The following is a 56,673-nucleotide window of genomic DNA, read 5'->3' on the forward strand; positions in this document are numbered from 1 at the left end:
GCGGCGCGGCGGCCGCTCGGCGTCGGACTTGCGACGGCGCTCACGGCTCGGCGTGGGCGGCTCGGGCTGGTCGCTGCTGGTCCAGCTGTTGGGCACCGACAGCTTGATGATCGTGCGCAGCGCCTGGCCGTACTGCTGGTGCAGCGGTCCGGTGGTGTAGGGGATGTCGTACTTGCGGCACAGCTCCTGGACCCGCTCGGAGATCTGCGCGTATCGGTTGCTCGGCAGGTCGGGGAAGAGGTGGTGCTCGATCTGGAAGCCGAGGTTCCCGCTCATGACGTGCAGCAGCGGGCCGCCCTTGAAGTTGGCCGCGCCGAGGATCTGGCGCAGGTACCACTCCGAGCGGGTCTCGTCCTCCAGCTCCTCCTCGGTGAAGTGGAGGGCGCCGTCGGGGAAGTGGCCGCAGAAGATGATGACGTAGGCCCACAGGTTGCGCACGACGTTCGACGCGAGGTTGGCGGTCAGCACCGTGCGCCACTGCCGGCCGGCGAGGGCGGGGTAGACGACGTAGTCCTTGACGACCTGGTTGCGGCCCTTGCGCCAGATCTGCTTGAGCTGGCGCTTCATCTCCTTGGGGTCCTTCTCGCCCTTGCGGATCCGCTCGATGTCGAGGTCGTGGAGGGCCACGCCCCACTCGAAGAGCGTCGCGAGCAGCGCGTTGTAGACCGGCTGGCCGAGGTTGGCGGGGTGCCACTTCTGCTCGCGGGCCATCCGGAGGATTCCGTAGCCGATGTCGTTGTCGTAGCCGAGCACGTTGGTGAACTGGTGGTGGATGTAGTTGTGGCTGTGCTTCCACTGCTCGGCCGGCTGGGCGGTGTCCCACTCCCAGTTGGAGGAGTGGATCTCCGGGTCGTTCATCCAGTCCCACTGGCCGTGCATGACGTTGTGGCCGATCTCCATGTTCTCGAGGATCTTGTGGAGGGCCAGGAACGTCGTGCCGGCGACGACCGCGGGCACCCGGGTCTCCTTGCGCTGGGTGCCGAGCATCAGCGTCAGCCGGCCGGCGGCCGCGAGACCGCGCTGGATCCTGATCAGCCGGTTGATGTACGCCGCGTCCTTCTCGCCACGCGACTCCTCGATCTCCTGCCGGATGGCGTCGAGCTCGCGACCGAGCTGCTCCACCTCGTCGTCGGTCAGGTGCATGTACTCCTGGACGTCCTTGATGGCCATGCGACTTCTCCCTGGGTGGGTGCTGGGTGTGGTGCCGGGTCGTGCTGGTCAGATGTCGAGCGTGCAGTCGCCCACGGCTGCGGTGACGCAGGTCTGCACGGGCTCGTTGGCGTTGCCGTACTCGTCGCCGTTGCGCAGGTCGCGCACCTTGCCCGAGACGAGCGTCAGCGTGCAGGTGTGGCAGATGCCCATCCGGCAGCCGTAGGGCATGCCGATGCCGGCCTCCTCGCCGGCCTCGAGGACGGTGGTGGCGCCGTCGACCTCGATGGTCTTGCCGGAGTTGCGGAAGGTCAGCGTGCCGCCCTCGCCGCCCTCCCCGCCGAGCTCGAGCGAGAACCGCTCGAGGTGCAGCCGGTCCTCGAGGTCGTGCTGCTCGTAGTGCTCGCTGATCGCGTCGAGCATCGGACCGGGGCCGCAGGCGTAGGTGTCGCGCTCGCGCCAGTCGGGGCAGATCCGGTCGAGGTCGGCGAGGTCGAGCATGCCGTCGGTGTCGGTGTGCAGCTCGTGGAAGATCAGCTGTTCGTGCTTCTCCGACAGCCGGGCCAGCTCCTCGCGGAAGATCATCCGGTCGGGCGTGGGCGAGGAGTAGTGGAGGACGACGTCGGGCATGGTGTCGCGCCGGTCGAGGGTGCGCAGCATCGCGATCACCGGGGTGATCCCGCTGCCGCCCACCAGGAACAGCAGCTGCTGGGGCGGCGGGTCCGGCAGCACGAAGTCGCCCTCGGGCAGCGCCAGCCGCACGATGGTCCCCGGCTCGAGGCCGTTGACCAGGTGGGCCGAGAGCAGCCCCTCGGGCATCGCGCGCACGGTGATGGTGATGGTGCGGCGCTTGCGCACGGGTGGGGAGCTGATCGAGTACGACCGCCACTGGAACTTGCCCTCGACCTGCACGCCGATGCCGACGTACTGCCCGGGGCGGTGGTCGTAGCGCCACCCCCACCCCGGTCTGATCACCAGGGTCGCGGCGTCATCGGTCTCCTGGACCACCTTCTCGACCCGGCCGCGGAGCTCGCGCGAGCTCCAGAGGGGGTTGAGCAGGCGGAGGTAGTCGTCGGGGAGGAGGGGGGTGGTGAGCTTGTCGCCCGCCCTGCGCACCCGCTCCCACGGGATCGTCGATGCCATCGAGCCTCCTTCCGGCCACCCGTACCCACTGCCGTCTCAGTGGACACGTGTGCTCCCAACCTTGGCAACCGTCCCTGGGGGTGGTCCGCGTCAGTACGCTGGAGGCATGGCCTACAACGTGGAGAAGACCGACGAGGAGTGGCGTGCGGAGCTCACGCCCGAGGAGTACCAGGTGCTCCGCCAGGCCGGCACCGAGCGGGCGTTCACCGGTGAGTACACCGACACCGAGACCAAGGGCGTCTACTCCTGCAAGGCGTGCCACGCCAAGCTCTTCGAGTCCGACACCAAGTTCCACTCCGGCTGCGGCTGGCCGTCGTTCTACCAGCCGATCAGCGACACCATCGAGTACATCGAGGACAACTCCCACGGCATGAAGCGGGTCGAGGTCCGCTGCGCCTCCTGCGGCTCCCACCTCGGCCACGTCTTCCCCGACGGCTACGGCACCCCCACCGGCGACCGCTACTGCATCAACTCGATCAGCCTGACGCTGGAGCCCGCCGACCACGCCTGAGGCTTCCGCTGGTTGACGAAGGACGAAGTCCTTCACTCGTTACCTCGGAGGACGACAGCCCTCCCGTGCCCACCCAAGGCAGTCGTCTCACCGGGTTTGAACCGGTGGGTCAGGAGGCGGTGAACCAGCCCCCGGGGCTGAGGTCGTTGCCCATCCGGGGGACGTACTGGTCGAAGTAGACGCGGGAGACGAGCTCGCGGCGGCTGCGCACGTCGGCCTTGTCGAAGACCGACTTGAGGTGGTCCTGGACGGTGTAGGTCGACAGGTGCAGGGTGGCGGCGATCTCCTTGGTGTCGACACCCTGGAGGACCAGCTGGGTGACGTCACGCTCGCGCGGCGTGAGGTCGAAGGCGGCGACGACGAGGGAGACGATCTCCGGCGGGCGCGCCTCCTCGATGGTGACGACGACGTCGCCGACCCGGTCGCCGCTGGCGCTGAGCGGAGACGCGTGCAGCACGAGCCACATGCCGCTGACGCCGCGCACCCGAGAGCGCGGCGGGCGGGGGGACTCTCCGCGCGCGTAGCGGCGGGCGGCCCCGACCAGGGCGGTGACCGGACCGATCCGGTCGCCGACGTGGTCGCCGCCCATCAGGTCGTCGAGGCGGGCCTCGGCGCCGAGGGACATCTGGGTGATCCGGTCGTCGGCGCCGATGATCAGCACCGCGGGCCCGGTGGGCGGCACGGCCGGAGTGGTGGAGAGCCGGGCGAGCATGCCGGTGCGGACCCCCCGGGCGAACGACGTCGACAGCGTCGCCAGGAAGTCCACCTCCTCGGACTCGAACGCCGAGTCGTCGCTGCCGCGGAACAGCGCCATCGCGCCCCACACCACGCCGTTGTCGCGGAAGACCAGCCGCGCCTCGTCGCCGAACCCGAAGCGGGGCACCATGAAGTTGCTCATCCGCCCGGACAGGCCGATGTCGCCGTGCAGGTCGCGTACGCCGGCCGCGGGTCGCTCGGCGACCGCCATCTCGGTGAACGCCGTCGGCTCCACGGTGCCGTACTCGATCAGCCCGAACTCGTGGTCGTGGGAGTTGCTGTCGCGCAGGTGGCCGTACTTGCGGGCGCTGGTGAGCATGTGGGTGCTCGGGTCGTGCGTGGCGAGGCACGCCGAGACCCAGGGCACCGCACGGCGCAGCGAGTCGGTGGCCTCCTCGAGGAAGGTCTCCAGGTCGAGTCCGGCCCGAGCCACGACCTCGACGTCGCCGCGCACGCGCTCGGCGGTCAGGGCGGTGGGCATGCTCCCAGTCTCCCGGCGCGGCCGGTCACGGCCCATCCCAGAGTTCTGGGTGGACCAGACCACCAGGCAGCCCGGGCGGGAGGTCCCGGGCCGCGAGGGATGGCGGCGCCGGTCCGCAGCCGTCAGGGTTGCCGCCATGACCACCTACCCGCTCACCGGGCCGCTGGACGAGCGGGGGCGACTCCTCCACGAGGACGACCCCGCCGCCCAGCTCGCACTCGCCCTGGCCCGGGTCGAGGCGGCGCTGGCCCGAACGGGGCACGCGCCGGCCGACCTGGTGTCGGTGCGGGTGTGCACGATCGACCCCGCCGTCGCCGACGGCGTGCTCGACGTGCTCGGCGAGCGGTTCGCGGCGACGGGCGCCGCGCCCGACGTGAGCGTGGTCCGGCACGAGCTCGGCGTGCCCGGCATGCTCCTCGCCCTCCAGGTCGAGGTGGCCGACCCTCTCGGGACCCCGTCCGCACGTCCCTCCTGACAAGGAAGTCACCCAGATGAGCATCACCACCCCGTCCGCCGAGACCCTGCGCGGAGCCTGCGCGGTGCACCTGCCCGGCGACCCCGGCTACGACGCCGCCCGCACCCCGTGGAACGTGAGCGTCGACCAGCGCCCGGCCGCCGTCGCCGTCCCGCGCACCGTCGACGAGGTCGTCGCGTTGGTGCGCGCCGCCACCGCCGCCGGCCTCCGGGTCGCCCCGCAGAGCACCGGCCACGGCGCCGCCGCGCTCGGCACCCACGACCTCACCGACGTCGTGCTGGTCCGGCTCCACGAGCTGACCGGCGTCACCGTCGACGCCGGGGCGCGCACCGCGCGGGTCGTCGGTGGCACCCTGTGGGCCGACGTCGTCGCCGCCGCCGCGCCGCACGGCCTGACCGCCCTCCACGGCAGCGCACCCGACGTCGCCGTCGCCGGCTACGTGCTCTCCGGCGGCCTCTCCTTCTACGGGCGCCGCGAGGGCCTCGCCTCCGGCACCCTGACCGCCGCCGAGGTCGTGACCGCCGACGGCCGCCTGGTCCGCGCCGACGAGAACGAGAACGCCGACCTGCTCTGGGCGCTGCGCGGCGGCGGGGGCAACCTCGGCGTCGTTGTCGCGATCGAGCTCGAGCTGCTACCGATCGCCGACGTGGTCGGCGGCATGCTGCTCTGGGACCGCGAGCGTGCTCCCGAGGTGCTGCGCGCGTGGGCCGCCTGGACCCGCGCGGTGCCCGAGTCGGTCACCACGTCGCTGCGGGTGATGAGCTTCCCGCCGCTGCCCGAGCTGCCGCCGTTCCTCAGCGGTCGACAGCTGGTCGTCATCGACGGCGCGGTCCTCGAGGACGACGACCGGGCCGCCGAGCTGCTCGCCCCGCTGCGGGCGCTCCAGCCCGAGATGGACACCTTCGGCCGGGTGCCGGCGGCCGCGATGCTGGAGGTCCACATGGACCCGCCCGCCCCCACCCCGGCCGTCGGCGACCACGCGATGCTGGGCTCGCTGCCCGACGAGGCGGTCGACGCGCTGCTCGCCGAGGTCGGCCCCGGCACGTCGTCGCCGCTGATGTTCGCCGAGCTGCGCCACCTCGGCGGTGCGTTCGCCCGGCCCACCCGCCGCGGCGGGGCGATGAGCCACGTGGTCGGCGAGTACGCGCTGCTGTGCGTGGCGGTCGCGCCGTTCCCGGAGGCCGCCACGGCCGGCAAGGCGGCGGCCGCCGCGGTGCTCACCGCGCTCGCGCCGTGGTCGCTGCCCACGGTCGCGCTCACCTTCGCCGAGAAGCGGGTCGACACCAGCGCCGGCTTCGACCCCGAGGACTGGGCCCGGCTGGCCCACCTGCGCGAGTCGTGGGACCCGCAGCGCACCCTGGTGGCCAACCACCGGGTGTGAGCGACCGAGGCTGACGCACCGCCGCCCGGCCGGCCGCCCGGGCCGCGGTGAGCAGGCCCCGATCGGTGGTCAGCAAACGGAGGCTGACGCACCGCTCCCCCGCAGCCACCCCGGGCCGCGGTGAGCAGGCCCCGATCGGTGGTCAGCAGACGGAGGCTCACGCACCGCCGCCCGCAGCCACCCCGGGCCGCGGTGAGCAGGCCCCGATCGGTGGTCAGCAGACGGAGGCTCACGCACCGCCGCCCGGCCGACCGCCCCCGCTAGCCGGTGGCGTCGAGGAGCCCGGCGCTGACGACGACCACGCCCGCGCCGTACTCCGCGTCGACGAAGGCCTGGATCGTTCCGTCGTCGTAGACGACGTCGGCCAGCACGTGGCCGTCGCTGCCCTGCCCGCCGTAGGCGCTCTCGACGCCGGGCAGGGCGGCGACCTCCTCGCCGATCGTGGCGAGCTCGTCGTCGGTGTACGACGTCGCGGGGCTCGGCGTCGGCGACGGCGCCTCGCTGACCGGGTTGTGCAGGGCCGCGGGCACGGCGTCGGTCACCGTGAAGGCCGTGCCGTCCCAGGTGCCGGTCAGGGCGTAGTCGCCCCAACGCACGTCGCCCTGCTGCTCGAACGCCTCCTGGCCGTGGGTCGCCCAGTCCCAGTTGGTGATCGCCGGGCCGCCGCACTGCGGCGGGTACGACTCCGCCACCGCGCCGAGGCAGAGCTCGGGGGTGCCGGTGTCCATCACGGTCACGAGCCGGGCCGTGCGCACCGGGCCGTCGGGCACCGGCACCTCCAGCGCGGCCGGAGAGCCTCCAGAGCCGCCCGAGCCCGCCGGGTCGGCGGCGACGTCACCGCCGTCGTCGTCGGTGCAGGCGGTGAGCACGAGCAGCAGGGACGCGAGCGCGACGGCGGACCTCATGCTGGGTCGGACGCCGGACGCCACGAGTGGGTTCCGTCAGCCCGCCACCGGCCGGAGCGCGGAGACCACCACGACGGTGCCCTCGCCCCACTCTTGGTCGGCCCAGGCCTGGAGGGTGCCGTCGTCGTGGACGACGTCCACCGTGACCACGCCGCCGACGACCATGGAGCCGAGGAAGCCGGGCACGTCGGAGGCCTCCTGCTGGAGCTGGGCCACCCGCTCGTCGTCGAGCTCCGCCGGCGTGGGGTCGCAGTCGGCCTGCCCCGACGCCGCGCACGGCGGGGAAGGCGTGGACGGCGTGGACGGCGTGGCGGAGGGGGCCGGCGGGTCGTGGAGCGCGGCGGGGACCACCTCGGTGGGGGTCAGTGCGGTGCCGTCGAAGGTGCCGGTGACCGCGAACTCGGCCCACCGCGTCCGCCCCGCCGTCTCGACGCCCTCCGGGTGCTCGGCCCAGTCCCAGCCCACCAGCGGGGTGCCGGAGCACTGCGGCGGGTGGCTGAGCGCGACCGGGCCCAGGCACAGCTCGGCACCGCCACCGTCGTCGAGCACCGTCACCAACCCGGTCGTCACCGGCCCGTCGGCCGCCGGGATCGCCGTCGGCCGCTCGAGCGAGGTCGCCGGACCTGCATCGGGCCCGCCGTCGCGACCGGTGTCGTCGTCCCCGCAGCCCGCGGCGACCAGCGCCAGCGCGGCGACCAGCAGGGCGGCCCTCACGTCAGGGCAGCCGGTCGACGAGGTCGGCCACCGGCACCAGCGAGCCGGTGTAGAACGGCACCTCCTCGCGGACGTGCCGCCGTGCGTCGGAGGCTCGTAGGTGGCGCATCAGGTCGACGATCCGGTGCAGCTCGTCGGCCTCGAAGGCCAGCATCCACTCGTAGTCGCCCAGCGCGAACGACGCGACGGTGTTGGCGCGCACGTCGGCGTAGTCGCGGGCCATCTTGCCGTGCTCGGCGAGCATCCGGCGGCGCTCGGACTCCTCGAGGAGGTACCAGTCGTAGGAGCGCACGAAGGGGTAGACGCAGACGTGCGCCTTGGGCGCCTCGTCGTTGAGGAACGCGGGGACGTGGCTCTTGTTGAACTCCGCCGGCCGGTGCAGCGCCAGCTGCGACCACACCGGCTCGAGGCGGCGGCCGAACGCCGTGCGGCGGAACCGGTGGTAGGCGAGCTGGAGCTCCTCCGAGGTGGTGGCGTGCCACCACACCATCACGTCGGCGTCGGCGCGCAGGCCGCTGACGTCGTAGACGCCGCGCACGACGACGTCGGCCTCGGCGAGCTCGGCGAACAGCTTCTCCACCTCGGCCCCCTCGGCGGCGCGGTCGGCGTCACCGAGCACGTCGGCGAGGCGGAACACCGACCACATCGTGTAGCGGATGGCGTCGTTGATCTCGCGGACCCGGGCGGCGTTGGACTTCTGCTCGCTCATGCCCCCATTGTGCCGCCCGGTGCGCGAGGATCGGCAGGTGGCACATCCCGTGGAGCAAGCGCTGCGCGACCTGGAGGCGGCCGGCGCCGAGCCGGGCGGCGCCGCCTGCGTGGTCCGTGACGGCCGGATCGAGCTCGAGGTGCTGGTCGGCACCACCGACGGCACCACCCCATGGGCCGGCGACACCCTGGTGATGGCCTACTCGGTGGCCAAGCCCTTCGCGGCGCTGACCGTGCTCACCGCGGTCGCCGAGGGCGCGCTCGGGCTCGACCAGCGGGTGGCGGAGCTGTGGCCCGAGTACGCCACGCACGGCAAGGAGGCCACCACGGTGCGCCACGTGCTCAGCCACCAGGCCGGGCTGCCGTGCTTCCCCGAGGCCGCCGCCGACCTGGCCTACGACGACCAGGACGCGCTCGCCGACCTGCTGGCGGGCGCCACCCCGGACCACCCTCCCGGGGAGGGCATCGGGGAGCACGCGCTGACCTACGGCACCCTGTGCGACCGGCTGGTGCGCGCGGCCACGGGCGACGACCTCGCCGACCGCTTCGGCCGGATCGCCGCCGAGCACGGCTGGGACCTGCACCTGCGGGTGCCCGAGGCCGACCTGACCCGGGTGGCCGACGTGGTGGCGCTGGGCGACTGGCCGGCGACGTACCTCTCCGACGAGCGGTGGGCCCCGGCCCTGGGCCGCCCGCCCGGCGTCCTCGACCCCGCCGAGCTCAACTCCCCGCGCTGGCGGCGCACCAGCATGGCGGCGATCTCGATGCACGCCTCGGCCCGCGGGCTGGCCCTCTTCTACGACGACGTGACCCGCCCGGGCGGGGCGGTCGCCGCGCTGCTGGGCCCCGACCTGCACGCGGCGTACGTCTCGGCGCAGGTGGTCGGTCACGACCGGGTGCTCGACCGCGAGGTGCGGTGGACCCTGGGCTTCCAGGTCGACGACGAGGACCTCGGCATGGGCGGCGCCGGCGGCTGCGCGGGCTGGTGGTCGTTCGTCGGCGACCACGCTGTCGGCTACGTCAGCCGCGGCCTCGGCGCCCAGGGGGCGGACGCGGTCTGGGACGCGCTCACCGGCGGCTGACCGCAGCGGCCCGCGACGATCGGGCGGCGCCCCGCCCGGCCTCGGCAGGGTGGTCGCGACAGGGAGGAGGACCACCGTGATCACCGAGCTCAACCGGGTCGTCGACGCCGTCGAGGACCACCTCACCACCGAGGCGGGTGACCTTGACGTGGCCGCGCTCGCCCGCGAGCTGGCCACGACCGAGCACCACCTGCGCCGGATGTTCGCGGCCCTCGCCGGCATCGGCCTGACGGAGTACGTCCGGCGCCGTCGGATGACCGTGGCGGCCGGTGCGGTGGTGGCCGGGCAGGACGACCTGCTCACCATCGCGGTGCGCCACGGCTACGGCTCGAGCGAGGCGTTCGGGCGGGCGTTCCGCGCCGTCCACGGCGCCCCGCCCGGCGACGTGCGGCGCGACGGCGGTCCTCTCCGCACACAGCAACGGATCAGGTTCCGCCTGACCGTGGAAGGGAGCACCCCCATGGATGCCCGCATCGTCGAGAAGCCCGCGTTCACCCTCGTCGGCCGCGCCGCCCGCGTGCCGCTGATCCACTCCGGCGTCAACCCCCACATCGCCGAGCACGTCGCCTCGGTGCCGGTGGAGGAGACGCTCCTGCTCAAGGAGCTGTCGGACCAGGAGCCGGTCGGTGTGCTCGCGGTGACCGACGACCTCGACCCCGACGACCCCGCCGACCGGGCCGAGGGCGCGATGCTCACCTACCTGCACGGGGTCGCCACCAGCCGCCCCGCCCCGGACGGCTTCGACGTGATCGAGGTGCCGGCGCACACCTGGGTGGTGTTCCGCTCGGAGGGGCCGCACCCCGAGGCGCTGCAGCAGATGTGGGCCGCCACCGCGACCGACTGGTTCCCGTCGAACCCCTACCGGCTGGTGCCGGGCCCCGAGCTCCTGTCGGTGCTGGAGTTCGACGACGACTGGACCCGGGCCACCTGCGAGCTGTGGATGCCGGTCGAGCCGGCCTGAGGGTCAGCCGCCGCCGAGGCCGGCGTCGCGGGCCCGGATGATGGCCTCGGCGCGATCGGTGGCCTGGAGCTTGGCCAGGATCGTGGAGACGTAGTTGCGCACCGTCTTGGGCGCGAGGAACAGCTCCTCGGCGATCCGGAGATTGTTGCGGCCCGCGGCGACCAGGTCGAGGATCTGCACCTCGCGCTCCGTCAGCTCCGGGAACGGCGACCGGTCGGGCCCGGTGCCCGCGCCCGAGAGCAGGTCGCCGATCCGCGATACCAGCGAGGCGCCGAAGACGATCCCGCCCGCGTGCACGGTCGAGATCGCGCGGTGCACCTCGTCCTGGCTGGCGCCCTTCACCAGGTAGCCGCGGGCCCCGGCACGAACGGCCGCGAGCAGGGTGCCGTCGTCCTCGCCCATGGTCAGCACCAGCACCCGGGTGTCGGGCACCTGGGCGGTGAGCCGCCGGGTCGCCTCGATGCCGTGGAGCACGGGCATCTGCAGGTCCATCACCACGACGTCGGGGCGCAGCCGCACCGCCTGCGCGACCGCCTCGGCGCCGTCGGCGGCGGTGCCGACGACCTCTACGGCGTCGCGCGTCGAGAGCAGCGAGGCCAGCCCGTCGCGGAAGACGGGGTGGTCGTCGGCGACGAGCACCCGCACCGGCGCGCTCATCGTCCCACCCCCACGGACGCGGGCACCAGCGGCAGCCGGGCCCGCACCCGGGTGCCGCCACCGGCGGGGCAGTCGACCTGGGCGTGGCCGCCGAGCTCGTCGGCCCGCTCGCGCATCGACCGCAGCCCGACCCCTGCCGGCACCGAGGGGTGGATGCCGCGGCCGTCGTCGCGCACCTCCACCAGCAGGTCGGCAGGTCCGCCCACCAGCCGCACGGTGATCCGCGACGCCGCCGCGTGCCGCACCGCGTTGGTCACCCCCTCCGAGGCGATCCGGAACGCCGCGACCTCGACCGCGGCCGGGAGCACCGGCAGGTCGACCGGCTCGACCTCCACCGCCACCCCGTCGGGCCGCACCCGCTCCACCTGCTGGCGCAGCGCGTCGAGCAGCCCGAGGTCGTCGAGCGCGGGCGGGCGCAGGTCGTGCACCAGCCGGCGCACGTCGGCGAGCGCCTCGGTGATGTCGGCGCGCGAGCGCAGCACCATCCGCCGCGCGGCCCCGGGGTCGTCGTCGAGCGCGTTGGCGACGGCGTCGAGCCGCATCGCCACCCCGCCGAGCACCGGGCCGAGCCCGTCGTGGAGGTCGCGTCGGATCCGGCGGCGGTCCTCCTCGCGGTCGAGCACCAGCCGCTCGCGGCTGGCGCGCAGGTCGGCGGCCAGCCGGCTGCTCCGCATCGCCGCCGCCCCCTGGCGCACCACGTCGAAGAGCAGCTCCTGGTCGCGCCGCGACAGCATGGTGCGCAGGCCCCGGTCGGGCAGCACCAGCCGGCCGATCTCCTCGGCGCCGTAGCGGATCGGCACCTCGCGGGTCGCCGTCGGCTCGGTGCCGTGGGTGGCGACCAGCACGCCCCCGCCGTGACCGACCACCTCGACCCGCACGTAGCCGAGCCCGAACGCGTCGGCCACCTCGGCGGCCAGTGCGGGCAGCTGGGTCTCGACGTCGGTGGCCTCCTCGAGCCGGGCCGCCAGCCCGGCGACCACGTCGTAGCGGTCGCCGCGCCGGCCCACGAGCGCGCGCCGCACCAGTGCGCCGAACCAGGTGCGCAGCGGCCCGTACGCCGCCACCGCGACCACCAGCACCAGGAGCGTGACCCGCCGCTCGTCGAGGCGGGTGCCGAGGACGGCGTCGAGCAGGCCGACGAGCGCGAGGTCGAAGCCCACCACCGTGGCCGAGACCGCGGCGAAGACCAGGGTGCCGCCCATCAGCGCGTCGACGTCGGTGACCTCGGGCGCCACGACGCCGATCGTCACCGACACCGCGGTCACGGCCAGGCAGAGCACCAGGGCCACCCAGGCCGGCGCGCCCACCGGCGCGACCAGGGCCAGCGCGCCGAAGACCAGGCACATCACCGCGGCCCAGCCGAGCCACCGCAGCCGCAGCCGCTCGGTGCCGACCGCCCGGCGCTGCCGCACGAAGACGAGCAGCACGGCCAGCGGCACCGACAGCAGCGTCAGCCCCCGGGCCCAGCGCAGCACCTCGGCGTACGCCGCCGGGTCGACCGGCAGGCCGGGCACCCCGGTGTCCAGCGGCAGCGGCGAGAGCCGCGCCACCGCCTCGCCCGGGGCGAACCAGAGCGCCACCGCCAGCACGCCCGAGAGCCCCACGCAGGCGAGCGCCGTCCAGCGCCACCACCCCGCCAGCAGCCGCCCGTCGGGGTAGAGCACCAGCACCACCGGCAGCCCGCACAGCAGCACCGCGCAGAACTGGGCGACGACCCACAGCGCGAACCCCGTCAGCGGCAGCACCGGGTCGTGCGCCAGGCCGTGCACCACCCACGACTCGGCCAGCCCGGCCAGTGCCCAGAGCAACCCGGTGCCGGCCATCACCACGCCGACCCGGTGGCGGGGGCGCAGGGTCAGCACCGTGGCCGCGCAGGCCGTGACGAGCAGGCCCACCGCGCCGGTGGGTCCACCCCAGCCCAGGTCGGCCCGCTGCCGGTCGGCGGCGTCGTGCCGGAGGTCGAGCAGCAGCGCCGCGACCACCAGCGCCAGGGCGACCGCCACCACCAGCGTCGGCCCGGGTCGCAGCCGCCGGGCCCGGGAGCCCCGGGGAGCGGTGGTCGCGGTCACCGCAGCAGTCTGCGCGCCGACCCGTCCCGGGGTCGCGGGCCGATCGTCCCGAGGTGGCTGGGACGCAGGAGGGGACGCGGCCGGGGACGCCCCGGAGGACGCCGTCCCCTGCCGTCGGGAGCCCGGCCCCGCGACGGTGGCGGCGGAGCAGTCCCCCAGCCAGCGCAAGGAGCCACCGATGAGCCTCGAGCAGACCCCGCCCGCCGCCCGTTCCGACGTCCGGCCCACCCCTCCGCCGACCGACGCCGCGCCTGGCCGGCCGTACGTCGTGCCGGGCGTGCTGCTGACCCTCGGCGCCGTCGGCTGGGCCACCGGGCAGCTGCTCTTCGGGCTCGACCCCGAGACCCGCGCCGACCGCCTCACCTACGCCGCGCTGGGGGCGCCGTTCCAGCTCGGGCTGCTCGGGCTGCTCTGGGTGGTCGACCGCACCCGGGCGCTCGGCCAGGGCCGGGTCGCCCACGTCTACGTGCGCGTGGTGGCGGTCCTGGTCGTGCTGGCGATCGGCTCGACGATCTCCGACGCGGTCGGGGCCACCGACATGGACCGGGTCGGCTGGGCGCTGCTCGACGCGAGCTGGCCGCTGTCGATGCTCGGCATGTTCACGGTCGGCGTGCGGATCGCGATCGCGGGCCGGTGGCGCGGACCGGCGCGCTGGTGGCCGCTGGGCGCCGAGAGCTGGGCGCTGGTCGTCATCCCGGTGATGGGAGCCTTCGGCGACGACGTGGGCCTCGCGGTCTCGGTGGTCCACCTTTGCCTGGGCTACGGCGGTCTCGGCGTCGTGGTCGCCCGCAAGCAGGGCTGAGGGTCAGTCGCGGCCGTACCCCGCCTCGCGTGCCTTGACGATCGCCTCGGCCCGCCCGGCGGCGTGGAGCTTGGCGTAGATCGCCGAGACGGTGTTGCGCACGGTCTTGTTGGAGACGTAGAGCTCGCCGGCGATGGCGTCGTTGGACTTGCCGGCAGCCAGCATCTGCAGCACCGTGCGCTCGCGCTCGGAGAGGTCGGGGAACGGCTCCTCGAGGGCCTGGGCCGGCGCCGAGGCCGAGGAGAAGTAGCCGGCGACCTTGCCCGCCAGCGAGGCGCCGAAGACCATGCCGCCGCCGGCCGCGGCGCGGATCGCGGTGTGCACCTCGTCGGCGCCCGACCCCTTGAGCAGGTAGCCGGAGGCGCCCGCGCGCATCGCGGCGAGCACGGTGTCGTCGTCCTCGTTCATCGTGAGCATCACGACCCGCACGTCGGCGTGCTTGCCGGTGATGAACCGAGTCGCCTCGATGCCGTCGAGGTGGGGCATCTGGATGTCCATCACCACGACGTCGGGCCGGGTCTCGGCCACCACGTGCAGGGCGTCGCGGCCGTCCTCGGCCGAGCCCACCACCTCCACGCCGTCGAGCGCCCCCAGCAGGGCGACCAGTCCGTCGCGGACGATCTGGTGGTCGTCGACGACCACGACTCTGATCTCGCTCACGTGCTCCTCCTCAGGGGCAGCCATGCTCTCACCGTGGTCCCGCCGTCCGGCGGGCACGTGACCTCGCTGCGGCCGCCGAGCTCGACCGCCCGCTCGCGCAGCGAGACCAGGCCGACGCCGGCCTGCGCCTCGGGGCGGATCCCGACGCCGTCGTCGACGACCTCGACGACCAGGTGGTTGTGCACGAGGTGGAGGCCCACCCGCGCGTGCTGCGCGCCGGAGTGGCGCGCGACGTTGTTGAGGGCCTCGCCGACGATCCGGTACGCCGCGACCTCGACCGCCGCCGGCAGCCCGGCCGCCCCGTCGGGGGCCTCGATCGTGACCTGGAGGGTCGAGCCGAAGCTGCTCTCGGCCTGCTGCTGCAGCGCCCCGACCAGCCCACGGTCGTCGAGGGCCGGCGGGCGCAGGTCGTGCACCAGCCGGCGGACGTCGGCCACGACCTCCTGGACGTGGCGGCTGGTCGCGGCGATGCCGGCCTCGGCGGCGGCGGGGTCCTTGCCCACCAGCAGCCGGCTCGACTCGAGCTGGAAGACCACACCGCTCAGCGCCGGGCCGAGACCGTCGTGGAGGTCGCGCCGGATCCGCCGCCGCTCCTCCTCCCGGGCCACCACCAGCCGCTCGCGGCTCTCCTGCAGCTCGGCGGCCAGCTGGCTGGTGCGGGCGGCGGTCGCGGCCTGGCGCACCAGGTCGCCGAGCAGCTGCTCGTCGCGGCGCGAGAGCCGGCTGCGCAGGCCGCGCTCGGGCAGCACCAGCCGACCGACCTCGGTGTCGCGGTAGGTGATCGGCAGCGCGCGCACCCGGTCCGGCCGCTCGCCGTGGGTGGCCACCAGGCGCTCGCCGCCGCTGCGATCGACCTCCACGCTGACGTAGCCGATGCCGAACGCCGCCGCGACGGCCCGGGCGACGGCCGCCAGCTGCTCGGGGCCCTCGTCGGCGGTCTCGAGCGTGGAGGCCAGGCCGGCCACGGCGTCGTAGGGATTGTCGCGGTCACCCAGGGTGACCCGCCGGACGAAGCCCCAGAGCCGCGAGCGCAGCGGGCCGTAGAGCACCGCGGTCAGCAGGAGCACCAGGAACACCACCTGGCGCTGGTCGAGGGCGTCGCCGAGCACCAGGGCCAGCAGCGCCAGCACCGCCATGTCGAGCCCGACCAGGATGGCCGACAGCCCCCCGTAGACGACCGTGCGGTTGAGCAGGTCCTCGATCGAGACCACCCGGGGGTCGACGATCGCGACGGTCATGCCCGCCGCCGGCACCACCATCACCAGGAAGAGCAGCACGTTCTCCAACCAGAAGGTGCTGATGGCGAAGGTGGCCAGGATGGCGAGCGCCATCACCACGACGCTCCAGACCAACCAGCGCATCCGGTCGCGCTCCAGGCCATCCGAACGCCGGTAGCGGACGACCACGGTGGCCATCGGCACCAGGAAGGCGACCACCGAGACGGAGAGCATCCCGGTCGCGAACGCCCGGCCGACCCCGGCCGACAAGGGCAGCGACACCGGGTCGGCGTCGACCCCGGCCGGCACCGGCACGCCCTCGACCGTGCCGCCGGACGGCATCACCAGGCTGACCAGCACCGTGGTCACCATGAAGCCGATAGCCACGCGCCCGAGCCGGCCCCACCAGCCCGGCAGGAACCGGCCGGTGGGGAAGACCAGCAGCAGCGCGGCGATCGAGACCGGGAGGAAGCCACCGAACCGGACGAGGAACCAGAAGACCCAGGTCATCCCGGGCAGCACCTCGTCGGGGCGGATCCCGAACCGGACGTAGGCCTGGGCCAGCCCGTCGAGCACCCAGAACAGCCCGAGCGCCCCCAGCAGCCAGCCGAACCGCTGGCGCACGTCGTGGTGCAGCACCACGGTGCCGCACACGCCGAGGACCACCCCGTTGAGTGCGTAGCTCCAGCCGTAGCCGGGTGCGAGGTCGGCGCCGGGGCCGGTCGCCGGCGTCCTCAGGTCGAGGGCGACGGTGGCGGCCAGCCCGGCGAGGCACAGCACCGGCAGCACGGCGACCGCCCACTGCTGGCGACGGGTGGAGGGGGGTGGCACCCGGACATTGTGGTGCCGGTCCGGCCCCGAGGGGGCCGAACCGGCACCGGTGTCCTGCGCGTGGGGCACGATGGCCCGCTCAGGCGGCCGAGCGGTAGGCCTTGTCGCCGACGGCGAACCCGATCGCGGTGACCAGCAGCCAGAGCGGACCGGTCATGCCGGCCATGTACTGGAACGGCGAGATCCCGACGAGCAGGGTCAGGCCGCCGAGCACCAGCCCGACCAGGCCGATCCAGCGCGGCACGGCACCGGCGCGGAAGGCGGAGAACAGCGCCAGGCCGGCGAGGCCGGCCAGCACCCAGACCCAGGGGATGGTGCCGAGCCAGTGGTTGTAGAACGCCGCGTTGGCGTCGTCGACGATGGCCTCGTCCTCCTGGAAGGCCCAGTAGAACTCGGTGTCGAGGCCGGAGCCCAGCACGAGCACCACCGAGGTGCCGACCAGGCCGGCCACCGCCACGGTGGCGGCAATGCCGTCGGCGATCCGGTCGCGGAGCCGGCGGTGCAGGCCGGCGGCGAAGACCACCAGCGTCACCGCGCCGACGAGCGCGAAGAAGTGGAAGGCCAGCATCTGGTTGGTCTGGTCGTAGAGCGCGGCGGCCACCTTGCTCGTGTCGTCGACCAGGTCGGGGTCGTAGACGGGCGTCACCATGCTCGAGGTGACCATGCTGCCGAGGCCGCAGACGCCGGCGACGATGCCGGCGACGGTCCAGGCGCGGGAGCGGCCGCCGGTCGCGGCAGCCGCGGACCCGTCACCGGCGGGTACGTCGGAGCGGACGGGGTTGCTGGTGCTGACGTGGGTGGTCATGCGGGGGTCCTCCTGTGCGGGCGCCGGGTGGCGCCGGGTCGTCGTGCTTGGTGACCAGAAGGTGCCGGGCCGGTTGTCCCGCCCACGAGGGACAGCGGGGTCGTCGTTCAGGCGTCGATGTCGCCGATGTCCCGGGCCGCGCGCCGGGCCGACCCGATGACGGCCGGGACGCCCACCCCGTCGTACGCCGCGCCGCAGACGGCCAGACCGGGCAGCCGGGCGACCTCGGCGCGCACCCGGGCCACCCGCTCGACGTGGCCGACGGCGTACTGGGGCAGGCCGCCGCCCCACCGCTGCACGTGGCTGTCGACCGGGAGCGCGAGCACGCCGAGCGCCTCGGCGAGGTCGGTCAGCGAGTCGGCGACGAGCTCCTCGTCGGTGCGCTGCAGCGTGGTCTCCTCGCCGTGGCGGCCGAGCGAGGTGCGCAGCAGCCGCAGGTCGCCGCCGGCGGCGCGCACCCAGGCCCACTTGGCGAACGACAGAGTCGAGGCCTTGATCCGGCGCCCGTCGACGGGCGGCACCAGGAAGCCGGAGCCGGCCGAGGTGAGGTCGGGCAGGTCGGCCGCGCGGAACGCCAGCGTCACCACCGCCATCGACGCCGACTCGACCGCCGCCAGCTCGGCGGCCGCCACCGGGGCGACGTCGCGGAGCAGCCGGGCGGTCGGGGCGGCGGGGGTCGCGAGCACCACCCGGTCGACGTCGAGCGGCTCCGCTGCGGTGGTCGGGCCGACCAGCAGCCGCCAGCCGTGCTCGGTGCGGGCCAGGCCGCGCACGGTCGCGCCCGTGCGTACCACGGTGCCGTCGGCCAGCGTCCCGCCCAATGTGTCGGCCAATGCCTCGGCCAATGCCTCGGTCAGCGTGCCGAGGCCGCCGACCAGGCCGCCGAACGTCGGGCCGGTGGCGGGCGGCAGCGCCGCAGCGGCGGCCAGCAGCGACCCGCGGGCGGCGTGCTCCAGCAGCTGGGGCAGGGCGGCGCGGGCGGAGATCTCGCGGGCCCGGCCGGCGTAGACGCCCCCGAGCAGCGGCTCGACCAGGCGGTCGGTGACCTCGCGGCCCAGCCGCCGGTCGACGAGGTCGCCGATGCTGACGTCGTCGGGGCCGACCGCCGCGTCGAGGTCCTCGTGGCGGGCGCGGTCGAGGCCCTCCGGCGAGAGCACCCCGGCGGCCGCGACCTGGTCGAGGTCGGTCGGCACGCCCATCAGCGAGCGCGGCAGCGGCCGCACCGCGCCCCGGGTCCACAGGTGCGAGGCCTGCACGGCCGGGTGCACCACCTCGAGCCCGAGCTCGGCGGCCAGGCCGACGCCCTCGGGCCGCCGGGCCAGCATCGCCTCGGCGCCCACGTCGACCGTCACGCCCGCGACCTCGGCCCGCAGCAGCTTGCCGCCGATCCGGGGCGCCGCCTCGAGCACCGTCACGTCGTGGCCGGCCCGGCGCAGGTCACGCGCGGCGGTGAGCCCGGCGACGCCGGCCCCGACCACCGCGACCCGTGCTGCGCGCGCTGGTCCGGTCACCGCTCCAGCGTGTCAGACGCCTCAGGCGGGGCGGGACAGGCTCCCGAACCCGGAGCGGTGGAAGACCAGCGGCAACCCCGGCACCTCGCCGGCCGCGGGGTGCGCCACGGCGTGCAGCCGCAGCAGCACGATCGTGTGGTCGCCGGCCTCGACCTCGCGGTAGACCGAGGTGTCGAACCGTGCCAGCCCGTCGTCGAGGGTCACCGCGCCGTCGGCGGTGGCGCTGACGTCGAGCCCGTCGAAGCGGTGGTCGACGTCGCCCGCGAGCTGGCGGCAGACAGCGCCGTGGTGGTCGGCGAGGATCGTGATGCCGAGGTGGTCGGCCCGACGCAGGTCGGGCCAGGTCTTCGAGGTGTTGGCCACCGAGAACTGCACCAGCGGCGGGTCCAGGCTCACCGAGGTGAACGAGCTGGCGGCCAGCCCGACCAGACGGCCCTCCACCTCGGCCGCCACGGCCACCACCCCGCTGGGAAAGATGCCGAACGCCTCGCGGAGCCGCTGCGGGTCGAGGTCCTGGTTGGTGGTGAGCGGGGTGACGGTCATGCGGGGGCTCCCGTCCGGTCGAGGTGGGCGGTCACGAACGGGCGCACCGCGGCGAGCCAGGCGTCGTACGCCGCGGGGTCGGTGACGGCGCTGTCGACGACGTAGTGGCCGCGCAGCGTGGTGGCGCCGAGCTCGGCGAGCACCGGGCGCAGGGTGAGCTCGGGGGCCAGGGCGTGCGCCGGGCCGGCGCCGAGCATGAGGGGCACCGCGAGGCCCGACAGCCCGGTGCCGCCGGCGAACCGGTCGAGGAAGAGCTTGAGCAGGCCGGTGTAGGTCGCCTTGTAGGTCGGGCACGCGACCACGACGAGGTCGGCAGCGCCCACCTCGGCGACCAGGCCGGCGACGGTCGGGTCGGACCAGTCGAGCAGCGCGGCGCCGAGGGTGCCGAGGTCGACGACCAGGTCGGGTTCGCGGCCGGCGAGCTCGCGCGCCACGTGCACCGCGGCGCCGAGCGTGCGTGAGGCGGGCTTGGGGTTGCCGACCACGACGGCGACCCGGGCGGGCGACGTCACGAGGCCGCCCGGGAGCCGGCGCCGAACGGCACCGAGGCGCTGCCGTTCCCGGCCGCGACCGGGTGGGACCACAGGCCGCGGCGCGCGAGCTCGGGGAGCACGCCCTCGCCGAACCAGTAGCTCTCCTCGAGGTGGGGATAGCCGGAGAGCACGAACTCCTCGATGCCCACCTCGGCGTACTGCTCGACCAGGTCGGCGATCTCGCTGTGGCTGCCGACCATGGCGGTGCCGGCCCCGCCGCGCACCAGCCCGACGCCGGCCCACAGGTTGGGGTGGATCTCCAGGCCGTCCTTGCTGCCGCGGTTGAGCTCGAGCATCCGGCGCTGGCCCTCGGACTCGCTGCGCCTCAGCCCGCTCTGCACCCGCTCGATGTCGGACTCGTCGATGTGGGAGAGCAGGCGGTCCGCCTCGGCCCAGGCCTCCTCCGCGGTGTCACGCGCGATGGTGTGGAGGCGGATGCCGAACCGCACCTCGCCCTCGCGGCCCTCGTCGGCCGCGAGCTTGCGGATCCAGTCGACCTTCTCGGCCACCGCGGCCGGCGGCTCGCCCCAGGTGAGGTAGACGTCGGCGTGCCTGGCGGCGACCCGGCCGGCGGCCGGCGACGAGCCGCCGAAGTAGATGACCGGCGTGGGGCCGGGGCGCTGGGTCAGCACGGCGTCCTCGACACTCAGGTGCTTGCCCCGGAAGGTCACGGTCTCCCCCCGCCACAGCGACCGGACGATGTGGAGGAACTCGTCGCACCGCTCGTAGCGCTGCTCCTTGTCGAGGAAGTCGCCGAACATCCGCTGCTCGGCGCTCTCGCCCCCGGTGACGACGTTGAGCAGCAGCCGGCCGCCCGAGAGGTTCTGGAAGCTGCCGGCCATCTGGGCGGCGAGGAACGGCGAGGTCAGCCCGGGCCGGAAGGCCACGAGGAACTTCAGCCGCTCGGTGAGGCCGGTGAGCATCGCGGTGGTCACCCAGGCGTCCTCGCACCAGGCGCCGGTCGGCGTCAGCGCCGCCTCGAAGCCGAGCTGCTCGGCGCTGCGCGCGACCTGGCCGAGGTACGGCACCGAGGCCGGACGGCCCGCTGCTCCGGCGGAGACCCCGTGCCCGCCGCCGACGACGTGGCGGCCGTCGCCGCCGTTGGTGGGCAGGAACCAGTGGAACGCGAGGTTGCTCATGGGGTATGTGTCCTTCCGCTAACAAACGTATGTCAACCAGATTGATACACTATTGCGGCGGATGCAAGGCGGCGCGGGTCACGACGCCGCAGGAATGGACGATCGGGTGACAGGCAGCGCCTTCCACCCGGGCCGAGGAGGACCCCCGTGCGGATCGAGCAGCTGGAGTACGTCGCCGCGGTGACCCAGCACGGGTCGCTGCGCCGGGCGAGCGAGTCGCTGCACATCTCGCAGCCGGCCCTGAGCGAGGCGGTGAGCAAGCTCGAGCGGGAGCTCGGGGTCACGCTGCTCGACCGCCGCCGCTCGGGCGCCCGGATCAGCCGCGAGGGGCGCGATCTGCTGCACAACATGGTCGACGTGCTCGAGGCGGTGGCCCGGCTGCGGGAGGCCGCTGGCGACCGCAGCGCCGGTACCCGACTGATCCGGCTCGGCACCGTCAACACCGCCAGCTCGACCCTGCTGGTGCCGGCGCTCCGGGCCTTCCAGGAGAGCCACCCGGGCAGCACCGTCGAGGTGCTCAACGCCCAGCAGGCCGACATCCGGGTCGGACTCGCCGAGGGCTCGCTCGACCTCGGGCTGGTGAACCTGCTCGGGGGTGACGACCCGGCCCCCGACCTGGTCGGCACCGACCTGCTGCACGGGCGCCCGGTCGTCGTGCTGCCGGCCGGGCACCCGCTGACCGAGCGCGACTCGGTCACGCTCGACGAGCTGCGCGCCGAGCCGTTCGTCGCGATGCGGGCCGGCTACCTGATGCACCGGTTCGTGCACCGGCTGTTCGGCGCCGAGATGCCGGTGACCTGCCACAGCACCGACGGCGCCGAGATGGGCAAGCTGATGGTCGCCGACGGGCTCGGCCTCACCGTGCTGCCTGACTACAGCGTCGCCGGCGACCCGATGGAGCGGGCCGGCCTGATCACCTGGCGGCCGATCACCTCCGACCGCACCCGGGTCACGCTGGTGCTGCAGCAGCGCTCGGGGCACGCGCCGCTCGCCGTGCGCGGCCTGCACGACGCCCTGGTGACTCAGGCGCGTCGTACGCCGCCGGCCTGAGCGTGGCTGACGGGGGTCGTGGCTCGGGCAGCGGTGAGCAGGCCTCCGTTCCTCCAGCCGCGACGGGGGCTGACTCACCGCCACCCCGCCCCACCCCGGGCAGCGGTGAGCAGGCCTCCATCCACCCACCTGCAACGGCGGCTCACCCACCGCCACCCTGGCCCCGGGCAGCGGTGAGCAGGCCCCCATCCACCCACCCGTAACGGCGGCTCACCCACCGCCACCCCGCTTGGCCCCACCCCAGGCAGCGGTGAGCAGGCTCAGGGACCGACCGGCGCCGCCGGGCGGCGACGCAGCCGGCGCAGCAGCGGCACGCCGGGCACGGCGAGCACGCCGCCGACCACCAGCCACGGCAGCAGCGCGCCGGCGACCGTGGCGAGGCCGGTGCCGGTCGCGCTGAGCGCGTCCCACCCACCGGCCAGCCCGGCGAGGAAGCCGGTGTCGTCGTCCTCGGCCCGGGGCTCGCCCTTCTCACGGGTGCGCTGGATGTTGACGGTGATCGTCGACATCGAGGTCTGGTCGGCCAGGTAGGCGGCCTGCCGCTCCAGGGCGGCCAGGTCGGCCTGCCGGCGCGAGAGCTGGGCCTCGATGTCGACGATGTCGCGGATCGACTCCGCCCGCTCCAGCAGCGCCTGGATCCGCCGGATGCTGCGCCGCTGCACCTCGACCCGTACCTCGGTGTCGAGGACCTCGGTGGTCACGTCCTTGGTCGACCCGCCCGACGACACCAGGGTGCCGACCTCCTCGAGCGCGGCCATCGCCTCGTCGAACTGCTCGGTCGGGATCCGCAGCACGAGCCGGGCCCGCTCGACGGTGCCCTCGGTGTCGGTCTCGGTCGAGCTCTCCTCCACCTCCCCACCCAGGTCGTCGGCCACCGCCTGGGTGTCGAAGCGGGCCTGCGCGACGTCCTTGCTGCGCAGCCCGACCGAGCCCTTCGCGATCAGCTTCTGCTCCATCGCCGGGGCCTGCCGTCCCGGCGCGCCGGCATCGTCGGCAACGGCGGCGGTGTCGGTGTCGGCGGCGGCCTCGGCGGGTGCCGGCTCGGACACCGCACCCCCGGAGGAGTTGCCTGCGGAGTCGTCGTCGGAGGCGGGGGAGCACGCCGCTCCGAGGGTGCCGATCACGGCGGTCGCGGCCAGGGCGCCGAGCGCCCGCGTCAGGGTGCGCGTCATGCAGGGTCGGACGGCAGCGGCCGCGCGCCGGTTCCGGGACCCGGCGTCGCCCCGGCGTCCGACCCGGCGTCGCCCCGGCGTCCGACCCGGGGTCGACCCGGGGTCGGCCTAGTCTGGTCGGGTGCCCGACTCCAACGCCCGGCTCGCCGTGCTCATCGACGCCGACAACACCTCCGTGCGCCACCTCCCCCTGCTGCTGGAGGAGGTGGCCAAGTACGGGTCGCCCACGGTCAAGCGCGCGTACGGCGACTGGACCAACCCGCACCTGTCGGGCTGGAAGGACGAGCTCAACCGCAACGCCGTGCGCGCGATGCAGCAGTTCGCCTACACCACCGGCAAGAACTCCAGCGACTCGGCGCTGATCATCGACGCGATGGACCTGCTCTACACCGGCGACCTCGACGCGTTCGCGATCGTCTCCAGCGACAGTGACTTCACCGGGCTGGTCACCCGGCTGCGCGAGTCGGGCAAGACCGTCTACGGCTTCGGCCGGCGACGCACGCCCGAGGCGCTGGTCGCGGCCTGCGACCGGTTCGTGTTCCTCGAGGTGCTCGGCACCGACCCCGAGCCCGACGAGGCCGACGAGACCGACGAGGCCGACGGTGCCGCCAGGCTGCCCGACCTGCGCACGATCCTCAGCGCCGCGATCGACACCACCTCCGGCGACGACGGCTGGGCCCACCTGGGCGCGGTGGGCACCTACCTCGGCACCCGGCACGCGTCGTTCGACCCCCGCAACTACGGCTACTCCAAGCTGATCGCCCTGGCCCGCGGCCAGGACTACCTCGAGGTGGAGCAGGACGGCGGCGGCCCCGTCCTGGTGCGGCTGAGCCCGCGACATGCGCCCGCGAAGAAGGCGGCGTCGTCGCGGCGCGGCTCCGGGCGCAGCGCGGCGAAGAAGACGGCGGCGAAGACCCCCGACTAGAGCGGGTAGGACTGCACGAACTCGGTCAGCCGCTTGAGCTGGTCGGGGTCGGTGCTGGGGATGACGCCGTGGCCGAGGTTGAACACGTGGCCGCGGGCGGCCCGTCCGGCCTCGATCACCTCGGCGGCGCGCGCGGTCATCACCTCGGTCGGGGCGAAGACCAGCGTGGGGTCGAGGTTGCCCTGGACGCCGCGGCCGCCGACCCGCGGGATGGCGTCGGCCAGCGGAGTGCGCCAGTCGACGCCCACCACGTCGGCCCCCGCCTCGCCCATCAGCGTCAGCAGGTTGCTGGTGCCGACGCCGAAGTGGATGCGCGGCACGCCGAGCTCGCCGGCGCGGGCCAGCACCCGGGCGGAGTGGGGCATCACGTGCTCGGCGTAGTCGGCCGGGGTGAGCGCGCCGGCCCAGGAGTCGAAGAGCTGCACGGCGGAGGCACCGGCCGCGACCTGCACCTCGAGGTAGGCCGCCGAGATGCCGGCGATCTTGCGCATCAGGGCGTCCCAGACGTCGGGGGCCCCGAACATCATCGCCTTGGTGCGGGCGTGCTCCTTCGAAGGTCCGCCCTCGACGAGGTACGACGCCACGGTGAACGGCGCCCCCGCGAAGCCGATCAGCGGCGTGGCCCCGAGCTCGGCGACCAGGGTGCGCACCGACTCGGTGGTGAAGGGGACCTGGTCGGGGGTGAGGTCGGGGATCGCCTCGACGTCGGCGAGGGTGCGCACCGGCTCGGCGACGACCGGGCCCACCCCGGGCTTGATGTCGAGGTCGACGCCCACGGCCTTGAGCGGGAGCACGATGTCGGAGAAGAAGATGGCCGCGTCGACGCCGTAGCGGCGCACCGGCTGGAGGGTGATCTCCACCGTCAGCGCCGGGTCCATGCACGACTCGAGCATCCCCACGCCCTCGCGCAGCCGGAGGTACTCCGGGAGCGAGCGGCCGGCCTGGCGCATGAACCACACCGGCGTGTGCGGCACCGGCTCCCCGCGCGCGGCTCGCAGGAACGCGCTGTCGGTCGGGCCTGCGGGCGGGTGGGGGGTGCTGCTCACGAGGTCAAGCCTCGCAGGTCGTGCGGCGTGTGCGCACACCCCCCGGGACCGACCCGGCCTAGGGTGGCCACATGGTGGTGCGGCAGGACGCGCGCCCGGGGACGGGCGCCGAGGCCAGCCCCCCGGAGTTCCGGGCGGCGGTGGCCACGATGCGCGCCGCGCGGCTGCGACCCGAGGTGTTCTGCGAGGAGATGCCCGCACCCCAGCGGATCGCCCCGCACGCCGCGGCACTCACCGCCGACGTGACCGTCGACGCCGTCGACGTCGGCACCGGGCGGATCATCCTGCTCCACGACCCCGCCGGCAACGACGCCTGGGGCGGCACCTTCCGCTGCGTCGCCTACGCCCGCGCCGACATCGAGCTCGAGCTCGACACCGACCCGATGCTTGCCGAGGTTGGCTGGTCGTGGCTGATGGAGGCGCTCGCCGCGCACGGCGCGACGTTCTCCCACGAGTCCGGCACCGTCACCCGGGTCGCGAGCGAGAGCTTCGGCGGGATGGCCGACGAGCCCGGCACCGCCCAGCTCGAGATCCGCGCCTCCTGGACACCCCAGCCCGCCGAGGAGGGCGGACCGCTCGACGTCGGGCCGCACGTGGAGGCCTGGGGCGAGCTGCTCTGCACCGCCGTCGGCCTGCCCCCGGTGCCCGAAGGGGTCAGCGTGATGCCGAGCCGCCGCGGCCAGCGGGGCTCGGGGGACTGATGGCACCGGACGACACCCAGCCCCGCAGCCCCGACGTCGAGCCCCCGGCCCAGCCAGTCGAGGAGCCCGTCGAGGAGCCAGTCGAGGAGGCCCCGCCGGCGCCGCTGCTGACGCTGCGCGACGGCCTGCCCCCGGTCACCGAGACGCCCGAGGCGCTGCGCGAGGCGTGCGCCGCGATCGCGGCAGGCTCCGGCCCCGTGGCCATCGACGCCGAGCGCGCCTCGGGCTACCGCTACTCCAACCGTGCCTACCTCGTGCAGCTGCGCCGCGAGGGCTCCGGCACCTGGCTGGTCGACCCCATCGCCTTCGACTCCCTCGACCCGCTGCAGGCCGTGCTCGAGGGCACCGAGTGGATCCTGCACGCGGCCACCCAGGACCTGCCGTGCCTGGCCGCGGTCGGCCTCCACCCCTCCGCCCTGTTCGACACCGAGCTCGCCGGCCGACTCCTCGGCTACCCCCGGGTCGGCCTGGCCACGCTCGTGGAGAGCGTGCTGGGCCAGCGGCTGAAGAAGGAGCACTCCGCGGTCGACTGGTCTACCCGCCCCCTCCCCCAGCCCTGGCTCGAGTACGCCGCGCTCGACGTCGAGGTGCTCGTCGAGCTCCGCGAGGCGCTCGGCCGCGAGCTCGAGGAGGCCGGCAAGGCGGAGTGGGCGCGCCAGGAGTTCGAGGCGCTGCTGCGGTTCGAGCCGGCCGTCCGGGTCGACGCCTGGCGTCGTACGTCGGGCATGCACAGGGTGCGCGGACGCCGCGGGCTCGGCGCGGTGCGGGCGCTGTGGCAGCTGCGCGACGAGATCGCCGAGCGCCGCGACGTCACCCCGGGTCGGATCATCCCCGACTCCGCGATCGTGGCCGCCGCCCAGGCGCTGCCCACCGACAAGGCGTCGCTGATGGCGACCAAGGGGTTCCACGGTCGAGGCGCCGACCGCTACTCCGCTCGCTGGGTCGCCGCCCTCCAGGAGGTCGCGGCGATGGAGGAGAAGGACCTGCCCACGCGCACCCCCCGCGGCGACGGCCCGCCGGTGCCGCGCGCCTGGGCCGAGAAGGACCCCGTCGCCGCCCGCCGGCTGGCGCTGGCCCGCGAGGCGCTCACTGCCCTGGCCGAGGAGCACTCGCTGCCGGTGGAGAACGTGCTCACCCCCGACTACCTGCGCCGGGTGCTCTGGACGCCGCCCGCGCCGCGCGACCCCGCCACCCTCGCGCCCGCGGTGGCCCGGCAGCTCACCGACCTCGGGGCCCGGCCCTGGCAGGTCGAGCTCGCGGAGCCGGTCATCACCGCGGCCATCCTCGCCGCCGACGCCGAGCCGCCGGCCCCCGTCGACGAGCCGGCCGCGGAGCCCGAGCCCGACGACGCCCCACCGGGGTAGTCACGGGCGGACGACAGGTCGTTCGGCCCGTACCGGATGCCGAACGTCCGTGACTACCGCACCCCGCGGGCCCGCCCGGCTACTCCTCGTCGTCCTCCGGGGACGACGAGGGCGAGGCCGCCTCGGAGGCCTCCAGCTCGGCGTAGCGCTCGGGGTCGAGCACGCGGAGCGACTCCCGGTCGATCTCCTCGGTCAACGGCACCAGGTCGTCGATGACGTTGACCGTGAGCAGCTGCCGCAGGCCCGGCCCGATCGCGGCGGCCAGCGCGGCGATGTCGACCTGCACGGGCACGAACCGCATGTCGCCGATGCTGTCGGTGAACACGTTCGCGTGGGCCGGCAGCCGGTCGGGCTGGAGGAAGTCCTCGCCCAGGGCGACGGTCTGGCTGGCCGGCACGATGTAGCCCGAGCGCACCACGCTGCTGACCTGCTCGGGCGTGATCACGTGAGCGAGGAAGTCGGCCGTCTCGGGCACGTCGGCGGCCTTGCGGGCGATGCAGAGGCCCTGGAAGTCCCCGGTCGTGGCGGCGTCCTCGACCCGCGGCATCGGCATCACGTCGAAGTCGAGGCCGGGGGTGCTGCGCAGCTCGGGCACCAGGCTGCGGGTGCCGGCCATCATCCCGAGCTTGCCGCGCTGGAACCACTCCAGCGGGGTACGCCGCGCGAGCTGGTCGGCGCTCAGGGTCAGCAACGGGTCGCGCAGCAGCGGCAGCACCGCCTCCAGCGCGGAGCGGGTGTCCTCGTCGGAGAACGCCGTCGACCGCGGCTCGTCGTCGGAGTCGAAGAGCCGGCCCCCGCCGGACAGCACGTACGGCGCCAGGCCGAACAGCGACGGCTCGACGTAGAAGCCCTTGGTGTTGCGGCGCGGGCGGGTGGCGAACTCGGCGGCCGCCTGGAACTGCTCGAGGCTCCACGCGGCGTGGGTCTCGGTGTTGGGGACGTCGAGCCCGCGCTGCTCCATGCGCTCGAAGTTGACGAGCTTGGTGTTGTAGAAGATCACGCCCGGCTGCACCGCCCACGGCATGCACTGCAGCTCGCGGTCGAGCGCGAACGCCTCGAGCGCGTCGCGGGAGTAGTCGTCGCCGAGGTCGACGTTGCGCTCGTCGAGGAGCTGGCCCACCGGGCGGGTGAGCTCGTCGGCGCGGAGCATCTGCAGGTCGCGCCGCGAGGCCAGGAACAGGTCGGGCAGCTTGCGGCCGGCCCGGATGTCGGCGACGAACGCGTCGCGGCTCGGCCAGATCTTCACCGTGACCGTCGAGCTGTCGCTCTCGGCGTTCCAGGCCGCGGCCACCCGCTCGTAGTCGTCGACCTCGGCCGGCTCGCCGTAGACGCCCCAGGTGAGGTCGACCTTCTGCTGCACCACCGGCGTCGACGGGGTGGGCGCCGGGTCGGGCCCGTCGTCGTCGGTGCACGCCCCGGTGACCAGGGCGACGAGCGCGAGGAGCACCAGCCATCCGCTTCTGCTCCGCACCCGCACCTCCCAGACGACCCCTGCCGGACCGGGCAACTCTAGCGACAGGCGCTCCCGGACCGCCCACCCGTTCTGCGGCGGCGCGTCAGGGCAGCGGGTGGAACTCCCGGGCGGCGGCCAGCACGGCGTCGAAGACGACGCGGTCGAGGACGGCCCCCTCGCGGCGCACGGCGTCGTCATCGAGCACCAGCAGTCGGTCGAGGCGCACCTCGCTGGGCCGACGCTCGTGGTCCCAGTCGCCGCTCCCGACGTCCATCCAGTGCCGGCCGTGGCGCGCCTCGTCGGCGGCGTCGAGGTCGTGGTCCTGGCTGGAGAGCATCAGGCCGAGCCACTGCGGCCGGGGCCCCCCGTCGCGACGGCCCACGACGAGCACCGGACGGTCCTTGCCCCGGCTCGCGTCCTCGTCGTAGGTGACCCAGGCCCACACGACCTCGCCGGGGTCTGGTTCGCCGTCGACCTCCGGCGCGTAGCCGATCTGGTCGCGCAGCGACCGCGGCACCCGGCGCTGCGGCGAGCGGCCGACCGAACGGCGCACCGCGCGGGCGACCCGCTCCCACGGGCGGGTGGAACGGGGGGCCCCTGGTCGCGACATGCGGCCCAGCCTAGGGAGACCGGCGCGGCACCGCCCGGGAGGTGGTCTGGTGGCACGCCGGACCGGGAGCGCCTCACGGCGCAAGGCCGCTCGTAGCGGCTAATTTTGGGACCCGGGGCTGCCGCGGCCCGACGTGCCAGTCCCCCACTCTACGCGCCGCGCAAGGGCTCAGGAGAGCGGTCGCACCAGCTCCTCGTGACCGGCCGCCTCGAGCTGCTCGGAGAGCACCAGCATCCGCCGCACCTGGGCGTCGCTCGGCTCGACCAGTCCCGCCCGGCCGGTGGCCACCACCCGGGCGAACGCCGCCGCGCGGAACAGCACGTCGGCGAAGTCGGAGCTCGCGATCCCACGCAGCACCTGGTCGACCATCGCCCGCAGCTCCTCGGGACCCGGCGGGTCGGCGACCCCGGCGACCACCTGGGCCACCGGCGCGGCGCGGCGCCCGGCGTCGTACTCCCGCGCCACGCCGAGCGGGTCGGCGTGCACCCACGAGCGGAGCAGGAACAGCCGCCACAGGCAGCCGGCCAGGGTGTCGGCCGGCGCCCCCGACCACACCTCGGCGATGGTCTCGATGCCCTCGGTCTCGGCGAGGTGGAGGATCCGATCTGCCACGGCCGGGTCGTCGCTGCCGCGGGCGCCGCGCACCAGCAGCACCGCGGCGCGCTCCGCGGCCTCGGTCACCAGCGCGGGGTCGGTGCCGCCGAGCACGCCGGCGAAGAAGTCGCCACCGGGCCGCATCGGGCGGTGGTGCTGGCGGTCGCTCACCCCGGCAAGGCTACGCGCGGCCCCGCACGACCCCGCGCCGGCTCACACGGCCGCCTCGAGCGCCTTGCGGATCCGCTGGTCCGAGACCGGGAAGGCGGTGCCGAGCTGCTGGGCCCACAGCGAGACGCGGTACTCCTCCAGCATCCAGCGCACCTGGCGCAGTCCCGAGCCCGGCGGCCGGCCCTCGGGCAGCGCGGCGACGGCGTGCAGCCACGCCTCCTGGAGGTTGGCGACCTGGTCCTGGAGCTGGCGGTCGCGGGCGACCGCGCCGGGGCCCTCGTCGAGCCGCTCGCGGCGCTGCACCATCGCCGCGAGGTACGTCGGGTAGCGGCGCAGCTGGGTCGGCCCGGCCTCGCCCACGAAGCCCGGGTGCACCAGCCGGCCCAGCTGGCCGGTGAGGTCGGAGAGCGCGGGCAGCAGCGCCATCTCGACCCGGCCGCCGAGCCGCTTGTCGGTGCGTCGCCACGCGTCGAGCACCCGCACGACGTCGCCGACCACCGCCCGCACGTCGGCCTCGTGGTCGCGGGCGGCCGCGGCCCGCAACGCGGCGTACGCCGCCTCGTCGCGCACCGGCGGGGCGGCGTCGACCACCGCGCCCAGCACCGCGGCCCGGCAGTCGTCGAGCAGGTCGCTGACCGAGGCGTACGGCGAGCCGGCCAGCGCCAGCTTGCCGGCGTTGTCGAGGGAGCCGAGGATCGCCGGCACCGGCGAGGGCACCTCGAGCAGCAGCAGCCGGCGCACGCCCAGCCGGTGCCGGGCCTCCTGCTCGGCGGGCGAGCCGACCACCTGGAGCCCGACGGTGGCGCCCTCGTCGACGAGGGTGGGATAGCCGCGCACGTCGTGGCCGGCCCGCTGCTGGGTGAACGACTCCGCGAGCGTGCCGAACGCCCAGGTGGTCTCGCCGGTGCGGGCCAGGCCGCTGTCGTCGGCGGCCTCGGCGAGCGCGGCTGCGAACTGCGGCCGCAGCGGCTCCTTGAGCGCCTCGAGGTCCTTGCCGCGGGCCTGCTCACGCCCCTCGTCGTCGAGCACCCGGTAGGTCGGGCGGAGGTGCTCGGGCACCTTGGACCAGTCCCAGGCCTCGCGCGGCACGACCACGCCGGTGGTGGCCCGGCACCAGCGCTCGAGCGCGTCGAGCAGCGGCTCGTCGCCGGGCGGGACGGCGGCCAGGAACTCGCGGGCCCGGTCGGGTGCGGGCACCAGGCTGACCCTCAGGTTCTTGGGCAGGCTGCGGATCAGGCTGGTGACCAGCTCGTGCCGCAGGCCGGGCACGTTCCAGGAGAAGTCGTCGGCCTCGACGCGGTTGAGGGTCGCGACCGGAACGTCGATGGTCAGCCCGTCGTCGCGCGAGCCGGGCTCGAAGTGGTAGCGGATCGGGAAGGTCAGGCCCTGCTCGTCGCCGCTGCGCCACACCTCGGGGTAGTCCTCGGCCCGCACCTCCTCCGCGGTGTCGTGGGTGAGCATCGAGGGGTCGAAGGTGAGCAGGTCGGGCTGCTCGCGCCGGGCCTGCTTCCACCACTGGTCGAAGTGCGCGCCGCTGACGACGTCGGCGCCCACGCGGGCGTCGTAGAAGTCGAACAGGGTGTGCTCGTCGACCACGATCCCGCGGCGCCGGGCGCGGTGCTCGAGCTCCTCGGCCTCGGCCAGCAGCTCGAGGTTGCGCCGGTAGAAGCGGTGGTTGGTGCGCCACTCGCCCTGCACGAGCGCGTGCCGGATGAACAGCTCGCGGGCCACGGCGGGGTCGACCTTGCCGTAGCTGACGAGCCGGTCGGCGACCAGCGGGACGCCGTAGAGCGTCACCCGCTCGTGGGCCATCACCGCGGCCCGCTTGCGCGACCAGTGCGGCTCGGAGTAGGTGCGCTTGACCAGGTCACCGGCGAGCCGCTCGGCCCACTCGGGCTTGACCGCAGCGTTCTGGCGCGCCCAGAGTCGGCCGGTCTCGACGAGCTCGCCGGCCATGATGAACGGCGGGTTCTGCCGGTGCAGCACGCTGCCGGGGAAGATCGCGAACCGCGCGCCGCGAGCACCCTGGTACTCCCGCGGGCCGCGACGCCGGTCGCCGGACGCTCCGCCGGCGGCCTTGTCGCGCTCCTCGAGCAGGCCCACGTGCGAGAGCAGCCCCGAGAGCAGCGCCTGGTGGATGCCGTCGGCGTCGGGGGTGTCGGCCGGGTGGCCGACCTGGATCTTCATCTCCTTGCAGACCTGGCGCAGCTGGGACTCGAAGTCCTGCCACTCGCGCACCCGCAGGTAGTTGAGGAACTCGCGGCGGCACATCCGGCGGAACGCGCTGCTGCTGAGCTCCTTCTGCTGCTGCTTGAGGTGGCGCCACAGGTTCAGCCAGGTGAGGAAGTCGCTGCCCTCGGCCTTGAACCGGGCGTGCAGCTGGTCGGCCTGCGGCCGGTGCTCCTCGGGCCGCTCGCGCGGGTCCTGCAGCGACAGCGCGGCGGCGATCACCACGACCTCGCGCACGCAACCCAGCCGCTCCGCCTCGAGGATCATCCGGGCCAGCCGCGGGTCGATCGGCAGCCGGGCCAGCCGCCGCCCGACCTTGGTGAGCCGGCCGGCGCGCAGGGCACCGAGCTCCTCGAGCAGCTGCACCCCCGACTGCACGTTGCGCCGGTCGGGCGGCTCGACGAACGGGAACCGGGCCAGGTCGCCGGCCTCACCCAGGCCCAGGCTGCTCATCTGGAGGATGACGCTGGCCAAGTTGGTGCGAAGGATCTCGGGCTCGGTGAACGTCGGTCGCGCGTCGTACTCCTCCTCGGAGTAGAGGCGGATCGCGATGCCGGCCGCGACCCGGCCGCACCGACCGGAGCGTTGGTTGGCCGAGGCCTGGCTGATCGGCTCGATCGGCAGCCGCTGCACCTTGGTGCGGGTGGAGTAGCGGCTGATCCGGGCCACGCCGGTGTCGACGACGTAGCGGATGCCGGGCACGGTCAGCGAGGTCTCGGCGACGTTGGTCGACAGCACGATCCGGCGCCCGGCGTGGGGGGCGAATACCCGGTGCTGCTCCGCGGCGCTGAGCCGGGAGAACAGCGGCAGCACCTCGGTGCGCTGGTCGACCACGGCGGCGAGGGCGTCGGCGGTGTCGCGGATCTCGCGCTCCCCGGGCAGGAACACCAGCACGTCGCCGGGGCCCTCGCCGGCGAGCTCGCGCACGGCGTCGACGACGGCCTCGGTCTGGTCGCGCACGATGGGCTCGCCCTCGTCGTCGTTCTCGGGCAGCTCGAGCAGCGGCCGGTAGCGGACCTCGACCGGGTAGGTGCGGCCGCTGACCTCGACCACCGGCGCGTCGAAGTGGGCTGCGAACCGGTCGACGTCGATGGTGGCGCTGGTGATGATCACCTTGAGGTCGGGGCGTCGCGGCAGCAGCCGCTTGAGGTAGCCGAGCAGGAAGTCGATGTTGAGGCTGCGCTCGTGGGCCTCGTCGATGATGATCGTGTCGTACCTGCGGAGCTGGCGGTCGCGCTGGAGCTCGGCGAGCAGGATGCCGTCGGTCATCACCTTGACCCGGCTGGACCGCGAGGTCCGGTCGGTGAACCGAACCTGGTAGCCGACCAGGTCGCCCAGCTCGGTGCCGAGCTCGGAGGCGATCCGCTCGGCCACCGAGCGCGCCGCGATCCGGCGCGGCTGGGTGTGCCCGATGAGCCCGTCGCGACCGCGACCGAGCTCGAGGCAGATCTTGGGCAGCTGGGTGGTCTTGCCCGATCCGGTCTCACCCGCGACGATCACGACCTGGTGGTCCCGGATCGCCGCGGCGATGTCGTCGCGGCGCTGGGTGACCGGGAGCTCGGCGGGATAGCTGATCCGCAGCGGGGTCTCGGTCATGGCGACCCCATTGTCCCAGTCCGGCAGGAGGACCCGCGCGTGAGTTACGAACAGCCCCCGGCGAGCCCCTCGCCCACCCCGCCCGGCGAGTCCGGCGCGACCGGCGCGACCCCCGGGCCGACCCGCCGCGGGATCTACGTCGGCAGCACCGGCGCCCTCGTCGTGCTGGTCCTCGTCGTGGTCGGCGTCGCCGCGCTCGGCTGGTGGGTCGTGGTGCGCGCGCTCGGCGTGCCCTTCCTCGTCGGCATCCCGCTCTCGCTGGTCGCCGGCTCCGCCATTATCGGCTGGAACCTCGCCACCACCTGGAAGGGCTACGCCGTCAGCGCGCTGCTGGCGCTCACCGGCGTGGTGTGGTTCGTCGCCTGGCTGGCCCTCGACGCGATCTGAGCCTTGCTAGAACACGTTCTAGTTGACACGATCGCGCGGTGACGGGTGAGCAGCAGTACGACGTGGTGGTGGTCGGCTCCGGCGGCGGGGCGCTGACCGGCGCCTGGCTGGCCCAGAAGCGCGGCCTCCGCACGGTGGTGGTCGAGAAGACCGGGCGGATCGGCGGCACCTCGGCGTACTCCGGCGGGGCGTGCTGGCTGCCGGGCAGCCAGGTGCAGCAGCGGGCCGGGATCCCCGACTCCACCGAGGGCGCCCGCGACTACCTCGCCGCGGTGCTCGAGGACCCCGACCCCGAGAAGGTCGAGGCGTTCCTGGCCCACTCCCCCGAGCTGGTCGCGGAGCTGGAGGCCGACGACGGCATCGACTTCGAGTGGCTGCCGTTCTCGGAGTACTACGACGCGCTCGGCCGGGTGCCGTTCGGCCGCTCGATCCAGCCGACGAACGTCAAGCGCGGCGAGCTACCGGCCGAGGTGGCCCGGCTGGTGCGGCCGCCGGTCGAGCTCGACCGGGCCGGGCAGGAGGGGCGCAACACGCTCAGCGGCGGGCAGGCCCTGGTCGCGCGGCTGGCGGCGATGTTCGTGCGCGACGGCGGCGAGATCCGCACCAACCTGCCGGTGACCGGCTACGTCACCGAGGCCGACCGGGTGGTCGGGGTCGCGGCGATGACCCCCGAGGGGCCGGTGCAGCTGCGCGCCGCCCGCGGCGTGCTGGTGGCGGCCGGCGGCTACGAGGGCAACGCCGAGCGGCGGGCCGAGCGCGGCGTACCCGGCGACGTGGCGTGGACGATGGCGCCGGCCGAGACCAACACGGGCGAGCCGATCGACGCCGCGGTCGCCCTCGGCGCGGCCACCGACTTCTCGGCGCTGGGGTGGTTCTGCCCCGGACTGGCGCAGCCCGACGGCGGCGGCTCGTTCACGCTCGGCTTCCGCAGCGGGCTGATGGTCGACGCGACCGGCCGCCGCTACGCCAACGAGTGCCTGCCCTACGACCGGTTCGGCCGCGAGATGGCCGCGGCGCCGGAGCGGGTGCCGTCGTGGTTCGTCTTCGACTCCCGCGAGGGTGGCCGGCTGCCGGCGATCGCGATGCCCGAGGGCGACCCCGAGGCCCACCTGGCGGCCGGCACCTGGGTGCGTGCCGACACCCTCGAGGGGCTGGCGGCCGCGACCGGGCTACCGTCGGACGCGCTGGTCGAGACGGTGACCCGGTTCAACGGCTTCTGCGAGACCGGCACCGACGACGACTTCGGCCGCGGCGCCGACGAGTACGACACCTTCTTCGCCGGCGGCACCGGGCCCAACAAGGCGCTCACCCCCTGCGACCGGCCGCCGTTCCTCGCCGCCAGGTTCGTGCTCGCCGACCTCGGCACCAAGGGTGGGCTGGTCACCGACGCGGCCGGTCGGGTGCTGCGCGAGGACGGTACGGCGATCGCCGGCCTCTACGCCGCCAGCAACTCGGCCGCGTCGGTGTTCGGCTCGTGCTACCCCGGGCCTGGCGCACCGCTCGGCTCGGCGATGGTCTTCGCCTCGCTCGCGGTCCGCGACCTCGCGAGCTGAGCCGATGGGCGGTCGGCGCTAGCGGTTGGCCGGCTGCCAGCGGTCGTCGAGCACGAACCGCACCGCCCGGTCGATGGGGAAGTCGCGGTCGTCGACGAGCACCCGCACCTCGTAGGACGGCCCGGTGTGGATCACCTGCAGCCCGCCGCCCCAGCGAGGCTTCACGTAGCCGACGAAGACCCGCCTGCCCTCGACCGTGCGCTCCACGCAGCGCTGGAACTGCTCGGCCCAGCACTGCCAGCCGGCGACGTCGCCGTAGGTCGGGTTGACGTCCCAGGCGAGGCTGCCGCCGTCGCCGGCGCCGTTGCTCCACGGGCCGTCGACGTAGGTGCCGGGCGAGGAGGTCCGGCTCCACGTCTCGCCCTCGCCCACCAGCGCCCGCCGGCCGGCCCGCTCGAACGCCGCCGCGTCGAGCGGCACCGGCACGACCGGGTCGCCGGGCAGCGACAGCCGATCGTCGGCCGCTGCCGCCAGCAGCTCGTCGACCTCGAGGCCGGTGCCCGAGACCGGCACGGTGGAGTTGTTGCCGAACAGTGCGTCGGAGGTGAGCACGACGACCTGCCCGTCGGCGTGCTCGACGGCCACGACCACGCGGCCGGCGCTGCTGGTGCTGCCCACAACCGCCCGCTCGCCGTTCGGGCCGGTGACGTCCTCGCAGGCCAGCTCGCTCCCGCAGAACATCTGGGTGCTGTCGGGGCTCCAGCCCGCCGAGACGTTGACCTGCAGCATCCCCAGGCCCTCCTCGCCGGGGTTGCGCCAGCCGAACTTCGAGCCGAGCGACGTCATCAGGTCGCCGGCGCCGCTGCCCTGCTGGTTGGCGGTGTCGGCCGACCACGGCTCGAGGTGCTCGCCGCGCGGGTCGAGTCGCTCGGCCAGCACCCGGTGGTAGCGGCGCAGGGTCGCGGTGTGGTCGGTGGGCTCGCCCAGCGGGTCGGCGGCCGCCCCGGCGGCGACCTCGTCGCCGCGCACGGTCGGCAGCACCCGCTCCCCGTCCTGCGGCTCCGGCGGCTCGACCGGCGTCGGGTCGGCCACCTCGCTGCCGCCGGCGACCGGCGGGGTCGAGGTGTCCTGGTCGCCACCTCCCAGCAGTGCCGAGCCCAGGGCGACCACCCCGACGGTGGTCGCCGCGCCCACGCCGACCAGCAGCCGCTGGCGGCGCAGCCGGCCGCGCCCGCGTCGTACGTCGTCGGCGGGGGCGGTCGGGGGCAGGGCGGCGTCGCGGGCGAGCCGGTGCAGGCCGTCGGCGAGGAGGCGGTCCTCGGGGGTCTGGTGGTGGGTCATCTGCGCTCCTACTCTCGGGCGGCGCCGGCGAGCGCACCGCGCAGCCGGGCGAGGGCCTGGGACGTCTGGCTCTTCACCGTCCCGGGGCTGATCCCCAGGTCGGCGGCGGTCTCCTCGACGGACAGGCCCCAGTAGTGCCGCAGCACCACCACGCGCCGTTGTCCGGGGGCCAGCCCCCGCAGGGCGGTCCAGAGCGCGTCCGCGTCCTCGGCCGAGACGCCGGCGGTCGCCGGGCGGTCGAGCCGCTCGTCGGTCACCGGCCGCTCGCGTCGCCACGGCCGCCGGGTCTCGTCGACGTGGCTGTTGACGACGACCCGGCGTGCGTAGGCGTCGACCGAGTCGGCGCGCGAGACCCGGGGCCAGGCGGCGTAGAGCCGGGCCAGCGCGGTCTGCACGACGTCCTCGGCCCGGTGGGGGTCGCCGCACAGCAGGTACGCCGTGCGGTAGAGGGCCGCACGCCGCTCGGTCACGTAGCGCGTGAACGCCTCGTCCCGGCTGCTGCCCATCGGTCGACCTTCCCGGATCGGATGCTCTCTTCTACCCCCCTGACGGGGCGGACGGCGCCGGGGTTGGGTGCTGGGACGGGATTTCGGCGGCGACCACCCGGACGGGTTAGGCTCGTCCCGAGGATTGTCTGACAATCCTGTTCGGCGCGACGGGCGCAGTCACCACGAGGAGGTCGGGATGAGCACGATGACGACGGCGGCGACGATGCTGGCCGGCCAGGAGAAGGGGCGCGAGGAGTTCGAGCGCGCCGAGGCGCGGACGGCCCACAACTACCACCCGCTCCCCGTCGTGGTCGCCTCCGCCGAGGGCGCCTGGATGACCGACGTCGAGGGCCGCCGCTACCTCGACCTGCTCGCCGGCTACTCCGCGCTCAACTTCGGCCACGGCCACCCCGGGCTGGTCGCCGCCGCGCACGCCCAGCTCGACCACCTCACCCTGACCTCCCGCGCGTTCGTGCACGACCGCTTCGCCGACTTCTGCGCCGAGCTGGGCGACCTGTGCGGCAAGGAGCTGGTGCTGCCGATGAACACCGGCGCCGAGGCGGTGGAGACTGCGATCAAGGTCGCCCGCAAGTGGGGCTACGAGGTCAAGGGCGTCCCGGCCGACCGGGCCCGGATCGTCGTCGCGGCGGGCAACTTCCACGGTCGCACCACCACCATCGTCGGCTTCTCCGACGACCCCGACGCCCGCGACGGCTTCGGCCCGTTCGCCCCCGGCTTCGTCACCGTGCCCTTCGGTGACCTGGCGGCGCTCGAGGCGGCCATCGACGACGACACCGTCGCGGTGCTGATCGAGCCGATCCAGGGCGAGAGCGGCGTGCTGATCCCGCCCGACGGCTACCTGCACGGCGTCCGCGACCTGTGCACCACCTCTGGCGTGCTCTTCGTCGCCGACGAGATCCAGGCCGGGCTGGGCCGCACCGGCGCGACGTTCGCCTGCGACCATGAGGAGGTCGTGCCCGACGTGTACGTGCTCGGCAAGGCGCTCGGCGGCGGGATCGTGCCCGTCTCGGCGGTCGTGGCCGACCGCGACGTGCTCGGCGTGCTGCGGCCGGGCCAGCACGGCTCGACCTTCGGCGGCAACCCGCTGGCCTGCGCGGTGGGGCTCGAGGTGGTGCGGATGCTGGCGACCGGGGAGCACCAGGCGCGGGCCGCCGAGCTGGGCGTGCTCCTGCGCGAGCGGCTCGACGCGCTGGTGGGCCGGGGCGTGGTGGGCGTCCGCACCCGCGGGCTGTGGGCGGGCGTCGACATCGACCCCGCGATCGGCACCGGCCGGATGGTCTGCGAGGCGCTGATGGCGCGCGGCGTGCTGGCCAAGGACACCCACGGCTCCACGATCCGGCTGGCGCCGCCGCTGGTCATCTCCGCCGACGACCTCGCCTGGGGCCTCGACCAGCTGGCCGACGTCGTCAGCCACGCCTGAGGCTGCACTCAGGACTGGGATGGGCCCCGGGACGGTGCCGGGTCGCCCACGGCCTCGACCAGCGCGGGCAGCGAGGCCGCGATGATCTCCAACAGGTCCTCGCGGGTGACCTCTCCGGGGTCGGCCTTCCACGAGAGCACCAACTCCTCGGTCATCGCCGACCAGCCGCGCACCACCAGGCGGGTGCGTGGGGTGTCGGCGATCAGCTCGCCCTGGGCGTCCTCGCGGAAGATGCGCTCGCTCAGCACCGAGCGGGCCTCCTCGTAGATCTGGCGCAGCGTCTCGTTGCCGCCGGCCGCCCCCTTCACCAGGGAGAGGTAGCCCTGGTGGTTGGCGTCGACGTAGTCGACGTAGGCCGCCACCGAGACGAACAGCCGCTCCAGCGGCTCGCCCTGCGCGGGCGGCGCGGTCTGGGCGATCAGGTCGTCGGCGGCCCGGCGCACGACGGCCTCGTGGAAGTCGTGCTTGTTGCCGAAGTAGTGGTAGAGCAGCCCCCGGGAGATGCCCGCCTCCTCGGCCAGCAGGTCGATCGACAGCTCGTCGAGCGACCGGGTGGCGAGCAGGCGGACGCCCAGGTCGAGGAGCTGGGAGCGTCGCTCGGTCGGGCTCAGCCGGGTGCGGGCCGCGGCGGGTCGTGTGGTCGCGCTCACGGCCCCCACTCTATTGACACTTGTTCAATAACCGCAATAGCGTGCTGCGCATGAGCCCGACCAGCACCGCCCCGCGGCACGTCGACCACCTGGTGGTCGGCGCCGGCTTCGCCGGCCTGTGCGCCGCCATCAAGCTGCAGGAGGACGGCGAGACCGACTTCGTCGTCATCGAGCGCGGCCCCGACGTCGGCGGCACCTGGCGCGACAACACCTACCCCGGCGCGGCGTGCGACGTCCCGAGCCAGCTGTACTCGTTCTCGTTCGCGCCCAACCCCGACTGGTCGATGTCGTTCTCGCCGCAGCCGGAGATCCAGGCCTACCTGCAGCGGGTCGCGCGCGAGTCGGGCACCCTCGACCGGTTCGTCTTCGACACCGAGGTGCTCGAGGCGACGTGGGACGACGACGACCAGACCTGGACCGTCGAGACCACCGGCGGCACCTGGACCGCCCGGACCGTGATCGTCGGCGCCGGCGGGCTCTCGGAGCCGCGCCTGCCCGAGATCGAGGGCATCGAGGGCTTCCAGGGCGAGGTCTTCCACTCGGCCCGGTGGGACCACGACGTCTCGCTGGCCGGCAAGCGGGTCGCGGTGATCGGCACCGGCGCCTCGGCGATCCAGATCGTGCCCGAGGTGCAGAAGGTCGCCGCGCACCTCGACGTCTACCAGCGCACCGCGCCCTACGTCATCCCGCGCAACGACCGCCGCTACGGGCGGCTCGAGCGGACCGCACTGCGACACGTGCCCGGGCTGCAGAAGCTCTACCGCACCGCGATCTACTGGGGCCGCGAGAGCTACGTGCCGGCGTTCACCATCGAGCCGAGGATCGCCTGGCCGGCCAAGCAGCTGGCGCTGGCCAACATCCGCAAGGGCATCAAGGACCCCGCGCTGCGCGAGAAGGTCACGCCCACCTACGACATCGGCTGCAAGCGGATCCTGATCTCCAACACCTACTACCCCGCCCTGGACGCCGACAACTGCGACCTGGTCACCGACCCGATCGCCAAGGTGACCGGCAACGCGATCGTGACCGCCGACGGGACCGAGCGCGAGGTCGACGTGCTGGTCGTCGCGACCGGGTTCTTCACCACCGAGCTGCCGATCACCGAGCACCTCACCGGACGCGACGGCGTGACCCTGGCGCAGCGCTGGCGCGAGTCGGGGATGTCGGCCTACAAGGGCTCGACCGTGCCCGGCTTCCCCAACCTGTTCTTCATCGTCGGGCCCAACACCGGGCTCGGCCACTCGAGCATGGTGTTCATCATCGAGTCGCAGGTGTCCTACATCCGTGACGCGCTACGCACCATGCGCGCCTCCCGCTACGGCGCCGTCGAGGTCCGCGAGGACGCCGCGGCGTCGTACAACGCCGCGCTGCACCGGCGGATGGCCCGCACCGTGTGGGCGCGCGGCGGCTGCTCGAGCTGGTACCTCGACGCCCACGGCCGCAACACCACGCTGTGGCCGCGCTCGACCTTCACCTTCCGCGGCCTGACCTCGCGCTTCGACGTCGGCGCCTACGACGTCAGCGCACCCCCCGAGGGCCGCGACCGCACCGACCGCCGTCCCACCGACCAAGGAGTGCCCGCATGAAGAGCTTCGACGACAAGGTGGTCGTGATCACCGGTGCCGGGTCCGGCATCGGTCGCGCCCTCGCCCTCGACTTCTCCCGCCGCGGCGCGCGCCTGGCGCTCTCCGACGTCGACGAGGGCGGCCTGGCCGAGACCGTAGCGGCTGCCCGGTCGGCGGGCGCCCGCGAGGTGCGGTCGGACCGCCTCGACGTGTCCGACCGCGACGCGTTCGCCCGCTACGCCCTCGACGTGGTCGAGCACTTCGGCCGGGTCAACGTGGTGATCAACAACGCGGGGGTCGCGCTGGCCGGCGACTTCGCCGACCTCGAGTACAACGACATCGACTGGATCATCGGCGTGAACTTCTGGGGCGTCGTCCACGGCACCAAGGAGTTCCTGCCCCACCTGATCGCCAGCGGCGACGGCCACGTCGTCAACCTGTCCTCGCTGTTCGGGCTGATCTCGATGCCCGGTCAGACGATGTACAACGCCTCCAAGTACGCCGTGCGCGGCATGACCGAGGCGCTGCGCGAGGAGATGCTGATCGCGGGCCACCCGGTCGGCGTCACCGCCGTCCACCCCGGCGGCATCAAGACCGCGATCGCCCGCAACGCCCGCGTGTCGGCCAAGGAGGACAAGGAGGCGACGGCGAAGCTGTTCGACAAGAAGCTCGCCAAGATGACGCCCGAGAAGGCCGCGGCGATCATCATCAAGGGCATCGAGAAGAACCAGGCCCGGGTGCTCGTCGGCCTCGACGCCCACGCGCTCCACCACTTCGCCAAGCTCACCGGTTCGCGCTACCAGGACGTGGTCGCGAAGGTGTCGAAGAACGTGCTGCCCGCCAAGGCGGTCTGACCCGGCCGGTCCGACCCGCCGGGGAGGCGTGGGGTAGAACGGGAGACGTGCCACCCCCGCCAGGCTCCCCCGTCCGCATCGAGATGACCAAGTGGGGCGACCGCCCGCACTGGGCCTTCGACGGCGTGCTGCTGGGCTCCGACCGCCACGGCGACTGGCTGGGGTTCCGCGCCGGCACGCCGATGGCGCGGCCGGGGCTGGCGATCACCGCCACCAACGACCAGGTGGGCCTGGTCCCCCGCGCCGGCGCGTGGCTGGCCACGTTCCACGGCGAGGGCGGCCCGGTGGCGACGTACGTCGACATGACGACCGAGCCGGTCTGGGACGGCTCCGTGGTGCGCGCGGTCGACCTCGACCTCGACGTGATCCGGCTGCTCGACGGCTCGGTCGTGGTCGACGACGAGGACGAGTTCGAGGAGCACCGGGTCGCGCTCGGCTACCCGCCCGAGGTGGTGGCGCTGGCCCGCGAGACCTGCGACCGGGTGCGGCAGGCGGTGGCCGACGGCGAGCCGCCGTTCGACGGGATCGCGCACCTGGACTGGCTCCAACGGCTGTGAGGCCGCTCGGGCCGCTCAGTCGCGGGTCGGTGGCCGTCGGTTGCGCGCCCGGCGGGAGCGCACCGGTCCGACCAGCCGCGGGCCGGCGAGCCGGCTCTCGAGCCGGTGCGCCTCGCGCTTGAGCGGCTGCGCGACGTACTCGCCCAGGATCACGCCCGACGACAGCGAGATCGCCACCGACGCGGCGGTCACCATCGCCAGCAGCCCCGCCGACGTCATCGCCCCGCCCTCCCCGAGCAGGCTCAGGCCGCGGTAGATCGAGAGGCCGGGCAGCATCGGCACGACGGCCGAGACCACCACGACGAGCGGCGGCACCTGGAAGCGCGCGCAGACCGTGTAGCTCACCAGCCCGACCACGAACGCCGCCAGCGCCACCGACCACACCCGGTCGAGCCCGCCCACCGCGATGGTCTGCGAGATCACCATCGCCACGAAGGCCACCACCCCGATCGGCGCCAGGATCCGCTTGGGCGCGTAGGAGGCGTACGCGAACGCCGCCGCACAGATCGCCCCGCCGAGCGCGGCGACGCTGACGCTGCGCAGGTCGGCGCCGGCACCGGGCTCGATGCGGGTGATCTCGACGCCGGCCATCGCCGCCAGCGACAGGCCACCACTGACTCCGGCGATGATGCCGGCCGTGGCCAGGATCGCCTCGGTGAGCCGGGCGCCCGCGGTGATGTAGAAGCCCGACAGGGCGTCCTGGAGGGCGCCCATGAACCCGATGCCGGCCAGCAGCATGATGATGTTGGCGGTGACCACCAGCGAGGGGTCGACGTCGAGACCGGTGGCGGCGACCGCCGCCGCGATCAGCGTGGCCACCGCGCCACCGGCGACCTGCTGGTAGAAGAACGGCAGCCGGCGCCGGGCCAGCACCAGCTGGAGCCGGTCGATGCAGGCCGCTGCCAGGAACGCGCTGCCGACCACGAGGTGGTCGCCGCCGAGCTGGAGACCGACCCCGGCGCACATCACGCCCCAGCCGAGCGTCGCCGCCCAGCGCGGCCGGGCGTGGCCGGAGGAGACCACCCGCGCGAGCCGCGTGCGGGCCTCCGCGAGGTCGACCCGGCCGGCCAGCACGTCGCGGACCAGGTGGTCGACGCGGGTGAGGTCGTCGTAGTCGATGTCGCGTTGCTTGACCAGCCGGGTGTGGGCCAGCGGCTGGGCCTCCGGCGAGTGCTGCCAACTCATCGCCAACGAGGTGAAGGTGATGTCGATGTCGGCGTTGCGCAGGCCGAAGTGGTGGGCGAGCGACTGCATCGTCGCCGTCACGTCGGCCGCCCCCGCGCCGGAGGAGAGCAGCACCTCCCCGACCCGCAGGCAGAAGTCGAGCGTCAGGTTCGCCTCGCGCACGTCCACCACCCGGCGACCATCCCATCCGACGGGGGGAGACCTCCAATTCCTCCCCTGTGGAACGCTGGCACCGTGCGCATCGACTTCCACGCCTCCCCGGAGCCGACGCTCGGCGTGGAGTGGGAGCTGGCGCTGGTCGACCGCCGTACCCGCGACCTCCGCAACGACGCCTCCCACCTCTTCGCCCGCGCCAAGTCGCGTCTCGACGACCCCGGCCGGGTGCACAAGGAGCTGCTCAAGAACACCGTCGAGATCGTCACCGGGGTCTGCCCCACGGTCGGCGTCGCGATGGACGACCTGCGCCGCACCCTCGAGCACGTCGTGCTCGCCGGCGACGACCTCGGCATCGACCTGTTCGGAGCCGGCACCCACCCGTTCGCGTCGTGGAGCGCACAGCAGCTCACCGAGGGCCACCGCTACGAGGAGCTGATCAACCGCACCCAGTGGTGGGGCCGGCAGATGCTGATCTGGGGGGTGCACGTCCACGTCGGCATGCCCGACCGCGACCGGGTGCTGCCCGTGCTGGCCGGGCTGCTGACCTACTACCCCCACCTGCAGGCGCTGTCGGCGTCCTCCCCGATCTGGGCCGGTGTCGACACCGGCTACGCCTCCAACCGGGCGCTGATGTTCCAGCAGCTGCCCACCGCGGGGCTGCCGTTCACCTTCGCCACCTGGGCGGAGTTCGAGTCGTTCGCCGACGACCAGCTCACCACCGGGGTGATCGAGGCGCTCAGCGAGATCCGCTGGGACCTGCGCCCGTCGCCCACCCACGGCACCCTGGAGAACCGGATCTGCGACGGCGTCTCCAGCTTCGACGACCTCGCCCCGCTGGTGGCGCTGATGCACTGCCTCGCCGTCGACCTCGATGCCCGGGTCGCCGCCGGCGAGACGTTGCCGGTGCTCCCGCCGTGGCACGTGCAGGAGAACAAGTGGCGGGCCGCGCGCTACGGCGTCGAGGCGATCGTCATCCAGGACGCCGACAACAACGAGCGGCTGATGACCGACGACCTCGCCGACCTGCTGGTCCGCCTGGAGCCGGTGGCCGAGCGCCTCGGCTGCCCCGACGAGCTGGCCGGCGTCACCGGCATCCTCGAGCGCGGGGCGTCGTACCAGCGGCAGCGGCGGGTGGCCGAACAGACCCACGGTGACCTGGTGGCGGTCGTCGACTCGGTGGTGCAGGAGCTGCGCGACGGGCTCTGAGCGCCCCGAACGCCCTAGTAGCCGCCCGACGGCTCGACCATCTCCAGCCGCACGCCCAGCAGCCGCACCGGCCGGTCGCGCTCGACCCGGTCGAGGAGCGATGCCGCCGCGTCGGCGAGCACGACCGGGTCGTTGGAGGGGGCGGGCAGGGTCAGGCTGCGGCTGGTGGTGAAGAACGGCTTGTAGCGCACCTTGATGCCCACTCGCGCCGCGGGACGCCCCTCCTTGTCGATGTCGGCCACGACGCGCACGGTCAGGTCGCGCACCGCCTGCACCACCTCGGCCCAGTCGTCGAGGTCGTTCTGGAAGGTGGTCTCGCGGCCGTGCGCCCGCGGCACCCACGGGGCGGCGCTCACCGGGCTGGTGTCGACGCCACGGCCCAGCCGGTGGTACCAGGGGCCCATCGTCGGCCCCAGCTCGGCGGCGAGCACCCGCACGTCGGATGCCGCGAGCTGGCTCACCGTGTCGATGCCGAGCGCGGCCAGCTTCTTGGCGGTCTTCGAACCGATCCCCCACAGCGCCCGGGTGGGGCGCTCGCCCATCACCTCGAACCAGTTCCCCTCGGTGAGCCAGCCGGTGCCCCGGGGCTTGCCGAGCTCGGTGGCCATCTTGGCGCGCAGCTTGTTGTCGCCGATCCCCACCGAGCAGTGCAGCCCGGTCGCGGCCAAGACCGCCGCGCGCACCCGCTCGGCCACCTCGCGCGGGTCGGTGGTGTCGTCCTCTCCCCCGTCCTCGGGCTCCGGGCCTGCTGCCAGGAACGCCTCATCCCAGCCGAGCACCTCGACCACCACCTCGCGGCCACCCCAGCGCACCGCGCGCAGCGTGGCCATCACCTCGGCCGACGCGGCGTCGTAGGCGGCGTGGTCGGCCGGCAGGAAGACCGCATCGGGGCACTTGCGGGCCGCGATCCGCATCGGCATCCCCGACCCCACACCGAACGCGCGCGCCTCGTACGACGCCGTAGCCACGACGCCGCGCTTGGTCGGGTCGCCGTCACCGCCGACCACCACCGGCAGCCCGGCGAGCTCGGGGTGGCGCAGCACCTCGACGGCGGCGATGAACTGGTCGAGGTCGACGTGCAGCACCCAGTGCGTGATCGGCGGCCGCCCGCTCCCGGTCGTCGACGTACTCATGACGGCGGCGGAGGCAGGGCCTCGGTCGACTGCATCTGGGTCATGCCGGTGAGCAGCAGCAGGTCGACCACGACCGACCGCAGCTGCACCAGCACGACCTCGGCGGTCATCGCCTCGGCCCGCTCGACCCGGCCGGTGGCCTCCCCCACCGCGAGCAGAGCGGGCTGGGCCGCCGTCGCCCGGCGGTCGGCCCGCAGCTCGGTCGCCACCTGGTCCGCGGCCTCGGCCAGCTCGACGGCCAGCCGCGCGTACGACGCCGGCACCGGCCGGTGGTGGTAGGCCGCCACCGCCGTCTGGCGCACCAGCACCCGGGTGCTGCGCAGCGCCCGGTCGAGCGGGTCGACCAGCTCGCCCATCCGCCGCACCGAGGACTTGTGGCGCACCCGGAACGGCGACGACGCCACCACTGCCATCCCCTCGTCGGCGGCGGCCTGCAGCTCCCGGATGAGGTAGTCGGTCGACCGGGCGTCGGCCAGCAGGTCGAGCCCGCGCTCGGCCTCCCCGTCGACCATCACCTCGGCCGCGGCCCGCAGCAGGGCGGAGATCTTGCGCACCACCACCGCCGCCTGCTCCCTGGGCCGGCGCAGCGGGGCGGCCGGCACCACGGTCGCGGCGACCAGGGCCACCGCGCCGCCGACCAGCGCGTCGGTCCAACGGATCAGCGCCTCCCCGGGACCGGGCGCCAGGGACGCGACGACGATCGACTGCACGGCCGCCTGGGTGACGAGCAGCTGGCCGCCGTCGAGCAGGAACGCGATGCTCATCGCCAGCCCGACGATCAGCACCAGCTGCCACCAGCCCGAGCCCAGCGCCAGCACGAGCAGGTCGGCGAGGAAGACGCCGAGGGCCACGCCCACGGTGACCTCGGCGACCCGGCGCAGCCGCTGGCCGTAGGAGGTGCCGAGGCTGACCACGGCCGCCACCGGCGCGAAGAACGGCGTCGGGTGGCCGAGCAGGTCGGCGGCGATGAACCAGGCGACCCCGGCGGCGACCGCGCACTGGAGGATCTGCCAGCGCTTGGCCCGCAGCCGGGCGATCCGCGCACGCACCGAGGTGCGGCTGCGGTCCCACATCCGGTCGAGGGGACCGCCCTCGGCACCGACCTCCATGGCACCCGATCGTGCCAGAGGGGCGATCCCGACCTGGGCGCGTCACCCCGCACCCGCTGGGCGTGCCTCACGAGGAGCCCGGGTGATGTGCCCAGTCGAGCGCCTGCTGGGTGGCGGCCAGGTCGCGGTACCAGGTGCGGACCTCGACCCGGCAGCGCACGCGCTGGACCCGGGTGTCGTGCTCGGCGCACTCGGCCCGGGCCTCGGAGTCGGTGGGCGGGTAGAGCCCGGTGCCGTCGTAGTAGGTGATCTCGAAGCCGTTGGCGGCGTCGCCGGTGATGTCGACGATCGTGTCGCCCGGCGGCGCGACGGTCGACCCGGCGGGCGGGGTGAGGACGAGCCAGGCGACGGCGGCCGCGGCGACGGAGCCGAGGGCGACGGCCAGGCGGAGCATGCGGTGCACGGAGGACCTCCCGAACGGTCTGCCGACCGGGCGGTCCGGTCGGCGACGAACGACGCTAGGCGGGTGGGAGGGCGACCGGGCGGGCCCGCGTCGGAGCTGTGGAGGAGCCCGTCCGGACCGGCGGTGTGGACGGTCGGTGGCTCCGTTCGGTGGTCGGGTGACGTATCCGGCACCCGGTCGTTGGGACACCGACCTTGTGACCGCGGTCACCAGCGGCAAGGATCGACTCGACGAAAGGTGTCCGCCCGTGGTCTCTCCGATCGATCCCAGCTCGACGGCGTTCCTCCTGGCCGAGAACCGGAACATGCCGATGCACGTGGGTGGGCTCCAGCTGTTCGAGAAGCCCGAGGGCGCGGGACCCGACTACATCCGCAACATGTACCTGCAGATGCGCGACGTCGACGAGATCTCGCCGCTGTTCCTCAAGCACCCCCACCGCTCGCTGCGCACCGCCGGCCAGCTGGTCTGGCGACCGGACGAGCAGTTCGACATCGACCACCACGTCCGCCACAGCGCGCTGCCCGAGCCGGGCCGGATCCGGGAGCTGCTCGACCTCTGCTCCCGGCTCCACTCCACCCGCCTGGCCTGGGAGCGGCCGCTGTGGGAGGCCCACATCATCGAGGGACTCGCCGACGGGCGGGTCGCGATGTACACCAAGACCCACCACGCGCTCGTCGACGGCATCTCCGCGATGCGGCTGCTCCAGAGCGTGCTCTCCACCGACCCCGACGAGCGCGACATGCCGGCACCGTGGGGTGCCCGGCCGCCGGCACCGCGCCGGGAGCCCTCGGACGCCGAGCGCGAGCTCGCGGAGCTGCCGGCGACCGCGCTGCGCACGGCGCTGGGCATCACCGCCGAGGCCGCGGGCCTGCCCGGCGCGCTGGTCAGGACGCTGGGCAAGGGGCTGCGCAACGAGACGTCGTCGCTCTCGCTGCACGCCCCGCGCACGATCCTGAACCAGAAGATCACCGGGTCGCGCCGCTTCGCTGCGCAGGACTGGCCCGTCGAGCGGCTGCGCGCGATCGGGAAGGCCACCGGCACCACGCTCAACGACGTCGTGCTCGCCATGTGCAGCGGCGCGATGCGCACCTACCTGATCGAGCTCGGGGCCCTCCCCGAGGCGCCGCTGGTGGCGATGGTCCCGGTGGGGCTCAACGCGAAGCAGTCCCACATCGCGTCGGCCGACGGCGGCAACGCGGTCGGCGCGGTCATGGTCCAGCTGGCGACCGACCGTCCCGACCCTGCGGACCGGCTGGCCTCGATCCACCGCTCGATGGTCGACGGCAAGGAGGCCCTGTCGTCGATGACGCCGGTGCAGATCCTCGCCATGAGTGCGCTCGGCCAGGCCCCCGCCATCCTCGGCCCGGCGCTGCGGATGCAGGGGATCGTGCGGCCGCCGTACAACCTGATCATCAGCAACGTGCCGGGCCCCCGCACGACGCACTACTGGAACGGCGCCAAGATGGTCGGCACCTACCCGCTGTCGATCCCGATCAACGGCATGGCGCTCAACATCACCTGCACGTCCTACGACGGGCGGATGATGTTCGGGCTCACCGGCTGCCGCCGGACCGTGCCCCACCTCCAGCGGCTGCTGACCCACCTCGACGACGAGGTCGCGGCGCTGGAGAAGGCCGTCGCGGCGTAGCCGACTCCCACAGGGGCCCGAGCAGCAGCCACAGCCCCACCACGGCCCAGCAGCGGACGACCCACGACAGCAGCGACTCCCGCTGCCCGGGCTCGACGAGCAGCACCGCCGCCCCGAGGGCGGCGGAGGCGATGGTCGCGGCCAGCACGACCCTGACCCACTCCGTCCAGAGCGCGGCGACCCGCGCGGGCGACCCCTTCGGGTGCCTCACCGGCGCCGGGCCGTCGTCGAAGCGGTGGGCGAACCGGACGTCGGCCCACCGCACGACCGTCGGGCCGAACGCCACGCTGGCCCCGAGGTAGACCGCGGCCAGCCCGTGCACGGCGCCGGGCTGGGCGCCGCGGTGGAGGTCGACCGCGCCGGCGACCACGAGGGCGACGTCGAGCAGCGGGATGCCGGCGAGCAGCACCGCTCCGGTCCGGCGCAGGCGCAGCGGGTAGCGCGCCGTGAGCCCGAGCCCGAGCAGGACCCAGAGCCCGACCTCGCTGAGGGCGATGAACCCGGCAACAGGGTTGTCCTGCACGAGATCGAGCACCGCAACACTCCTTGTTGATACGACTGTGTTGACAAATAGCAAGGTAGCACGGTCGTACTACCATGTCGTCGTGCCCCGACTCATCGACCACTCCGAGCGCCGCCAGGAGCTGGCCCGGGCGACGTGGCGGCTGATCCTGCGCGAGGGGGTCAGCGCCGTCTCGGTGCGCACCGTGGCCGCCGAGGCCGGGGTCTCCGCGGGATCGCTGCGGCACGTGCTGCCCACCAAGGCCGAGCTGCTCGGCTCGGCGATGGAGCTGGCGATCGAGCGCGCGACGGCGCGCTTCCTCGACCACGAGCGCCGGGTCGGCAGCGTGCCCGGCGCCGTGCGCTGGCTCTCCGAGCTGCTGCCGCTCGACGACGAGCGGCGCGCCGAGCTCAGCATCCAGCTGGCCCTGGTCGCCGAGGCCGGTGGCCACCCCCGCCTCCGCGAGCTCCGCGAGGCAGCGTACGACGGGGTCGGCACCGCCTGCCTCTCGGTGCTCACCTTCCTCGCCGAGGCCGGCCTGGTCGACCCGTCCCGATCCCTGCCCGCCGAGGCGGTGCGCCTGCAGGTCCTCCTCGACGGCCTCGCGCTCGGCCTGATCCACCGCGGCGGCGTCTCCCCCACCCGGGCTCGACGCCTCCTCACCGACCACCTGGCGTCGCTCGCCGCTGGTTGAGGGGTGAACGCCCCGGGCCGGTGGGCAAGCAGCCAGGAGCGCTCGGCGCTGGTTGGGGCGAGCGAAGCGAGCCTCGAAACCCCGCCGGCCGAACGCCCTCCGTCCCCGGCGGAGGGCTCTCATCTCGCCGGGTCTCGAGGCTCAGGCCTGGCGGCCTTCACACCTCGACCAGCGCACGCACCGGTGATCGGGCAACGTCGCTGGGTGCGCACACCTCGACCAGCAGGCTAGAGCCGGACCTCCTCGAACCCCCCACCCACCGTGTCCGCGACCGCCTGCAGCCGCGCGCGGGTGATGTCGGCGACGGTGGCGAGGCCGGCCGCGGCGGCGTTGGAGCCGGGGCGCACCGGCTCGGCGGAGTTGACGCTGATGCAGCGGCGGGTGCCGCCGTCGGCGAGGTTCTGCAGGGCGACGGCGTGCCCCGTCGTACCGCTGCCGGCGAAGAAGTCGAGCACGAGCGCGTCGGTCGGCATCGTGGCGAGGATCCGGCGGAGCAGGCCGGTGGGCTTGGGCGACTCGAAGACGTGCCCGACCACCGCCTTGAGCTCGGCGACGGCGGTGTCGGTCGAGCCGACCTCCTCGGCCAGCCACACGGTGCGCAGCTTCTTGCGGCGTCCGCCCGGCACGTCGCGCTGCAGCCAGTCGCGCTGGAAGACGTCGACCCGCTGCCCCGACCGGCCGCGGATCCGGCGGCAGACCAGGTCGTCGGGCCGCTCGGCGATGAGCGGCCGGCTCCACCGCCAGACCGCCGGGCTGCCGTCGCCGAACACCGGCCCGACCTCGACGGCTCCCGGGAACGGCTCGACCGAGACGCGTCCGGTCTCGGGGTCGCCCCAGATCGTGAAGTGCAGGGTGCGGGCGGTGACGGGGTTGAACTTCTTGTTGGTGTTGCGGAGCGGCAGGTGCCGGTAGCGGCGGCCGTCGGGCGTCGTCAGCGGGAAGTCGCGCTCGTCGACCGTCTCGGCGCTGCTCGCGTCGAGCACCGTGCGCGCTGCGTCGCGGGCGTAGACCAGGAGGTACTCGTGACTGGTGGCGAACCCGCGCCCCAGCTGACGGCCCTTGGGGTTGAGGTTGACCACGACCTGGGCGACGAACGAGTGCTCGCCGAACACCTCGTCGAGCAGCAGCCGCAGGTGGGCCTGCTCGTTGTCGTCGATGCTGACGAAGATCGCGCCCGACTCGGCCAGCGCCGCGCGGGCCGCCTCGAGCCGCGGGCGCATCATCGCGACCCAGGCCTGGTGGCGGCTCGTGCCGTCGCTCCCGCGGATGTCGTCGCGGTAGGCGAAGTCGTTGCCCGTGTTGTACGGCGGGTCGATGTAGATCAGGTCGACCGCGCCCCACCGGTCGCGGACCGCGGGCAGCACGTCGAGGTTGTCGCCCTCGACGAAGATGTTCCACGGCTCCACGCCGTGGACCCTACTCAGGCCCGGTGGGTCTGCGGTGGTGCACGAACCACGCAAAGGCGCGGTTGGTGCGACGGGTCGGGCCGGATCGGGCGCACGAACGGCGCAGAGGCGCGGTTGGTGCGACGGGTTGGGTCGGATCGGGCGCACGAACGGCGCAAAGGCGCGGTTGGTGCGACGGGTCGGGTTGGGTCGGGTCGGAGCCGCGGCCGTGCTCAGTAGCCGACGAGGGTCGGGCTGGCGGTGAGGACCCGCAGACCGACGGCGGCGCCGGGCACGGTGACCGTCCCGGGCACGGGAGCCCACGGGCCGCCGTTGATCCGGTAGTCAGCCGGGTAGGTCGTGTCGACGCTCGGCCGCACCCGCCCGGCGCGCAGGTAGGAGTGGGTGACCTCGAGGTCGGGGTACGGCGCCCCCGCGGTGCGGGTCTGCTCCGACCTCCCGTCCCCGAACCGCCACCCGAACCCCACCGCCTCGATCCGCAGCTCCACCCGCTGCCCCAACAGGGTCAGCGCCTCGGTGAACGGCTTGTTGACGGTGAAGAAGTTGGTCTCGAAGTTCACCAGCGTCCGCCCGTTCGGCGGCTGCACCTCGAGCTGCGACGCCGGCAGCGGCAGCTCCGCGAACGCCGTCGCCACCAGTCCGGGAGTGATCGCTTCGAGCGGGACCTCGGCGTCAGAGGGGATGTCACAGAACTCGAAGGGGTCAACTCCGCTCGAGATCGCTTGCCGGACGCACGCCACATCCAGGTTGGATTCCCGAGGAGGGGGCAAACCCTCATTGTCCGTCGACGACACAGGTTGCGTCGAAGGTGCACAGACCTGTTGAACCTGAACCGTCACCTGTCCGTTCACCATGTGGGTGGTCTCCACGACCTGGCAGGCGTCTGCACGAGCGATGCTCGGACATGCCAACAGAACGATTGTCGTCAAAAGCAACCGCTTCATGAGGCAAAGGCCACCAGAGTGAGAAGCCACCGCGAGCCCACAGATCTGAGCTCGAAAACCATCAAGCGACTTTCCTTCGGATAGGAAACCGGCTCCGCCCCCTGCGACTGCGTTGTCACGCCCGCTGCGATGCGGATACCCGCATCGATCGTTGCCTTCTGATCGGTCATATCTCGCCGCCGCATCCCCGCGATCGTCCATCGCCCACCTTCAAACTGGCCTCCCGCGGCAATCGCACTGGCTATCGGACGCGACAGGTTCGGACATCCTCGGCACTCGGGAGCCGAGAGTTGCTCCATCGCGGAGACCTCCCCTGTCCGCAACGCCTCGTTCCGCGCCGCCACCCACGCCTCGACCGTCTCCACCGGCGACAGCGCAGCCGGTGTGGGCGACGCCGACGGCGAGGCGGCGACGTCCGTGGCGGAGGGGGTGGGCTCGACCCGGGGCCCGGGGTCGTCGTTCCCGGCGCACCCGGCTGCGAGCACGAGCAGCAGGGCGCAGAGCGGGGCGAGACGTCTCATCAGGCTGGTCCTTCCCGAGATGGTGCAGCACCCGAACCGGAGGCGCCACGCAGCAAACTACCCACTCGCCGACCCGACGGCGACCCCGAATTCCCCGATCTGTGGAGACGTGACCAGGCCTCGGGGATCATGGGGAGGTGGGGGAGTACTTCGACCGTCGCGCCGACCGCCGGTGGCAGCGCCAGATGCGCAAGCGGCTCAAGCACCTGGAGCGCGAGTACGGCCCGATCGAGATGTACGGCGCCCCGCCCCGGCGGCGGCGCTGGCGGGAGACCGGACCGGTGCTGCCGGGGCTCGCGATCGCGCTGGGCCTGACCGCGGTGGTCATGGTGATGAACCCGGGCGCGACCGGCTATCGCGTCCGCGACCTCATCGACACCATCAACGGCCGCGACGACGGTGCCTACACCTTCCTTGCCACCGAGCGCGGCTCCTCGATGCCGGTGGGCTGGAGCCCGTGCGAGCCGATCACCTACGTCGTCAACCCCGAGGGCGCGCCGGCCGACCACGAGGACCTGGTGGCCGACGCGATCGAGCTGCTCGAGGAGGAGAGCGAGTTCGAGTTCGACGACGGGGGCGAGACCGACGACCGCACCTTCACGCTCGGTGCGCGTGAGCCCGGCGACCCGGTGCTGATCGGGTGGGCCACGCCCGACGAGGTGCCCGCCCTCCGCGGCGACACCATCGGCGTCGGCGGCAGCAGCACCGCACCCCGGCAGGGACGGCCCCGCTTCGTCACCGGGTCGGTGGCGCTCGACGGGCCGGCGTACCGGACCATGGCGCGCCAGGGCGACGGCGACCAGCAGCGGCTGGTCCTCGTGCACGAGCTGGTGCACGTGCTCGGGCTCGACCACGTCGACGACCGCGACCAGCTGATGTATCCGCAGTACATCGGCCAGGACGGCCTCGGCGAGGGCGACCGCGCCGGTCTCGCCGAGCTGCACGAGCTGCCGTGCTGACCGCCGAGGCACCACCGGCGCCGCCGTCGCGACTTCGACGCGCGGTCGTCGTAGTCGTCGTCGCGGTGCTGGCCGGCGCGGCGGCGCTGTGGTGGACCGGTCGCGAGGGCGACGACCACGCCTTCCTGCGCACCCAGCCCGACGGCACCACCCCGGTCAGCTGGGACCCGTGCCGCGCGATCCCCTACGCCGTCAACACCGACGGCGCACCCACCGGCTGGCGCGCGCTGCTCGAGGCCGCGCTCGCCGAGGTGAGCGCGGCCAGCGGCTACGTCTTCCGCGACACCGGCACCACCGCCAACCGGACCCTCGCCACCCCGAGCGACCCCGTGCTGGTGCTGTGTTCGCACCAGGGCCGCCGGCACGACCTCCAGGGGTCGGTCGCCGGCCTCGGTGGCCCGGTGGCCACCGACGTCCAGGGGCTCGCCCGGTGGACGTCCGGCGGCGTCATCCTCGACCAGGCCGAGTACCAGCAGCTCGAGCGCGAGGGCGACGAGGTCGCCGCCCGGATGATCCTGGTCCACGAGATCCTGCACGTGCTGGGACTCGGGCACGTCGACGACGAGGACCAGCTGATGAACGCGTCCTACGTCGGCCAGGACCGGCTCGGAGACGGTGACGTCGCGGGGCTCCGTGCGCTGCACGACCAGCCGTGCGCCTCGCGCTGACCGGCCGGGACGCGCCCCCGCGCCGGGGCTGCGCCGACCGGCGCGCCCGCCCACGTACGGTGGCGGGGTGACGGTACGACGCGTGGGGCTCGCCGCTCTCGGACTCGCGATCGCTCTCCCGGTCAGCCTGGTCGGGCCGACCCCGTCGGCCACCGCCGACGACGACCGCCCACCGGGGAAGCCGGGCTGGACGGGCTGGGCAGCCTGGACGGGCGGTACCGGTCCGACGGCCGGTGCGCCGCAGACCTCCGACGGCATCGCCGGTCGGCGGGCGCTGCCGTTGCCGCTGGCCAAGGTCGGCGACTGGGTGCGCACCGACCTGGCCGCCTACCCCGTGGTGCCGGGGCTCGGCTTCGAGCGCTTCGAGCTCGCCGACAGCCGGGGCCGGGTTCGGGTGCAGCTGCTGCGGGCCGACCTGTCCGCGCCCGGGCTCTCGCTCGACTACCTCTCCCCCCGCCACGTCACCACCACCGCCGGTGTGCTCGGCCAGGTCAAGGCCGACCGCGGCATCGCCGGCGTCAACGGCGACTTCTTCGACATCGGCGACACCGGCGCGCCGTTGGGGGTCGGCAAGGACCGGCAGCGCGGCCCGGTGCACGGTCCGGTCGACGGCTGGAACCAGGCCTTCTACCTCGACCACGCCGGCACGCCGCGGATCGGCACCCTGGCGGTGCGGAGCAGGATCCGCCAGCACCCGCGGATCGCCATCGAGCACCGCAACTCGCCGTCGGTGCGGATGGGCGGCATCGGCGTCTACACCCAGGCCTGGGGCACGCTGCGCGACTACCGGGTCACCGACGGCCAGCGCAAGCGGGTCCGGATGGTCGCGGTGCGCAACGGCCGGGTGCTCTGGAACAAGGTGAGGTTCCCGCGCCGGCTGCCGGTCACCGGCAAGGTCCTCGTCGGCCGGGGCAAGGGTGCCGACGCGCTGCGCCGGCTGACCCGCGGCAAGAAGGTCACGATCCTCAGCCGCACCGACGGGTCGCCCCAGGTCGCGATCACCGGCAACCAGGTGCTGCTCCGCGCCGGCAAGCGCACCACGGGCGACGACGTCGACATGCACCCGCGCACCGCGGTCGGGATCGACCGCGACACCGGCCAAGTGCTGCTCATGGTCGTCGACGGGCGGCAGTCGTTCAGCCGCGGACTCACCATGGTCGAGATGTCGGTGCTGATGCGTCAGCTCGGCGCCGAGGACGCGCTCAACCTCGACGGCGGCGGGTCCTCGACGATGGTGACCAAGCGCCCCAGCGGCACGGTGGGCATCGTGAACTCGCCCTCCGACGGCCGGCAGCGCCAGGTGCCCAACGGCCTGGTGCTCCACCACCGCTGAGCCCGCCCGCACGGACCGGTCAGGCCGGGGCGTCCACCAGCGCCACCGTCGTGACCGCGACCAGGCACTCGCTGGTGGGCTTCGGC

55 protein-coding genes (2 of these 55 running past the window's edge) are annotated in these 56,673 nt (G+C 74.0%); 22 read left to right on the forward strand and 33 right to left on the reverse strand.

Annotated elements, in window-relative coordinates:
• Both JT721_RS03580 and JT721_RS03585 read right to left on the reverse strand, forming a co-directional pair.
• On the reverse strand, positions 1-1,170 hold the 5' portion of the coding sequence (locus JT721_RS03580; protein WP_205471522.1) for a fatty acid desaturase. 48 nt of this gene lie to the left of the window's left edge; only the first 1,170 of its 1,218 coding nucleotides appear in the window; its start codon is at positions 1,168-1,170; its stop codon lies beyond the left edge, outside the window.
• Between the two features lie 48 nt (positions 1,171-1,218).
• On the reverse strand, positions 1,219-2,292 hold the full coding sequence (locus JT721_RS03585; protein ID WP_205471523.1) for a ferredoxin reductase: 1,074 nt from the start codon (positions 2,290-2,292) through the stop codon (positions 1,219-1,221).
• Positions 2,293-2,398: 106 nt separating this feature from the next.
• On the opposite strand from JT721_RS03585, the gene msrB reads away from it, so the two are divergent.
• Positions 2,399-2,803: a peptide-methionine (R)-S-oxide reductase MsrB gene (gene msrB, locus JT721_RS03590; protein ID WP_205471524.1), complete on the forward strand. Its 405-nt coding sequence runs from the start codon at positions 2,399-2,401 to the stop codon at positions 2,801-2,803.
• A 109-nt stretch (positions 2,804-2,912) separates the two neighbouring features.
• Here the strand turns inward: msrB and JT721_RS03595 are convergent, their stop codons facing one another.
• A complete protein-coding gene (locus tag JT721_RS03595; RefSeq protein ID WP_205471525.1) occupies positions 2,913-4,040 on the reverse strand; it encodes a helix-turn-helix transcriptional regulator in 1,128 nt (375 codons plus the stop codon).
• A gap of 136 nt (positions 4,041-4,176) precedes the next feature.
• Between JT721_RS03595 and JT721_RS03600 the strand changes: the two genes are divergently transcribed.
• Complete coding sequence (locus JT721_RS03600; RefSeq protein ID WP_205471526.1) at positions 4,177-4,515, forward strand: Rid family hydrolase; 339 nt, start codon at positions 4,177-4,179, stop codon at positions 4,513-4,515.
• 16 nt (positions 4,516-4,531) lie between these two features.
• The gene (locus JT721_RS03605; protein ID WP_205471527.1) at positions 4,532-5,896 is read left to right on the forward strand and encodes an FAD-binding oxidoreductase; all 1,365 of its coding nucleotides are present in this window, start codon (positions 4,532-4,534) and stop codon (positions 5,894-5,896) included.
• 260 nt (positions 5,897-6,156) lie between these two features.
• On the opposite strand, the gene JT721_RS03610 is transcribed toward JT721_RS03605, so the two are convergent.
• The 3 genes from JT721_RS03610 to hemQ are packed head-to-tail and all read right to left on the reverse strand — an operon-like array spanning position 6,157 to position 8,224.
• Positions 6,157-6,801: a hypothetical protein gene (locus JT721_RS03610; RefSeq protein ID WP_205471528.1), complete on the reverse strand. Its 645-nt coding sequence runs from the start codon at positions 6,799-6,801 to the stop codon at positions 6,157-6,159.
• A 36-nt stretch (positions 6,802-6,837) separates the two neighbouring features.
• On the reverse strand, positions 6,838-7,515 hold the full coding sequence (locus JT721_RS03615; RefSeq protein ID WP_205471529.1) for a hypothetical protein: 678 nt from the start codon (positions 7,513-7,515) through the stop codon (positions 6,838-6,840).
• A 1-nt stretch (position 7,516) separates the two neighbouring features.
• Positions 7,517-8,224: a hydrogen peroxide-dependent heme synthase gene (gene hemQ, locus JT721_RS03620; RefSeq protein ID WP_205471530.1), complete on the reverse strand. Its 708-nt coding sequence runs from the start codon at positions 8,222-8,224 to the stop codon at positions 7,517-7,519.
• Between the two features lie 37 nt (positions 8,225-8,261).
• Here hemQ and JT721_RS03625 point away from each other — a divergent pair, with 37 nt between their 5' ends.
• Positions 8,262-9,305 carry a serine hydrolase domain-containing protein gene (locus JT721_RS03625; RefSeq protein WP_205471531.1) on the forward strand — a complete coding sequence of 348 codons (1,044 nt, stop codon included), beginning with the start codon at positions 8,262-8,264 and terminating at the stop codon, positions 9,303-9,305.
• Positions 9,306-9,381: 76 nt separating this feature from the next.
• Positions 9,382-10,266 carry an AraC family transcriptional regulator gene (locus JT721_RS03630; RefSeq protein ID WP_307827865.1) on the forward strand — a complete coding sequence of 295 codons (885 nt, stop codon included), beginning with the start codon at positions 9,382-9,384 and terminating at the stop codon, positions 10,264-10,266.
• A 3-nt stretch (positions 10,267-10,269) separates the two neighbouring features.
• Here the strand turns inward: JT721_RS03630 and JT721_RS03635 are convergent, their stop codons facing one another.
• Both JT721_RS03635 and JT721_RS03640 read right to left on the reverse strand, forming a co-directional pair.
• On the reverse strand, positions 10,270-10,923 hold the full coding sequence (locus tag JT721_RS03635; RefSeq protein WP_205471532.1) for a response regulator transcription factor: 654 nt from the start codon (positions 10,921-10,923) through the stop codon (positions 10,270-10,272).
• Positions 10,920-12,992 (reverse strand): sensor histidine kinase, encoded by a 2,073-nt coding sequence (locus JT721_RS03640; protein WP_307827866.1) that lies wholly within the window; start codon positions 12,990-12,992, stop codon positions 10,920-10,922. The genes JT721_RS03635 and JT721_RS03640 overlap by 4 nt, the downstream gene beginning before the upstream one ends.
• 178 nt (positions 12,993-13,170) lie before the next feature.
• Here JT721_RS03640 and JT721_RS03645 point away from each other — a divergent pair, with 178 nt between their 5' ends.
• A complete protein-coding gene (locus tag JT721_RS03645; protein WP_205471533.1) occupies positions 13,171-13,794 on the forward strand; it encodes a hypothetical protein in 624 nt (207 codons plus the stop codon).
• Between the two features lie 3 nt (positions 13,795-13,797).
• Here the strand turns inward: JT721_RS03645 and JT721_RS03650 are convergent, their stop codons facing one another.
• The 7 genes from JT721_RS03650 to JT721_RS03680 all read right to left on the reverse strand — a co-directional run bounded on the left by JT721_RS03650 (position 13,798) and on the right by JT721_RS03680 (position 21,033).
• Positions 13,798-14,454, reverse strand: a complete 657-nt coding sequence (locus JT721_RS03650; RefSeq protein WP_307827867.1) for a response regulator transcription factor — start codon at positions 14,452-14,454, stop codon at positions 13,798-13,800.
• Entirely contained in the window at positions 14,451-16,502 is a 2,052-nt protein-coding gene (locus tag JT721_RS21595; protein WP_205471535.1) for a sensor histidine kinase, read from the reverse strand. The genes JT721_RS03650 and JT721_RS21595 overlap by 4 nt, the downstream gene beginning before the upstream one ends.
• A 79-nt stretch (positions 16,503-16,581) precedes the next feature.
• Positions 16,582-17,307 (reverse strand): DUF4386 family protein, encoded by a 726-nt coding sequence (locus JT721_RS03660; RefSeq protein WP_205471536.1) that lies wholly within the window; start codon positions 17,305-17,307, stop codon positions 16,582-16,584.
• Positions 17,308-17,414: 107 nt separating this feature from the next.
• A complete protein-coding gene (gene hemG / locus JT721_RS03665) occupies positions 17,415-18,818 on the reverse strand; it encodes a protoporphyrinogen oxidase (protein WP_205471537.1) in 1,404 nt (467 codons plus the stop codon).
• A 21-nt stretch (positions 18,819-18,839) separates the two neighbouring features.
• Complete coding sequence (locus JT721_RS03670; protein WP_205471538.1) at positions 18,840-19,361, reverse strand: flavin reductase family protein; 522 nt, start codon at positions 19,359-19,361, stop codon at positions 18,840-18,842.
• On the reverse strand, positions 19,358-19,873 hold the full coding sequence (locus JT721_RS03675; protein ID WP_205471539.1) for an NADPH-dependent FMN reductase: 516 nt from the start codon (positions 19,871-19,873) through the stop codon (positions 19,358-19,360). The genes JT721_RS03670 and JT721_RS03675 overlap by 4 nt, the downstream gene beginning before the upstream one ends.
• Entirely contained in the window at positions 19,870-21,033 is a 1,164-nt protein-coding gene (locus JT721_RS03680; protein ID WP_205471540.1) for an LLM class flavin-dependent oxidoreductase, read from the reverse strand. Before JT721_RS03680 ends, JT721_RS03675 begins: the two co-directional genes overlap by 4 nt.
• A gap of 147 nt (positions 21,034-21,180) precedes the next feature.
• Here JT721_RS03680 and JT721_RS03685 point away from each other — a divergent pair, with 147 nt between their 5' ends.
• Positions 21,181-22,083 (forward strand): LysR family transcriptional regulator, encoded by a 903-nt coding sequence (locus JT721_RS03685; protein WP_205471541.1) that lies wholly within the window; start codon positions 21,181-21,183, stop codon positions 22,081-22,083.
• A gap of 260 nt (positions 22,084-22,343) precedes the next feature.
• On the opposite strand, the gene JT721_RS03690 is transcribed toward JT721_RS03685, so the two are convergent.
• Complete coding sequence (locus JT721_RS03690; protein ID WP_205471542.1) at positions 22,344-23,255, reverse strand: DUF4349 domain-containing protein; 912 nt, start codon at positions 23,253-23,255, stop codon at positions 22,344-22,346.
• A gap of 121 nt (positions 23,256-23,376) precedes the next feature.
• Here JT721_RS03690 and JT721_RS21600 point away from each other — a divergent pair, with 121 nt between their 5' ends.
• Positions 23,377-24,180 (forward strand): NYN domain-containing protein, encoded by an 804-nt coding sequence (locus JT721_RS21600; protein WP_205471543.1) that lies wholly within the window; start codon positions 23,377-23,379, stop codon positions 24,178-24,180.
• Here the strand turns inward: JT721_RS21600 and hemE are convergent.
• Complete coding sequence (gene hemE / locus JT721_RS03700) at positions 24,177-25,226, reverse strand: uroporphyrinogen decarboxylase (RefSeq protein WP_205471544.1); 1,050 nt, start codon at positions 25,224-25,226, stop codon at positions 24,177-24,179. The two genes, JT721_RS21600 and hemE, sit on opposite strands and share 4 nt — an antisense overlap.
• Positions 25,227-25,297: 71 nt before the next feature.
• Between hemE and JT721_RS03705 the strand changes: the two genes are divergently transcribed.
• Complete coding sequence (locus JT721_RS03705; protein ID WP_205471545.1) at positions 25,298-25,927, forward strand: DUF3000 domain-containing protein; 630 nt, start codon at positions 25,298-25,300, stop codon at positions 25,925-25,927.
• On the forward strand, positions 25,927-27,291 hold the full coding sequence (locus tag JT721_RS03710; protein ID WP_205471546.1) for a ribonuclease D: 1,365 nt from the start codon (positions 25,927-25,929) through the stop codon (positions 27,289-27,291). Before JT721_RS03705 ends, JT721_RS03710 begins: the two co-directional genes overlap by 1 nt.
• A 79-nt stretch (positions 27,292-27,370) precedes the next feature.
• On the opposite strand, the gene JT721_RS03715 is transcribed toward JT721_RS03710, so the two are convergent.
• The 4 genes from JT721_RS03715 to hrpA all read right to left on the reverse strand — a co-directional run bounded on the left by JT721_RS03715 (position 27,371) and on the right by hrpA (position 33,944).
• Positions 27,371-28,762, reverse strand: coding sequence for an ABC transporter substrate-binding protein (locus JT721_RS03715; RefSeq protein WP_205471547.1), 1,392 nt, complete (start codon positions 28,760-28,762; stop codon positions 27,371-27,373).
• Positions 28,763-28,847: 85 nt separating this feature from the next.
• On the reverse strand, positions 28,848-29,354 hold the full coding sequence (locus JT721_RS03720) for a type II toxin-antitoxin system PemK/MazF family toxin (protein WP_205471548.1): 507 nt from the start codon (positions 29,352-29,354) through the stop codon (positions 28,848-28,850).
• A gap of 168 nt (positions 29,355-29,522) precedes the next feature.
• A complete protein-coding gene (locus JT721_RS03725) occupies positions 29,523-30,119 on the reverse strand; it encodes a hypothetical protein (protein WP_307827868.1) in 597 nt (198 codons plus the stop codon).
• A gap of 42 nt (positions 30,120-30,161) precedes the next feature.
• Positions 30,162-33,944, reverse strand: a complete 3,783-nt coding sequence (gene hrpA, locus JT721_RS03730) for an ATP-dependent RNA helicase HrpA (protein ID WP_205471549.1) — start codon at positions 33,942-33,944, stop codon at positions 30,162-30,164.
• A 39-nt stretch (positions 33,945-33,983) separates the two neighbouring features.
• On the opposite strand from hrpA, the gene JT721_RS03735 reads away from it, so the two are divergent.
• Positions 33,984-34,331: a hypothetical protein gene (locus tag JT721_RS03735; RefSeq protein ID WP_205471550.1), complete on the forward strand. Its 348-nt coding sequence runs from the start codon at positions 33,984-33,986 to the stop codon at positions 34,329-34,331.
• A gap of 38 nt (positions 34,332-34,369) precedes the next feature.
• Complete coding sequence (locus JT721_RS03740; protein ID WP_205471551.1) at positions 34,370-35,884, forward strand: FAD-dependent oxidoreductase; 1,515 nt, start codon at positions 34,370-34,372, stop codon at positions 35,882-35,884.
• Positions 35,885-35,902: 18 nt separating this feature from the next.
• Here the strand turns inward: JT721_RS03740 and JT721_RS03745 are convergent, their stop codons facing one another.
• Positions 35,903-37,165, reverse strand: coding sequence for a hypothetical protein (locus tag JT721_RS03745; protein ID WP_205471552.1), 1,263 nt, complete (start codon positions 37,163-37,165; stop codon positions 35,903-35,905).
• A gap of 8 nt (positions 37,166-37,173) precedes the next feature.
• Entirely contained in the window at positions 37,174-37,671 is a 498-nt protein-coding gene (locus JT721_RS03750; RefSeq protein ID WP_205471553.1) for a SigE family RNA polymerase sigma factor, read from the reverse strand.
• 187 nt (positions 37,672-37,858) lie between these two features.
• On the opposite strand from JT721_RS03750, the gene rocD reads away from it, so the two are divergent.
• Entirely contained in the window at positions 37,859-39,094 is a 1,236-nt protein-coding gene (gene rocD, locus JT721_RS03755) for an ornithine--oxo-acid transaminase (RefSeq protein WP_374220862.1), read from the forward strand.
• Positions 39,095-39,102: 8 nt separating this feature from the next.
• Here rocD and JT721_RS03760 read toward each other — a convergent pair whose 3' ends face one another.
• Positions 39,103-39,744, reverse strand: a complete 642-nt coding sequence (locus JT721_RS03760; protein WP_307827869.1) for a TetR/AcrR family transcriptional regulator — start codon at positions 39,742-39,744, stop codon at positions 39,103-39,105.
• 50 nt (positions 39,745-39,794) lie between these two features.
• Here JT721_RS03760 and JT721_RS03765 point away from each other — a divergent pair, with 50 nt between their 5' ends.
• The 3 genes from JT721_RS03765 to JT721_RS20675 are packed head-to-tail and all read left to right on the forward strand — an operon-like array spanning position 39,795 to position 42,720.
• Positions 39,795-41,330: an NAD(P)/FAD-dependent oxidoreductase gene (locus JT721_RS03765; RefSeq protein WP_205471555.1), complete on the forward strand. Its 1,536-nt coding sequence runs from the start codon at positions 39,795-39,797 to the stop codon at positions 41,328-41,330.
• A complete protein-coding gene (locus JT721_RS03770; protein ID WP_205471556.1) occupies positions 41,327-42,163 on the forward strand; it encodes an SDR family oxidoreductase in 837 nt (278 codons plus the stop codon). Before JT721_RS03765 ends, JT721_RS03770 begins: the two co-directional genes overlap by 4 nt.
• A 47-nt stretch (positions 42,164-42,210) precedes the next feature.
• The gene (locus JT721_RS20675; RefSeq protein ID WP_205471557.1) at positions 42,211-42,720 is read left to right on the forward strand and encodes a DUF402 domain-containing protein; all 510 of its coding nucleotides are present in this window, start codon (positions 42,211-42,213) and stop codon (positions 42,718-42,720) included.
• A gap of 15 nt (positions 42,721-42,735) precedes the next feature.
• Here JT721_RS20675 and JT721_RS03780 read toward each other — a convergent pair whose 3' ends face one another.
• Complete coding sequence (locus JT721_RS03780; protein ID WP_205471558.1) at positions 42,736-44,076, reverse strand: threonine/serine exporter ThrE family protein; 1,341 nt, start codon at positions 44,074-44,076, stop codon at positions 42,736-42,738.
• 63 nt (positions 44,077-44,139) lie between these two features.
• On the opposite strand from JT721_RS03780, the gene JT721_RS03785 reads away from it, so the two are divergent.
• Positions 44,140-45,267, forward strand: coding sequence for a glutamate--cysteine ligase (locus JT721_RS03785; protein ID WP_205471559.1), 1,128 nt, complete (start codon positions 44,140-44,142; stop codon positions 45,265-45,267).
• Between the two features lie 14 nt (positions 45,268-45,281).
• Here JT721_RS03785 and JT721_RS03790 read toward each other — a convergent pair whose 3' ends face one another.
• From JT721_RS03790 to JT721_RS03800, 3 genes are all read right to left on the reverse strand, one after another.
• Positions 45,282-46,400 carry a DNA polymerase IV gene (locus JT721_RS03790; RefSeq protein WP_205471560.1) on the reverse strand — a complete coding sequence of 373 codons (1,119 nt, stop codon included), beginning with the start codon at positions 46,398-46,400 and terminating at the stop codon, positions 45,282-45,284.
• On the reverse strand, positions 46,397-47,509 hold the full coding sequence (locus JT721_RS03795) for an aromatic acid exporter family protein (RefSeq protein ID WP_205471561.1): 1,113 nt from the start codon (positions 47,507-47,509) through the stop codon (positions 46,397-46,399). Before JT721_RS03795 ends, JT721_RS03790 begins: the two co-directional genes overlap by 4 nt.
• Positions 47,510-47,576: 67 nt before the next feature.
• Positions 47,577-47,912 (reverse strand): hypothetical protein, encoded by a 336-nt coding sequence (locus tag JT721_RS03800; protein WP_205471562.1) that lies wholly within the window; start codon positions 47,910-47,912, stop codon positions 47,577-47,579.
• 247 nt (positions 47,913-48,159) lie between these two features.
• Between JT721_RS03800 and JT721_RS03805 the strand changes: the two genes are divergently transcribed.
• Positions 48,160-49,560: a wax ester/triacylglycerol synthase family O-acyltransferase gene (locus tag JT721_RS03805; RefSeq protein ID WP_205471563.1), complete on the forward strand. Its 1,401-nt coding sequence runs from the start codon at positions 48,160-48,162 to the stop codon at positions 49,558-49,560.
• Here JT721_RS03805 and JT721_RS03810 read toward each other — a convergent pair.
• Positions 49,466-50,095 (reverse strand): hypothetical protein, encoded by a 630-nt coding sequence (locus JT721_RS03810; protein WP_205471564.1) that lies wholly within the window; start codon positions 50,093-50,095, stop codon positions 49,466-49,468. The two genes, JT721_RS03805 and JT721_RS03810, sit on opposite strands and share 95 nt — an antisense overlap.
• 70 nt (positions 50,096-50,165) lie before the next feature.
• On the opposite strand from JT721_RS03810, the gene JT721_RS03815 reads away from it, so the two are divergent.
• Entirely contained in the window at positions 50,166-50,756 is a 591-nt protein-coding gene (locus tag JT721_RS03815) for a TetR/AcrR family transcriptional regulator (RefSeq protein WP_205471565.1), read from the forward strand.
• 227 nt (positions 50,757-50,983) lie between these two features.
• Here JT721_RS03815 and JT721_RS03820 read toward each other — a convergent pair whose 3' ends face one another.
• The 3 genes from JT721_RS03820 to JT721_RS03830 form a co-directional block, all read right to left on the reverse strand.
• Positions 50,984-52,162: a site-specific DNA-methyltransferase gene (locus tag JT721_RS03820; RefSeq protein WP_205471566.1), complete on the reverse strand. Its 1,179-nt coding sequence runs from the start codon at positions 52,160-52,162 to the stop codon at positions 50,984-50,986.
• 212 nt (positions 52,163-52,374) lie between these two features.
• Positions 52,375-52,797, reverse strand: coding sequence for a hypothetical protein (locus JT721_RS03825; RefSeq protein WP_205471567.1), 423 nt, complete (start codon positions 52,795-52,797; stop codon positions 52,375-52,377).
• Between the two features lie 305 nt (positions 52,798-53,102).
• Positions 53,103-53,627, reverse strand: coding sequence for a DUF6318 family protein (locus JT721_RS03830; protein WP_205471568.1), 525 nt, complete (start codon positions 53,625-53,627; stop codon positions 53,103-53,105).
• A 137-nt stretch (positions 53,628-53,764) separates the two neighbouring features.
• Between JT721_RS03830 and JT721_RS21605 the strand changes: the two genes are divergently transcribed.
• From JT721_RS21605 to JT721_RS21610, 3 genes are all read left to right on the forward strand, one after another.
• The gene (locus JT721_RS21605; protein WP_205471569.1) at positions 53,765-54,586 is read left to right on the forward strand and encodes a matrixin family metalloprotease; all 822 of its coding nucleotides are present in this window, start codon (positions 53,765-53,767) and stop codon (positions 54,584-54,586) included.
• The gene (locus tag JT721_RS03840; protein WP_205471570.1) at positions 54,580-55,254 is read left to right on the forward strand and encodes a matrixin family metalloprotease; all 675 of its coding nucleotides are present in this window, start codon (positions 54,580-54,582) and stop codon (positions 55,252-55,254) included. Before JT721_RS21605 ends, JT721_RS03840 begins: the two co-directional genes overlap by 7 nt.
• 67 nt (positions 55,255-55,321) lie before the next feature.
• On the forward strand, positions 55,322-56,587 hold the full coding sequence (locus JT721_RS21610) for a phosphodiester glycosidase family protein (protein WP_205471571.1): 1,266 nt from the start codon (positions 55,322-55,324) through the stop codon (positions 56,585-56,587).
• Positions 56,588-56,606: 19 nt separating this feature from the next.
• Here JT721_RS21610 and JT721_RS03850 read toward each other — a convergent pair whose 3' ends face one another.
• Positions 56,607-56,673 carry the end of a hypothetical protein gene (locus JT721_RS03850; RefSeq protein WP_205471572.1) on the reverse strand. 401 nt of this gene lie beyond the right edge of the window, so the window shows 67 of its 468 coding nt (coding positions 402-468); its start codon lies off the right edge, out of view; it ends in the stop codon at positions 56,607-56,609.

This window comes from Nocardioides sp. SYSU D00038, from assembly GCF_016924665.1.
Classification (GTDB): Bacteria; Actinomycetota; Actinomycetes; order Propionibacteriales; family Nocardioidaceae; genus Nocardioides.

Excerpts from the sequence above, each read along its gene's own strand:
- JT721_RS03585 (WP_205471523.1), bottom strand. The coding sequence starts at position 2,292 with ATGGCATCGACGATCCCGTGGGAGCGGGTGCGCAGGGCGGGCGACAAG.
- msrB (WP_205471524.1), top strand. The coding sequence starts at position 2,399 with ATGGCCTACAACGTGGAGAAGACCGACGAGGAGTGGCGTGCGGAGCTC.
- JT721_RS03595 (WP_205471525.1), bottom strand. The coding sequence starts at position 4,040 with ATGCCCACCGCCCTGACCGCCGAGCGCGTGCGCGGCGACGTCGAGGTC.
- JT721_RS03600 (WP_205471526.1), top strand. The coding sequence starts at position 4,177 with ATGACCACCTACCCGCTCACCGGGCCGCTGGACGAGCGGGGGCGACTC.
- JT721_RS03605 (WP_205471527.1), top strand. The coding sequence starts at position 4,532 with ATGAGCATCACCACCCCGTCCGCCGAGACCCTGCGCGGAGCCTGCGCG.
- JT721_RS03610 (WP_205471528.1), bottom strand. The coding sequence starts at position 6,801 with ATGAGGTCCGCCGTCGCGCTCGCGTCCCTGCTGCTCGTGCTCACCGCC.
- hemQ (WP_205471530.1), bottom strand. The coding sequence starts at position 8,224 with ATGAGCGAGCAGAAGTCCAACGCCGCCCGGGTCCGCGAGATCAACGAC.
- JT721_RS03635 (WP_205471532.1), bottom strand. The coding sequence starts at position 10,923 with ATGAGCGCGCCGGTGCGGGTGCTCGTCGCCGACGACCACCCCGTCTTC.
- JT721_RS03645 (WP_205471533.1), top strand. The coding sequence starts at position 13,171 with ATGAGCCTCGAGCAGACCCCGCCCGCCGCCCGTTCCGACGTCCGGCCC.
- JT721_RS03660 (WP_205471536.1), bottom strand. The coding sequence starts at position 17,307 with ATGACCACCCACGTCAGCACCAGCAACCCCGTCCGCTCCGACGTACCC.
- JT721_RS03670 (WP_205471538.1), bottom strand. The coding sequence starts at position 19,361 with ATGACCGTCACCCCGCTCACCACCAACCAGGACCTCGACCCGCAGCGG.
- JT721_RS03680 (WP_205471540.1), bottom strand. The coding sequence starts at position 21,033 with ATGAGCAACCTCGCGTTCCACTGGTTCCTGCCCACCAACGGCGGCGAC.
- JT721_RS03690 (WP_205471542.1), bottom strand. The coding sequence starts at position 23,255 with ATGACGCGCACCCTGACGCGGGCGCTCGGCGCCCTGGCCGCGACCGCC.
- JT721_RS03705 (WP_205471545.1), top strand. The coding sequence starts at position 25,298 with ATGGTGGTGCGGCAGGACGCGCGCCCGGGGACGGGCGCCGAGGCCAGC.
- JT721_RS03710 (WP_205471546.1), top strand. The coding sequence starts at position 25,927 with ATGGCACCGGACGACACCCAGCCCCGCAGCCCCGACGTCGAGCCCCCG.
- JT721_RS03720 (WP_205471548.1), bottom strand. The coding sequence starts at position 29,354 with ATGTCGCGACCAGGGGCCCCCCGTTCCACCCGCCCGTGGGAGCGGGTC.
- hrpA (WP_205471549.1), bottom strand. The coding sequence starts at position 33,944 with ATGACCGAGACCCCGCTGCGGATCAGCTATCCCGCCGAGCTCCCGGTC.
- JT721_RS03745 (WP_205471552.1), bottom strand. The coding sequence starts at position 37,165 with ATGACCCACCACCAGACCCCCGAGGACCGCCTCCTCGCCGACGGCCTG.
- JT721_RS03750 (WP_205471553.1), bottom strand. The coding sequence starts at position 37,671 with ATGGGCAGCAGCCGGGACGAGGCGTTCACGCGCTACGTGACCGAGCGG.
- rocD (WP_374220862.1), top strand. The coding sequence starts at position 37,859 with ATGACGACGGCGGCGACGATGCTGGCCGGCCAGGAGAAGGGGCGCGAG.
- JT721_RS03765 (WP_205471555.1), top strand. The coding sequence starts at position 39,795 with ATGAGCCCGACCAGCACCGCCCCGCGGCACGTCGACCACCTGGTGGTC.
- JT721_RS03770 (WP_205471556.1), top strand. The coding sequence starts at position 41,327 with ATGAAGAGCTTCGACGACAAGGTGGTCGTGATCACCGGTGCCGGGTCC.
- JT721_RS03790 (WP_205471560.1), bottom strand. The coding sequence starts at position 46,400 with ATGAGTACGTCGACGACCGGGAGCGGGCGGCCGCCGATCACGCACTGG.
- JT721_RS03795 (WP_205471561.1), bottom strand. The coding sequence starts at position 47,509 with ATGGAGGTCGGTGCCGAGGGCGGTCCCCTCGACCGGATGTGGGACCGC.
- JT721_RS03830 (WP_205471568.1), bottom strand. The coding sequence starts at position 53,627 with ATGAGACGTCTCGCCCCGCTCTGCGCCCTGCTGCTCGTGCTCGCAGCC.